Source organism: Micromonospora sp. WMMD735 (assembly GCF_049178995.1).
Taxonomy (GTDB): Bacteria; Actinomycetota; Actinomycetes; order Mycobacteriales; family Micromonosporaceae; genus Micromonospora; species Micromonospora wenchangensis.
Map to the genome: position 1 here is coordinate 1 of NZ_JBMHMJ010000001.1, position 56,619 is coordinate 56,619.

Here is a 56,619-nt window from a genome sequence, read left to right on the forward strand (position 1 = left end):
GCCAATGGAAGGCAGCGGATTCCACGGAATCGAACCTGCGTGGCGAGGACCGGATGGCGGTGTGGCGATCGTCGGCCGCCGCGCTGGAGGCGATCAGTGGCCGACTGGCCGGGGTGGCGCCCGACTCGCCGCAGTGGTCAGCGGTGGCGCGGGCCAGCGCCGAGCTGCTGGCCCGGGTGGCGGCGGCCTCCGAACCGTCGGGGCAGGGTCCGATGAGCCGGGCCGCCGATGCTCTGGCTCGGGCGGCGGCGCCACCGCGTCGCGCGCCGGTGCCGCCGGCGTCGTCGGTGGCCCGGGAGCTGGGTCGCGTGGCGGACGCGCTGCTGGTGGCCGGACACGCCCGCGACGGCGGTGAGGCGGCCGTCCTGCTTGCCGTCGTCGTTCAGGCGGCCCGCCTGGTCGTGGCGCTGGCCGAGCTGCGCGCCGCGCAGCAGCAGGCCCACGCCGCGGGCGCCGCTGCTGTTGCCGCCGCGCACCTGATGCCCCTGCTCCGGTCGGGCTCCCAGCTCGTCGACCAGGTGCAGGTGCCGAACCAGGGCGGGCCGCCGCAGCGGCCGGTCCACACCGTGCCGGGCCCGGTCCGGCCCCGCGTCGACCCGAACGTCGAGCGGGATTCGCAGCTTTGAGGAGGACGAGCTAGTGGCCGAGAACGAGATGGCCGAGATTCACCAGCGGGCCGCTGCGGCGGTTACCGCCGCGATCCAGGCCGCCGGCCAGCTTGCGCAGGCGGCCATCGAGATCCGCATCGCCCAGCTGCAACGCGCCGCTCGGGCCAGCGAGGAGCAGGCCCGCCGCATCCGTGCCCAGGTACGGGCGGCTCAGCAGGCCGGCGCAACCCTGTGGCGGCCGGCGACCCGGCCGTCCTGGTGGCGGCAGGCGTCGGCCGAGGACATCGCGCGGGCCTGGCGGGCCAGCACCGAGTGGGCGGCCGTCGACCCGCGCGCCCAGGCCGCCCAGCGGGTCATCGTGGTGCGGCTCGCCGAGCGCGGCGTCCATGTCGACCCGCAGACCGGCGCCCGGCCGGGGGACGAGGCGTGGCTGTCCGACCAGCTCGACCGCGCCGCCGTGGACGACGTCGGCCGACCGGCGAACGCCCGATCGGCGGAAACCGGGCATGATGACGCCGGCGAGCGGCGGCGCACCGCCCAGGAGCGCCAGGAGGCGATGGCGGTGCACGTGCGGGAGGTGTGGTCTGCCGACCGGGCGGAGCGGGTCATCGCCTCGGCGGCGTGGCCAGCGCTGGCCTACAAGCTCGACCAACTGGAGCGGGCCGGGCACGATGTGCGCGACCTGCTGCGGCAGGTGCCCGGCTTCGTCGACCGTGCCCACACGCCCGCCGCGTACGCATTCCGGGTGGTCGACGACTACGCCACCGAGCAGGGAGCCGCAACGCCGCAGGCTGACGGCAACGTCCAGGGCGCCGCGGATCGCCCTGCCGTCACCCTGGATGGTGAGTGGCGGGAGACGGGCGGCGGCAGGCAGGAAAGCGGTCGCGGGGACCGACCGGAGACCAGTCAGGCGGGCGCCGGACCCGTCGATCGGGACGTGCACGGGGCGAAGCTCGCGGCCCAGGCATTCCCCCAGTCCACCGCGACCGCTGTCGCCGACGCCACGTCGACGGGCCGGCCGGCTGAGGCACCACCGGCACCACCACGGTCCCCTTCGGCGAGTGTGACCGCCGAGGCGCCGGGCCGGTAGAGAGCAGGCGCGGGCGGTGTCACGCTACTTCCCGTCGTCGGTCCTGGAGTGCTGGAGCTTGTGCACCGTCAGGCCGGCGTTGCGTCCTCGCATGGCCATGCCGGTGTCGTAGGTGAGCAGGCGGACGCGGCGGCCAGCCAGTGTCTGGAGGGTCGCGGCGCGGTCGACGATCTCGTCATCGGTGATCGACAGCCGGGTGTGCCCTGGCGGATCGAAGACGACGTCCAGGCTGATCTCGCCGCGCGGGATGCCACCACTGTCCAGTGGTGAGTAGTCCTGCTCGCGGAGCCGGCCGCCGTCCCGGACGACTTGTTCGATCTTGGCTGTGACCATCCGGGCCCGGCGCCGGGTGTCCTTGTTCTGGTGTTGCTTCTTGCCGTCCAGCTCGTCGACGACGGCCATCGGCACCAGGAGGTGGATCGGTTCTTCGCGCAGCCCGAGGTCCTGCCGAAGGTCGATCTCGTGCAGCTCCTGCGGGTAGTGCAGATAGACGTTGGTGTCGAGCACGACCAGGATGCCGGCGCGGTAGAGCTGGTCGACGCGCTCCTTGAGGCTGCGGATCGCCTGCTCGAAGACGGTGACTCGCTCGGTGAGTTCGGTGGAGATCAGGCCGTTGAGAACCCGATCCCCTCCCGGGCTCCCGAACGGGACGGTAGCCGCGAGGATGGTTTCGTAGCTGCGCAGCCCGAGCAGCTGCTCCAGCTCGGCGGGCCGGATCAGGTTGGGGTGCCGGTAAGGAACGTGTCACCAGCCGCAATCGAGGGTGATCGAGCTGGTCAGCAAGGTGAGCGTGTATGGGTTCGGGCCCGGGGCGCCGAGGTCGAGGTGGGATGCGCCATGATCTGCGGCCATGGCGCGATCGCTGGATCTCGATGAGCTGGTCGAGCATTGGACGCTGCTGGACGACGAGCGGGTCCTGATCGCGGGCAAGCGCGGGCCGACGCGGCTCGGGTTCGCGTTGCTGTTGAAGTTCTACATCTGGGTCGGCCGGTTCCCGCGCGGCCGCGGCGAGTTGCCGAACGAGGCAGTGGAGTTCGTGGCCCGGCAGGTCGGTGTCGAGCCGGCCGAGCTTGGACTTTACGAGTGGTCGGGCCGCACGATCGAGTACCACCGGGCGCAGATCCGCAGCCATCTGGGTTTCCGCGAGTGCACGGTGGCTGACGCGGAGCAGCTGACTCGCTGGCTGGCCACTGCGGTGTGTGAGGCCGAGCGGCGCTCGGAGCTGGTGCGCGACGAGTTGCTGGTGCGCTGCCGAACCGAGCGGATTGAGCCGCCGACGGCTGGGCGGATCGACCGGATCGTGCGTTCGGCGCTGCACCAGGCCGAGCAGGCGCTGACCGCCCGGATCGCGGCCCGGCTGCCCGTCGACGTCGCGGGCCGGCTCCGCTCGCTGGTCGCGGTCGACGTCCCGGACGACGATACCGGCGAGGAGTCGGTGCTGGTGCTGATCAAGTCGGTGCCGGGCAACGTGAGCCTGGAGTCGATGCTCACCGAGATCCGCAAACTGCGCGCGGCCCGGGCGATCGGCCTGCCGGGCGACCTGTTCGCGGACGTCGCCCCGCGGGTGCTGGCCGGCTGGCGGGCCCGGGCGATGGTGGAGTCCCCGTCGCACCTGCGCGATCATCCTGAGCCGCTGACGTTGACGCTGCTCGCGGCGTTGCTGCACAGCCGGCTGCGGGAGATCACCGACGCCTTGGTCGAGCTGTTGATCTCCACGGTGCACCGGATCGGCGCCCGCGCGGACCGGAAGGTCACCGAGGAGTTGGTCAACGCGTTCAAACGGGTGACCGGCAAGGAGAACCTGCTGTTCGCGATCGCCGAGGCATCGCTCGGCCGGCCCGATGACGCCGTACGCGAGGTGGTCTTCCCGGCGGTGTCGGGCGGCGAGCAGACCCTGCGCGAGCTGGTCCACGAGTTCAAGACCAAGGGGCCGGTGTACCGGCGGACCGTGCAGACCACGCTGAAGGCGTCCTACTCCAACCACTACCGGCGGGGCCTGATCGAGCTGCTCGACGTGCTCGAGTTCCGGTCGAACAACGCTACCTACCGGCCGGTCCTCGACGCCTTGGACCTGATCCGCCGGCACGTCGACGCCCGCACCAGCTACTACCCGGCCGGCGAGACCGTGCCCACCCACAAAGGGGTGCTCGGCGACTGGACCACGCTGGTGTTCAAGGACGAGGGCAAGGCCGGGCGGCGGGTGCGGCGCAGCGTGTACGAGATCTGCACCTTCCAGGCGCTGCGCGAGCAGCTGCGGTGCAAGGAGATCTGGGTCGTCGGCGCCGATAAGTGGCGCGACCCCGATCAGGATCTTCCGCACGACTTCGAGGCGCGCCGCGACGCCCACTACGCCGCCCTGCGTAAGCCGCTGGATCCGACGGCGTTCATCGACCAGTTGCGTACGGAGATGCGCGACGAGCTGGCCGCGCTCGACACGAGTCTGCCGAAGCTGGCCTGGTTGCAGATCGCCGACCGGGGCAAGAACGGGCCGATCAAGCTGACCGACTTGGACGCCGCGCCGGAGCCGCAGAACTTGCGCCGGCTCAAGAGCGAGGTCCGTACCCGGTGGGGCACGGTACCGCTGATCGACATGCTCAAGGAGGCGGTCCTCCGTACGGGGTGCCTCGCCGGCGTGACCGGCACCGCTGGCCGCGGGGACCTCGCGGCGGAGGTCCTGGCGGAGCGGCTGCTGCTGGCAATCTATGCGTACGGCACGAACACCGGGATCCGGGCGGTCGCGGGCAACGGGGTGCTCGGGCACGGCGAGGAAGATATCCGCTACGTGCGCCGCCGCTACCTGAGCGCCGAGGTCGCCCGCACGATCGCGACCGAGATCGCGAACGCCACGTTTGCGGCCCGGGCGCAGACCGTCTGGGGCGCGGGCTCTACTGCGGTCGCCTCCGACTCGACGCACTTCGGGGCGTTCGACCAGAACATCTTCACCGAGTGGCACTCCCGCTACGGCGGGCGTGGTGTGCTCATCTACTGGCACGTCGAGCGCAAGAGCATGGCCATCCACTCCCAGCTGATCACCTGCACCGCGTCGGAGGTCGCCGCGATGGTCGAGGGGGCGATGCGGCACGGCACCACGATGGAGGTCGAGGGCAACTACGTCGACTCGCACGGCCAGTCCGAGGTCGGGTTCGGCATCACCCGGCTGCTCGGCTTCGACCTGCTCCCGCGGATCAAGCGGATCAACAAGGTGCGGCTGTACCGGCCGGCCGCTGGCGAACCCGACGCCTACCGCCGGTTGGCGCCGGCGCTGACCAGGCCGATCCGGTGGGACATCATCGCCGAGCAGTACGACCAGATGATCAAGTACGCGACCGCGATCCGGGCCGGTACCGCCTCGACCGAGGCGATCCTGCGCCGGTTCACCCGCGCGAACGCCCAGCATCCCACCTACCAGGCGATGATCGAGGTCGGCCGGGCCCAGCGCACCGTCTTCGTCGCCCGCTACCTGCGCGATCGGGGCCTGCAACGCGAGATCAACGAAGGGCTGAACGTCGTCGAGTCGTGGAACCGCGCCAACAGCGTGATCTTCTACGGCAAGGGCGGTGACATCGCCACCAACCGCCGCGACGAGCAGGAACTGTCCGTGCTGTGCCTGCGCGTGCTGCAGGCCGCCCTCGTCTACGTCAACACGTTGATGGTCCAGGACGTGCTCGCCGACGAAGAGTGGGCTGGCGCGTTGACCGACGCCGACCGGCGCGGCCTCACGCCCTTGTTCTGGACCCACGTCGCCCCGTACGGCGAGGTGAAACTTGACATGAGCAGCCGTTTGACGCTGGCCACCGACCAGCGGGGGCGATCGTGACGGCGGGCGTCCGGCGGTGTGGTGTCCGGACGGTGATCCCACCGCTGGCGGTGACGGTCCACAATGGGGTGATGGCGGAAGGTGATCGGATGCGTGGGTGGGCGGTGGTGATCGCCGTCGGGGTAGTGGTCGCGGCACTGGGGGTGTTCCTGGCTGTCCAGACCCTCGACAGGGCGGACAAGTTCGCCAGCGTGTTCGGGTTGTTCGTCGCGGTGGCTGGTCTGGGCCTGTCCGCGTATGGGGTGTTCGGTGCCCGGCGGGCGGCAGGTGGGCAGTCGGTGGCCGATAGCGTCGTCGGCGGTGGGGTGACCCAGGTCCGTGGGGTCCGCGGCAGCGTGCGTTTCGGCCCGTCGGCACCGGACGTGGGATCGCCGTCCATACCCGCCACGCCGCAGCCGTCGGCTCCTGGGGCGGCGGCCGACGGCGTACCGGCCGGGGATGGGCAGTCGGTGACGCGGTCGTGGACGGCGGGGCCGGTGCGGCAGGTCGATGATGTCGACGGTGACGTGGACATCGACCGGTGAGCCGCCGGTGGTGGCCGCAGCCGGCGGCGGGTCAGATGGTGACCGGCAGTGTGGTCTTCGGGGACATCATCCAGATCTCCCACGTCGACGGGGATGTCACCGTCATCAGCCCGGACCGGCCGCCCTACCGGGTGAGCGCGGCCGACAGCGCCCCGGCGCCGGTGAGTGTGCCCAAGGCCCGGTCGCAGCCGAGCCGCCTGCTGCTGGCCCACCATCAGGTCGTGCCGTTCACCGGCCGCGAGCGGACCCTGGACGCGCTGGCCGAGTGGATACGCGGTGGCGAGCCGGTCGCGGCGCGTCTGGTCCACGGCGCGGGCGGGCAGGGCAAGACCCGCCTCGCGGCCGAGGTCACCGTCCAGTGCGCGGCCGCGGGGTGGGCGGTGTGGAAGGTGACCCATACCCCGACCCCGGTATCCGGTGCCGTGCCGGTGTCCCGGGTCGAGCTGCCTGGCACCGCGGTGCTGGCGGTGGTGGACTACGCCGACCGGTGGCCGGCCTCGGCGCTGCTGGCACTGCTCACCCAGCTACGAGACCTGCACGCGCGAGCCGGCGCCCGGGTGCGGGTGCTGATGCTGGCCCGCTCGGACGGATACTGGTGGCCCGCGGTGGCCAACCGGGCCGAGGGCGACCTCGATATCGACACCGACCAGATGGCGTTGCCGCCGCTGGCCGCCGACAGCGACGACGACCGGTCGACGCTGTTCACCACCGCCGCCGACAGATTCGCCACCGCGATGGAGCTCACACCCCCTGCCGGCGGCTGGCCGGTGCCGCAGCTGACCGCACCCAGCTACGGGCAAGTCCTGGCCGTGCATATGACCGCGCTGGCCGCAGTCGACGCCTACCGCCACCATCAGGCCCCGCCGACCGATCCCGGCGCGGTCTCGGCGTACCTACTGCGCCGTGAACAGGCCCACTGGCAGCACCTACACACTCGTGCCGAAGCGCCCCTGCGCACCCCGCCAGAGATGATGCACCGCACGGTGCTCGCCGCCACCCTGACCGGCAGCCAACCCCGCGCCGCCGCCCGGCACGCCCTGAACTGCGCGGGGTTCACCGACACGACGCAGGCCGCGGACCAGATCATCGACGACCACACCATCTGCTACCCGCCGACCGACACCCGCACCGTGTTCGCACCCCTGCACCCCGACCGGCTCGGCGAAGACCTGATCGCCCTGACCACCCCCGGTCACGACAGCCGACTGGAACGCGACTGGGCACCCGACGCGATCACAGGCATGATCGCGGATGCACCACCGACAGGGTGGGGCGCGACTGCGGTCACCGTGCTGGTCGAGACCGCCCGCCGATGGCCGCACGTGGCCAACAGCGTGCTGTACCCACTCGTGCGCGAGCATCCTGAACAGGTGATCGCCGCAGGCGGAGCCACCGTCACTCGGCTGGCCGGCATTCCTAGTATCGATCCGGCCGTGCTGCAAGCCCTCGAATCTCTGCTTCCTGCCTACCGGCACATCGACTTCGACATTGCCGCCGCCGCGATTACCACCACCCTGACCGCCCACCGGCTGGCCCACACCACCAACCCCGCCGAACAAGCTGATCTGCACGCCAATCACGCCTACCGGCTCGCCAACGCTGGCCGCCGCCAGGAGGCGCTAGCCCCGGCTGAGGAAGCCGTGGCGATCCGGCGCCGGTTGGCGGAGGCCAACCCCGCCGCCTACCTGCCCGACCTCGCCGCAGCGGTGGGCAACCTCGGCGTCAAGCTGTCCGAGGTGGGGCGCCGGGAGGAAGCGCTGGCTCTGACCGAGGAGGCCATGGGTATCTACCGCCGGTTGGCGGAGGCCAACCCCGCCGCCTACCTGCCCGACCTCGCCGCAGCGGTGGGCAACCTGGGCATCGAGCTGTCCGAGGTGGGGCGCCGGGAGGAAGCGCTGGCTCTGACCGAGGAAGCCGTGGCGATCCGGCGCCGGTTGGCGGAGGCCAACCCCGCCGCCTACCTGCCCAACCTCGCCATATCGGTGGGCAACCTCGGCGTCCAGCTGTCCGAGGTGGGCCGCCACCAGGAGGCGCTGGCTCTGACCGGGGAGGCCATGGGCATCTACCGCCGGTTGGCGGAGGCCAACCCCGCCGCCTACCTGCCCGACCTCGCCATGTCGTTGACCAACCTCGGCGTCCAGCTGTCCGAGGTGGGGCGTCGGGAGGAGGCTCTGGCCGCAGCCGAGGAAGCCGTGGCGATCCGGCGCCGGTTGGCGGAGGCCAACGCCGCCGCCTACCTGCCCGACCTCGCCATATCGGTGAACAGCCTCGGCACCCGGCTGTCCGAGGTGGGCCGCCACCAGGAGGCGCTGGCTCTGACCGAGGAGGCCATGGGCATCTACCGCCGGTTGGCGGAGGCCAACCCCGCCGCCTACCTGCCCGACCTCGCCATGTCGTTGACCAACCTCGGCGTCCAGCTGTCCGAGATGGGCCGCCACCAGGAGGCGCTGGCCCTGACCGGGGAGGCCATGGGCATCTACCCCCGGTTGGCGGAGGCCAACCCCGCCGCCTACCTGCCCGACCTCGCCATGTCGTTGACCAACCTCGGCGTCCAGCTGTCCGAGGTGGGGCGTCGGGAGGAGGCTCTGGCCGCAGCCGAGGAAGCCGTGGCGATCCGGCGCCGGTTGGCGGAGGCCAACCCCGCCGCCTACCTGCCCGACCTCGCCATATCGTTGACCAACCTCGGCACCCGGCTGTCCGAGATGGGCCGCCACCAGGAGGCGCTGGCTCTGACCGAGGAGGCCATGGGCATCTACCCCTGGTTGGCGGAGGCCAACCCCGCCGCCTACCTGCCCGACCTCGCCATGTCGTTGACCAACCTCGGCGTCCAGCTGTCCGAGGTGGGGCGTCGGGAGGAGGCTCTGGCCGCAGCCGAGGAAGCCGTGGCGATCCGGCGCCGGTTGGCGGAGGCCAACCCCGCCGCCTACCTGCCCGACCTCGCCATGTCGCTGTGGGCGTACGGGTGGGTGTGCGTGACCGTGAAGGCCAACTACGCCGAGGCTCTAGAGTCGGTCACCGAGGCGATCAGCCTGTACGAGCCACTCGCCGAGCGTCTGCCGGACGTGTTCGCCGGGCCGCTGGTCGCGGCGTACCAGACCTTGGCGAATGTCCTCGACGGGCTCGGCCGTGCGGAGGAGGCCACGGAGCTGCGTCGGCAGCTCGACCAGCTAACCGGTGGCGGGCCTACAGCGGAGTGACCGATCGACTTCAGGGAAGGCCCCTTCTGTGAAGGAAACCGTACGATGAGCCGGTGATCGCACCGGAGCAGCCAGCACCACCGATTCCCAGCCCTCGACCGGATCGGCGCAGATTGCCCTCACGAAAGGTTGCACCGCTGCCCATCGGCGGCCTGACCGTCCCGGACTCGATCGAAGACTGGGCCGGCCGCTACCTCGACGCCGCCGTCCGCGGGGTCCGCTCGGCCGAGGTTGCCGACAAGATCGCCCTACACCTGGCCCGGTTCCGCGACCACTTCCACGCCGCCCACGGCCACGACCGGCTCTCCGCCGTCGTCCATCGCGAAGTGGTCGCCTGGCGTACCCACCTCTCCACCGACCGGGACGCCGGCGGGCTCGGCCTGGCCCCAGCGACGGTCAACACCCACCTCGCCTCGCTATCCGGGTTCACCACCTGGGTGTGCACCCACAACCCGGCCGCCCTCCCGCACGGCAACCCGTGCGCGAAGGTCGGCGACCTGCCACTGCCCCCGCTCGAACCCCGCGCCCTGACACCCGGGCAGATCCGCACCCTGAAGAACGTCCTCGACCGGCTACCCCGCTTCCACCAGCACAAAGGCCGACGCCGCAGCGCGGCCCGCGAACTGCACGCCCACGCCCGGCCCCTGCGCGACCGCGCGATCGTGCACACCCTGCTCGGCACCGGTCTGCGCCGCGAGGAACTGGTCAACCTCGACCTGGAGCAGATCACCCCGAACACCCCAGAGGCGCTGCGCGCGGCGAAGAAGGCGAAGATCAGCGGCGTTCGCGGCAAGGGCGGTACCAGCCGCACCGTGTTCCTCGGCGCCGACGGCCGCATCGCCTTGGCCGACTACTTCGAACATGAACGCCCAGCCGACATCAGCCCGACGTCGACCGCGTTGTTCCTGTCCGCCGCCTCGATCGGCTCCCGCCGCCCCGACGGCCGGCTCTCCCCGCGCTCGATCAACCTAATCTGCGAACAGATCGGCCGCTGGCACGACGCCGAGCACACCGACCCGGCCCGGCACATCAGCCCGCTTCGACCCCACGATCTGCGGCACTCGTTCGCCTTCGCCCTCGCTGAGGCCACCGGCAGCGACGCCTACGAGCTCGAGCGCCGGCTCGGTCACCAGTCCCAGCGCTATATCCACCGCTACACCAACCCGCCCGAGGACATCGCCGCCGGCTACGTCGAGCAGATGTGAACACCGTCGTTTGCGGCTGGTGACACGCTTCTTACCGGCACCCCGAGTGGCGGGAGACGGGCGGCGGCAGGGAGAAAAGCGGTCCCGGGGACCGACCGGAGACCGGTCATGCGGGCGCCGCACCCGTCGATCGGGACGTGCACGGGGCGAAGCTCGCGGCCCAGGCATTCCCCCAGTCGACCGCGACCGCTGTCGCCGACGCCACGTCTGCGGGCCGGCCGGCTGAGGCGCCACCGGCACCACCGCGGTCCCCCTCGGCGGGTGTGACCGCCGAGGCGCCGGGCCGGTAGAGGGCTGGCGGGCGTCGTGCCCAGCTACCTCGCGTCGTCGGTCCTGAAGTGCTGGAGCTTGTGCACCGTCAGGCCGGCGTTGCGTCCTCGCATGGCCATGCCGGTGTCGTAGGTGAGCAGGCGGACGCGGCGGCCAGCCAGGGTCTGGAGGGTCGCGGCGCGGTCGACGATCTCGTCATCGGTGATCGACAGCCGGGTGTGCCCTGGCGGATCGAAGACGACGTCTAGGGTGATCTCGCCGCGCGGGATGCCACCGCTGTTCAGTGGTGAGTAGTCCTGCTCGCGGAGCCGGCCGCCGTCCCGGACCACTTGTTCGATCTTGGCTGTGACCATCCGGGCCCGGCGCCGGGTGTCCTTGTTCTGGTGTTGCTTCTTGCCGTCCAGCTCGTCGACGACGGCCATCGGCACCAGGATGTGGATCGGTTCTTCGCGCAGCCCGAGGTCCTGCCGAAGGTCGATCTCGTGCAGCTCCTGCGGGTAGTGCAGATAGACGTTGGTGTCGAGCACGACCAGGATGCCGGCGCGGTAGAGCTGGTCGACGCGCTCCTTGAGGTTACGGATCGCCTGCTCGAAGACGGTGACTCGCTCGGTGAGTTCGGTGGAGATCAGGCCGTTGAGGACCCGCTCGCCTCCCGGGCTCCCGAACGGGACGGTGGCCGCGAGGATGGTCTCGTAGCTGCGCAGCCCGAGCAGCTGCTCCAGCTCGGCGGGCCGGATGAGGTTGTAGAGCCGTCGACGTGCCTCATGCACCCACTCGATGTACGCGAAGGCCCGCTCGATGGCCACTGTCCCGCCGCCGCCTCCGTTGACGTTGTGCAGCCTGTTGAGCAGGTGGTCGAGGGCCGAGTCGAGCACCGTGCGCTCGGTGCCGGGCAGGGGGTTGACGAGCATCCCGCCATTCAACACGGCCCGCACTCGTCGCCATCGGGCGACGGAGTCCGCCAGGCTGCTACGGCCCGGTCGTGCATCGCCCTACGCGGCGGCGGGACGCTCCCGGCGAGCAACCTGGGCCAGCGCGCGGACGACGTCGGCGGGTCGCACGGTGATCGGCTCGTCGCCAGCGGCGTCGAGCGTGGCGTAGTGCGCCTCCACGATCTCCCGCAGGATCGCCCCCGGCTTTACGCCCCGGGCTTCCGCGTCCTCCATCACCCGGCGGGCGATGTCGCTCGGGTACCGGGCGGACATGCTCACCTTCGTCGTCGGCGGGGTGTCGTCGACCACCGCGTCGGACCAGTCCCGGCTCTCCAGCGACTCCTGCGCCGCCCTGATGTCCTCTGCTCGGCTCATCGTCCGCCCCTCTCCATCAACTTGCGCAGCGGCTGCGCCTCGTCCTCGTCGAGCCACCGCGCTCCGACCACCACGTACTCGTCGTCGGTCTCCTCGATGAGCGCCACCGCCAGCAACCGCCCGTCCTGCACCGCGCCAACGACGTGCATCACCGCGCCGATGTGGCGCACGATCCGGGGCCGGGCGGCGGTGAGCACGTGCAGGGCCGCCTGCCAGCCGACGCCGGCGCGGTCGAGCGCCTCGTAGCTGGTGTACGAGAACCGGTACGGGTCTACCGACATGGGGAAAGTATACAAACGCATACGTGGAGCGGGGTAGCTTCCGGCAGTCAGTCCAGATGCCCGCCAGCCCAACAGCGGGATGATCACGGAAAATTTGTGTGCCCATTCGCCTCTACCCGCTGACCACACCACAAGGTCAATGACGTTCCTCGAAGTTCTGGCGTGGTCAGCGGGCACACGGCATTCAAGATCGGCTACGAGACAACCCGGGCAGGAGCCGTCACTCTTGCACCTGGCGCTGCTGATTGGCAGCCCGGAGAGGGGCCTCCCGCCCGCCATCGACCGTAGGAAGTTGGACGGCGGACGGGAGCCCGTACCGATCGGAGAATGACACATGCTCGGCCTCGATGACCAGCACGGATGGGCGGCTGCCCTCCTGCTGATCGCCCTCCCCACGGCGGTGGTGTCGCTTGGCGTCGTCCTGGTGGCGGTCCTGGCGCTGGCCGCCCGCCACCCGCGGACTCGCCGCCACTGCATCGACGTCCTCACCCAGCTCACCCGGTTCGTCGGTGCGCTGCGGGGTGGGCGGTGAGCGCCGTCTCGCCGGTGCCGCCGGGTCGCCCCAGGGCGACCCGGCCGCCCCGGGCGGCCATCAACAACGCGCTGCTCAGCGCCTGCGACGGGCCCGAGGGAAGCACCCCGCTGCACGAGGAGGTCCGGCAAAACCTGGAGCACCTCTGGAAGTACGGCGGCAATCGCGACGGCAAAACCCCGGGGCGTCGCCCTGAATGGATCTTGATCCGGCCGGACTTCGTGCGGCAGAAGCCCGGCGCCGATCACGGGCCGGCCCTGGCCCGCCTGGTCCCGACCAGGGGGCTACCGCTTCGCCTGGAGTTGCTCATGCTCTTCGACGCCCAGTGTCGGTACGGTCCCGGGGAGCGGGCCCGCGTCGACCGCACGTTCGAGGACGTGGAGGCGAACGCGCCGATCAAGAGCTGGCAGAAGGTGGTGCTCTCCGACACCACCTCCGACTACCGGGAAGCCGGAGCGCTGCGGGGACGGCAGATCAAGGAAGCGCTGCGGGTGCTCGACAAGCAGCACCTGGTGGACATCGGTCCGGACAAGAGCCGCCCCGGCCGGCGGGACCTCAACCGGATCACGCCGCTGTCCGAGGCCAGCACCCCGGTCAGCCGGCCCAAATACACCGTGCCGACGGAAGGCGTGTACGTCTCGCGTCACTTCTTCACGAGCCTGTGGGTGTTCGCGCTGACCAACACCGAGATCGCCGTGTTCCTCGCTCTCTCGGCCCGACGCGCAGCCTTCCCGATCGCGCACAACACCGGCAGCGGCGTGTTCGTGGTGCAGGAGCACCGCCGTCAGTTCGGTTTCAAGGACAACACCTGGCGCGGCGCCCGCGCGCTGCATCGCTTCGGTGTGGTGGATCGCCGCCTCGATACGGAGCGCGACCCGCTGACCGGCACGATCACCGACTACGGCAGCCGCTGGAAGAAGAACGAGGTCATGCCGACGCGCTTCACCATCCTGGACGACGTGCTGGAGCAGCCGGCCGTGCCCACCATCGACCGAGTCCTGAACAACCCCACCGCCGAGGACCAGTGGAGGCAGTGGTTCACCTGAACACCTCCTACCGAAGTGAGGGCCGTTCGTCGGGGGCTATCAGTACACTCCGGGCCCGATGATGTCCTCGCCGATACAGCGCGCGACCGCGACGGGCCGGATCACCCACGTCACCCGCCGCCGCCTGGTCGAGGGGTTCGCCGCTATGCCCACGGCACACTGGAGCGGCGACCTTGACGAGCCAGACTTCCTGGCCCGGCTCTACCCGCTGGAGCAGATGCCGAGCATCGACCCACGCTACGACACCGCCGGTCGGGACATCTTCCAGCACCGTGTGGTCAACCCGCTCGACTGGCCCGACGACTGGATCTTCAGGGATGACCGGTTCGGGCTGGCGGACAACGACGACGCACTGCTGGCCTTCCTCGTCGAGATGCTGCACCCCGAGGTCCGCACCGACCTTGCTGAGGTCGAACAGCTTCGAGACTTTCTCAACGAGGTGCTGATCCACGACGGCTACGAGATCGTCCAGGTCGATGCCATCAGCGGCGCTCCGATCTTCGATTACCGCCTGATCGGCTCCGGCGTGCGCGGCTCCATGAAGAACCTCATCTTCGCCGCGGTCGGGCCCAAGCCGGAGATCGTGTTGGACGACGCGGTCAACAACGACCTGCACTTCGTACGCAACGCTGACAAGTGCCTGGTGTACGACCGGCCGTTGGGCGCACACGGTCTGACCTGGGCTGAGTTGACCGCCTGGTGGGCCGATCGACAAGGAATGACCGGCGAGCCGGAGCGGGACATCTCACGCAGCCTCTATCGAAGGCTGGACCAGTCGCTCGGCGATAACGACGCCGAACGGCGCATCCTGCGCACCTACGCCGAGCGCTACGTCCGGCTCGGCTCCGGCATCCCAGCTCTGATCCCGCAGGTCTACCTGCATTACGACCCATACACCGCGACCGAGCGACGGGCACCCGGCCCGCTCCCACGTCAACGCATGGACTTCCTGCTGCTCTTGCCTCACCGGGCCCGCGTCGTCATCGAATGCGACGGCAAGCAGCACTACGCCGACGACGACGGCCGCGCCAACCCGCGCCAGTACGCCGACATGATGCGCGCAGATCGCGACCTTCGCCTGAAGGGGTACGAGGTGTACCGGTTCGGCGGCGCCGAGCTCGTCGACGACAACGCTGCCCAGCACCTGCTCAGCAAGTTCTTCGACCGCCTGCACCGGCGGTACCACTCATGACCGGGACGCAGGCAGCAGGCCCGTGTCGGTGTCTTCGCCTACAGTGACACCCGTGCCCGAGGGACGACACGGTGGATAGCAAGACGAGCCAGGAGCTGGCCACCGTGTCGCAGATGCTGGTCCAGGCCGGGAACCAGCACGCGGCGCGGCTGCTGTCACTGGCCGAGCAGGCAGAGATCGGGAAATTGTCGCCGTGGGAGCGCGCGCCCGTTCCCGTGGTGCTGCGCGTGCATCCCGCATTTGTCGGGCTGTTTCGGCCGGCGGATCTCCAGGCGATCGCAGCGCAGTTCGATCGGGTCCGAAAGTGGGGGCACAGCGGCAATCACGAGGTGAGTATCGCGCCAGTGCTCGCCGACCCCTTCGCCCGCAACGACTTGGGCAGCGGCACGGATGCGATGCAGCTGCGCGACGAGATCGCCGAGACGTTGTGGGAGGTAAGTGCCACCAAGCTCCCGGACGTCTGCCGGGCGTTCGGACTCGAAGATGGCGACGTCGACGAGGCGATGGCCAGCAAGCGTGCGTACGTACGCAGCCGGACCAGCGACCACACCCTGGATCAGCTGTGCCAGCTCGGCTCACGTGTTGTCGAGCAGCATTACCGACCACGCCTGTGGGGGCTGCTTCAGGTGCATGCTGGCCGGCGTACCGGAGTCGACTCGCCGTTCAAGAACCTCATCTTTGCCGCGGACGGTCCCAAACCGGAATTGGTGCTGACCGACGCGGTGAGCAACACCATCGAGATCAGCAAGAACGGCGAGTTCTGCCTCGTCTACGACCGGGGCTTGGACCCCAGCGGGTTGAGCTGGCGGCAACTGGTCACTTGGTGGACCGAGACCCACGCCGAGGCCGGGACCAGCGAACAGGAGGCCGGCCGGCAGTTGTACCTGCGTCTGCGGCGTTCGCTGGACCGCGACCGCAAGCCCTCGGACCCACCCGGCCCGGAGCGGCAGGTGTTCCGCACCTACGGCGAGCTGCTCAACGAACACGGCTTTGACCTGCCGGCGCTGATTCCACAGGTCTACCTGCACTACGACCCGTACACCCGGGCCCAGCGGCGTGAGCCGGGACCGCTACCGCGCCAGCGGATGGACTTCCTGCTGCTGATGCGCGGCCGTTGGCGCCTCGTCCTCGAGTGCGACGGCAAGCAGCACTACGCCGACGACGACGGGCGGGCAAGCCCTCGTCGCTACGCCGAGATGGTCGCCGCAGATCGGGAACTCCACCTGGCCGGTTACGAGGTCGTGCGCTTCGGCGGCGCGGAGTTCCAGTCGCAGGACTATTCCCTGCCGATGCTGCGCCGCTACTTCACACGGTTGTTCATCGCGCACGGCTACCTGCGTGAATCCGCTGCGTGACATCGCTGGCCGGCGGCCGGGATCGCACACCGCCAGCTCGGGCAGCAAGGGGTGTGTAGTCGCTGCGGCCCTGCTCGGCGGTGTCCCGTAAGACCAGCTCGATGATGTGCCCGGTGAGCCGGGGGTAAACGGTTAGTACAGCATTCGGTGTACCGTAATGGGTGTGGAGACGATGACCTACGGGCAGGTGCTGGCTCGCTTCGGGCACGCCTTGTCGGATCCGACCCGGGCACGGCTGCTGCTAGCGCTGCGCGACGGGCCCGGATATCCGGCGGAGCTGGCCGAGCTTTTGGGCACGACCCGGCAGAACCTGTCCAACCATCTCACCTGCCTGCGCGGCTGCGGCCTGGTCGTCGCTGCGCCCGAGGGTCGGCGTACCCGCTACGAGCTGGCCGACCTGCGGCTGGCGCACGCCCTGGGTGACCTGCTCGGCCTGGTCCTGGCCGTGGACCCGGCCGCGTGCCCGGACGCCGCCTCGAAGGGCTGCTGCTGATGAGCCTGCCCCTGATCCAGCTCACCCCGGCTGGGCCGACGCCGACGCGCCGGGCGGTGCTCGCCCGGCGGGTGCGGCTGTTCGTCGCGGCGACGATCACTTACAACGTGATCGAGGCGGTCGTGGCGATCACCGCCGGCACGCTGGCGTCGTCGACAGCGCTGATTGGGTTCGGCCTGGACTCGATCATCGAGGTGGCCTCGGCGGCCGCGGTGGCGTGGCAGTTCGCCGGCCGCGATCCCGAAGCCCGGGAGAAGACGGCGCTGCGCATCATCGCCGTGTCGTTCTTCGCTCTCGCCGCCTACGTCACCGTCGAGTCGGTGCGCGCCCTGCTCGGCGGCGCCGAGGCGGAGCACTCCACCGTCGGCCTGGTGCTGGCCGGTCTGTCGCTGCTGGTGATGCCGGTGCTGTCGTACGCGCAGCGCCGCGCCGGCCGCGAACTCGGCTCCCGCTCGGCGGTGGCCGACTCCAAGCAGACCCTGCTGTGCACGTACCTGTCCGCCGTCCTTCTCGTGGGCCTAGCGGTTAACAGCCTGTTCGGTTGGTCCTGGGCCGACCCGGTCGCCGCCCTGGTCATTGCCGCCGTCGCGGTCAAGGAAGGCCGCGAGGCGTGGAAGGGCGACGGTTGCTGCGCCCCGAATGCCGCCCTGCACGCCACCACAGGCGCCGCCACGACCACTGACGCGCCGGCTCCGGGCGCAGCCGCCACGGCTGCCGGTGAGGCGGATGCGTGCGGCTGTCGACCGGGCTGCTCCTGCTGCGCTGTCGGCGAGGGAGGACGTCGTGGGTGACGACTGCTGAGGCGGCGACCGCGGCAACGATGACACCGTCTCGACCTGCACCGTCTGGATCATCCTCCGCGTCGTCATGCTGGTCGGCTGGGGTGCCCCTGGCCGGCATCCTGCTCACCTGACCCGGCTCGGCCGGGCGGTCCAGCTCCGGACACCGCTGCGATGCCGCGCGGCGCGGAGGTGGCCCGGCAGATCAACAATTTGGCGGCTGGTGACGCGTCCGTTACCGGCACCCCAGCAACCACCGAATGACGCCCCGGCACACAGCTGCACCGGCGCGAACACGCCGGGACGTCACCGTGACTGGACGCGGACGGCGACCACGGAACCCAGGAGAACGAGGCCCGCGGCGGCGGCGCCGGTACAGGGTCACCGCTCGGGTACGTGGGCGTGGTCGTGGTGGGCGACCCGCTGGGTCGTGGCGGGAGCGGGTGAGACTGGCGCTGCCGCCCCGGCGCCTGTCGAGGGCACGAACGCCGTGGCGGCGACCGCAGCGGCGTTGACAGGCCGCGTGGTGGCGCCAGTCTGCGGCTCTGCTCGCCGGGGGGTGAGTTTGTCCCAGACCAGGTTGGTCAGGCCCTGGCGGAAGGCGTGATCGCCGTGGAGGTCGGCGAGGCGGACCACGTCAGCGGGGTCGTCGAGCTGGGCGATGGCGGTGGTCATGGCGGTGGCGAACGTCGCGCTGAAGGTGGTCTGATCGCCTGCGCGCGCGGCGGCCTGGACAGCGTCGACGCGCAGGGCCTGCTGAGTGCAGGTGTCGAGCAGCGCCCGATCCGCCGGCGTCGTGGCCGCGACGATGGCGGCCGGCGGCAGCGGGCTGATCACCTTGGGCTGGCCTGCGCGGCTGTCGCGCTGCGTCGACGAGCCCGCCGCCGAGGCTGGCGGGGGCATATCGCGTACTGCCTGGTGCACGGCCTGCCCGGCGGCGCCGTAGAGGGCCTGGCGCCAGGCCGGGTCGTCGCACTTGAGCATCACCGCGACGGCCATCTCCGTGTTGCCGGGGTCGGCGAGGGCGTGGGTGAGCGCCTTGTCGAACGGGACGGAGAAGGCGGCCAGGTCGCTGGTGCGGGCCGCGTCCTGGACGACGCCGCCGCCGGCGACGTGCTGCACGCGCCGGTCCAGCCACGCCTGTTCGTCGGGGGTCAAGCTCTCGCGCAGGTCCGTCGGCATCCAGTCGCCGACCGTGACGGGCACGGTGGGCGGGGCACCCGACGGTGGTGGGGTGGTGTCGGCCATCAGGTCGATGACCGCGTTGATCGCGCGGAGCCGGCGGCGGGTGTCGAGCAGCTCGTCTCGGCGTGGGAACGGCTGGTCGAGCTGCTCGGTGGCGCGGGCGATCTCTTCGTGCTGACCGGCGATGCGGGCCTGCACGGTCGCCCGGGTGCTGTCCAGGTCGGCGAGCTGGTTCTCCAGGCGCCGGACGAGGCCGGTGGGGTCGCCCTCGACGGCGGAGGTGAGGCCGATGGTGGTGGAGGAGTCGGGGATTCCGTCGAATCGCAGGGCGACGAGCATGCCGTCGCGGCCGGACCAGAACACCGCGTCGACGCCGAAGCCGCCGAGCTGGGCGACGCCGGCGGCTTCGCGCCGGTCGGTGGAGGCGACGCCCTGCGCGGTGGCGGTCAGGGCGTGTTGCAGGGCTCGGCCGGCCTCGGCGCGTTTGGTGAACCGGTGCCCGGCGACGGTCATGGCGAACTTCTCGCCGCGGGTGTCCTGGCGGCGGGCGATGACGTCGTCGAGCACCTCGACGCGGCGGGTGTCTTTGGTGATCCACGCCTTCAGCTCGCCGACCTGCCGGCGCAGCGCCGCTTGGGTGTTGTGGTGGGTCCGGTCGGCGCGTTCGAGGCGGGTGAGGTCCTGGGCGACCTGCTCGCGGTCCATCAGCAGCGGGTTGCCGGTGGCGATGGCCTTGATCTGGTGCGCTTGCAGGGTTTCGTCGCTGACGTCCTCGATCTCGCGGGCGGAGGTGCCGCGCATGATCTGGTCGATGAAGGTGCCCTTGCGGGCTACGGTCTGCCAGGAGAAGGCGTCGAAGCTGCCGGCGACGACGTAGCGGTAGATGCTGACCTCGGGGTTCTGGTTGCCCTGGCGCAGGATGCGTCCCTCGCGCTGGGTGACGTCGGCCGGGCGCCATGGGCAGTCGAGGTGGTGCAGGGCGACCGCGCGGGCTTGGACGTTGGTGCCGACGCCCATCTTGGCGGTCGAGCCGATGAGCACGGCGACGTCGCCGGAGCGGCAGGCGTTGAACAGGCTGGCCTTCTTGGCGTCGGTGTCGGCCTCGTGGATGTAGCGGATCTTCTCCCGGGGCATTCCTCGCTCGACGAGCAGTTCGGCCAGGGCGTCGTAGGCGTTCCAGCGCTCGGGGTTCGGGGTGGACTGGTCGCAGAAGACGATCTGCAGCGCACCGGGGGTGGGGTGCGGGACGGGGTCGGCCGCGTCGGGGTTGACCAGGTAGACGGTGTCGCGGGTGTCGCGCCAGATAGCGGCGATCCGCTCCGCCGCGGCGTCGATCTTGCCGGGTGCGGTCTGCTGCTCGCCGATGAGCCGTAGGTCCAGGGAGGCGGCGCGGGCCTCGCCGGAGACCTTGAGCATGTTGTCCTGCTGGGGCTCGACCTGGCGGTTGCGGATCCGCTCGACGCGCTCGTCGAGGCCGGAGATGAACTCCTCCAGCTCTGGGGACGGGTCGAGGGTGACGATGTGGGGGGCGCGTTCGTCGTCGTCGCGTTGGGTCAGCTGCGGGGTGGGCAGGGCTAGGTCCTCGGGGGTGCGGACGTCGCCGTAGGTTCGCATCATCAGCGACAGCTCGGGCACGTTGGCGTACTTGGCCAGCCGGGCGCGCATCTGGAAGCCCTGCCCGGTCGGGGACACCTCGATGGCGGTGACGACCTTGGCGAAGGTGGCCGCCCAGGTGTCGAAGTCGGTGGTGCCGGTGGCCTGTAGGAGGTCGGGGCGGAGTTGGCGGGTCACCACGTACAGCTCGCGTACGGAGTTGGCGATCGGGGTGGCGGTGGCCCCGCACACCACCCGCGGGCCGCGCTGGCGGCGCAGGTAGGACAGCTTCATCCGGAAGTCGACCGCGCGGTCGGAGCCGTCGTTGCCGGCGTCGGGGATGGAGCTGGTGATGGTGTCGTTCTTCAGCTCGTGCAGCTCGTCGCGGTAGACGTAGTCGATGCCGGTCTGCTCGAACGTGATGCCCGGGTCGCGGGCCTTGTCGAGCTTCTCCTTGACCCGCTCCTCCTTGCGCAGCAGCGCCTTTTGCAGGCGCTTGACGCTGCTGGAGCGCTTGGCGTCCTCGCCGTTGGCGATGGCCTGCTCACCGGCGCGGACGATCTTGTCGCGCAGCTCCTGCAGTTCCTCGTCGAGGAAGCGGCTCTGCTCGTCCGGGGACAGCGAGAGCCGCTCGAAGAACGAGGCGGCCATGATGATCGCGTCCCAGTCGCCGGTGGCGCAGCGGGCGACGAACCGGCGGCGCCGGTCGGTGCTCATGTCGTCGCGGCCGGCGGCCAGCAGCCGGGCCCGGGGGTAGATCTGCAGGAACTCGCGGGTGAACTGCTCCAGCATGTGGTTGGGCACCACGATGGCCGGCTTGTTGACCAGGCCGAGGCGGCGTTGCTCCATCGCGGAGATGGCCATCACCGCGGTCTTGCCGGCGCCGACGGCGTGGAACAGCCCGACCGCCGGCTCGGCGACGATGCGGGCGACCGCCTCCACCTGGTGCGGGCGCGGCGTGAAGCCGACCGCGATGCCGGGCAGCGATCGGGTCACCCCGACGTAGCTGCGTGGCACGGTGGCGTTGAACATCTCGTTGTAGGTGGTGGCGACCTGCTCGGCGCGGTCGGGGTCCTCCCACACCCACGCGCCGAAGCGTTCCTCCAGCTCGATCGCCTTGGCCTGCGCGGCGGCGGTGGCCTCCACGTCGAGGGCGCGGTTGCCCTCCTCTACCTCCACGAACACCCGGATCGGGGTCTTGGTCAGCAGCCGCTGCGCGAGGTCCGGCGCGGCCATCCCGGGGGTGCCCCAGGTCGAGCGGGCCAGGACACCGGCGCGGGAGCCGCGGACCCGCCAGTCGGACCCGCCGACGTGCTCCACCCGCAGTCCCGGGTCGCGCAGCGTCTCCTGAAGGAACTGCTGGATGAGGGGGGCGGGCAGGAACGGGGCGCCGAACGCCGCGTCGATCTCCCCCGGGCCGAGGTCGCGGGGGATCACCCGTTGCAGGGCGCGCACGTTGGTCTCGAAGCGGGGGTCCGTCTCGGCGGCGGCCTGGGCGGCGCGCAGCTTCACGCGCACGTTGCCCGACAGGTACTCCGGGGCCTCCACGAGCCGGCCCTGGCCGGGGTCGTCGTAGACCAGGTCGCCGAGCGCGGCGCGGGCCTCGGGCTCGCTGACGCCGAGCAGCCGGGCGACCTCGGGCAGCCGCACGTCGCCGTGCGTGTCGACGCAGATGGCCAGGGCGTCTGCCGGGGTGTCCGCGCCGAGCTGCGGTGCCCGGGGCAGGATCACTCGGCGGGCGAAGATGTCGGCCTTCGTCGCGGTTTGGGTGGTGTCGTCGAAGTGCTCGAGGGCGAACACGGTGGCGGCGTGCGGGTCGGTCTGCCGGAAGCGGCCCATCGGCGGGTTGATCCGGGCCATCTTCGGCTCGCCCGTCTCCGGGTCGGTCCGGCCGGTGCGGCGCAGGGTGTAGCGGTTGAGCGGCCCGTGGGCGGTCACGTAGGCGTCGTACCGGTCGTTCAGCTCGGCGCGCAGTGCTGCCGGTGACCCGGGCGCGGGCGGGCCGCCGTGCTCGTCGCCGTCGTCGACGGTGGCGGCTTCCGCCGTCAGCAGCGCGGTCACGGTGTCGCGCAGCCTGAGCAGCGCCCGTAGCTCGTCGGCCTGGCTGGCGGGCACCTCGTGCGGCACCACCTGGCCGTCGGCGACGGTGGTGAAGGTCCCGTCGTCGCGGGCCTCGATGTGGCCCTCGGCGCGGTCGGTGGGCGCGAGTACCGCCAGCGGTTCGGCCGGCCGGTCGCCGTCCACGCGCGGCGTCATGGTCAGGCCCTCCCGGCGGGCCTCGTCGACGACGTCGCGCAGCACCCGGGTCAGGGCCTCACCGGTGTTGTCCCTCGCGCGGACGATCAGCTCGCCGTCGCGGTTCATGCCCCGCCCGAGCGTCATCTCGCCGAGCACCCGCTCCGGCCGGTCGGCGAAGTATTCGTTGACCTGGTCGGCGTGCTCGGCGGCGGTGTCCAGGTCCAGGGGCCGGGTCTGCTCCCAGGCGATCGGCCCGGGCTCGCGGTCCGGCTCGCGCCGGCGCAGGATCAGCAGGTCGGTGATGGCCTGGGTGCCGGCGGTGGCCTGGTGCGCTCCGGAGGGTAGGCGCACCGCGGCGACCAGGTCGGCCAGCGCCGCCATCTCCCGCCGGGCGGCGGGGTTCGCCGAGTCCAGGGTGTAGCGGGAGGTGAGCACCGCGACCAGGCCGCCGGGCCGGGTCAGGTGCAGCGACTTGATGATGAAGTGGTTGTGGATGCTGTGCCGGCCGGGGTTGTGCCGCCGGTCGGTCAGCCGCACGTCGGCGTACGGCACGTTGCCCACGGCCAGGTCGAACGCGCCGGACGGGGCCCGGGTGTCGGCGAAGCTCTCGGTGCGGATCTCCGCGTGCGGGTACAGGGCGGCGGCGACGCCGGCCGTCACCGGGTCCAGCTCCACCCCGACCATCCGCGCCTCGGGTGGGGCGAGGCCGATGAAGTTGCCGCTGCCGCAGCCCGGTTCGAGGACCGCCCCGCCGTCGAAGCCGAGCTCCCGTACGGCGTCCCAGATCGCGCGCACGTACGCCGCGTCGGTGTAGTGGGCGTTGAGGGTGGTCAGCTCCGCCGCGGCGTACTCCTGCGGCGACAGCAGCTCCCGCAGCTCGGCGCGCTGCTGGGCGAACCGGGCGTAGTCGGGGTGGTTGGTGCGGGACTCGAACACCCCTGGCACCGCGCCCCAGCTCGCCCACCGCGCGAGCACGGCCTGTTCCTGCCCCGTGGCCGGGCGGCCAGCGGCTTGCACCTCGCGCAGGGTCCGCAGGGCGGCCAGGTTCGCGCGGAGCTTGGCCATCTCGCCGGCGGGCGCCAGGTCCTGCTGCCCGCCAGGGCGGAACGATTCCGCGGCATCACCGGCGCCGGCGTCGGCATCCGCCCCGGCGCTCTGGTCCGCAGCGGTGGCGCTGGTCTCTTCGGCCGGGCCGGCTACCGGGTCGGGGTCTGCGGCTCGTCCTCGTCGTCCTCCTCCTCCGCGACCCGCTGCCACCACGGGTCGTTCGGGTCCTCCACCAGCGGCGTCCACGTCGGGCCGGCCGCCGCCGTCGACCCGGTCGGTGTCTCGTCCGCCGCCTGCTCGGCGTTCGGGTCGATCAGGATCAGCTCGGGGAGGATCTCCTCCTCCGCCATCTGCTTCGCCGCGTTCAGCCGGCCGAGCTTGCCGAGGTACCCCTCGCCCGGCTGATCCGGACCGGCCAGCTCCCGCGTCCGCTGCTCGACCTGCTCCGCTGCCTGCTCCCCCAAAGTCGAGAAGAAGCTGCTCGGGTCCTCGATGGTCGCGTACCGCTGGGGCAGGTACGTCTGCCAGTGCTTCTGGGCCTGCGCCCCGTAGTGGTTCATCCGTCTCCTCCGCGTCGGCCGGGCCGTCCTGGTCACCGTCGGCGGGCGGGTCGGCGGTCGCCTCCTCGCCCGCGTCGACCACCGGCGGCGCGTGCGCCGTGGCCGCGCCGTCCAGGACGGCCGGAGCGGGGGCCGGCACGTCGGCCACGGGCGTGGCCGGCTGCACCTCGGGGGCAGGCTCCGGATCCAGGTGCCGGGCGACGTACGCCTCCAGGGCGGCGATGTCCACCCCGCTCGCGCCGACCTGGTAGCGCAGCAGCGACCGCGCCGAGCGGGCGACGCCGGCGCGGCCCGCTGGGGTCTGATAGGTGCGGGCCGCCCACTCGACCCGGGCGGTGACCACGGCCTCCAGCAGCGGCCGAGCACGGTCCTGCGGCCGGGGGCCGATTGCCCGCAGCGCTCCCGGCGTCGTGGGGTGGGCCTGCACGGCGGGGGCGAGCAGGTGGTAGGCGCGTTCGGCTGCGCGCCGGCCGGCCTCGCTGGCGCCGATGGCCACGGTCACGCCCGCGGCGACGTCAGTCTGTTCGGTGAGCACCGCGACCTGTCCGGGTGTGAGCGTCGGCCCGCACGGTGCGACCACCACCGGGGCGTCCTTGCCGGCCGTCGCGGACCGCGCGATCGCCTCCAGCGCCGTGGCGGCCACCATCACCGGCCGCCCGGTCCGCTCCGGCTGCTCGGCGAGCCCGACCAGCGCGTCGGCGGGCCGGTGGATCGCGGTGGCCGGGCCATGCAGCACCGGCGGCACCGACTCATCGGCGCCGGGCGGGGCGTACCCGACGAAGCTCACCACGGCGTGCGTCTGGGGATCGCGCACGCCGACCACGACCCGGTCCTGGAAGCGGTCGACCAGCAGCCCGCCCCGGCCGGTCGAGACCAGCCCGGAGGCCAGGATCTCGGTGTCGGTGAAGCCGGCCCGACGCAGCTCGTTGACCAGCGCCGTCGGGCGGCCGGGCGCGTACCCGAGCATCCACCGGCCGTCGACCGGCACGCCCTGCTCAGCCAGCCACCGGCGTGGCCCTGCGCCGCCCGACTCGTCGAGCTGCGCGCGGTAGAAGCGGGCTGCGAGGTCCTGCGCGGCCAGTAGCCGGTCCTGCTCGGCGGTGGTCACCCGGGACCGCGTCGGAGGCCGGGGTGTGACTTGGGCGTCCAGGGATGCCGCGCGCAGTGCCAAGGCCGCAGCTCGATTGCGAGCCGCGTCGACCCGCTCGGCGACCTCAGCCGCCACCTGGTCGTCGCCGGGGTCCGGCATCGTCATGAAGCCCGCTTGTCGTCGGGCTCGCCCGCAGCCAACAGCCCCTGAGCGCGCAACCGTTCGAACAGCCGTTGATGGTGCTCCAGCGTGGACGTGAGCTGGTCGATCTGGTCCTGCAAGCCCGCGATCGTGCTGTCCACAGTTCGCGGCGGTGCAGGCTGCGCAGCTTCGTCGGTCATCGTGCCCCCGTAGTGATCGACTCCCCGCCCACGGTAGTCAGCCCCGGCACGCTACGTCGAGATAGATCCGGGCCGCTACCGCCGACGCTCGCCCGAGGGGTTGATGCCGCGGAATCACACCCAGGGCAGCAAGCCGGGCCAGGAGACGCCGACCGGCTCCCGACCGTCGTGGTCGTGCTTTCCAACATCGACGCCTCCGGCGGGGCCTCTCTCGGAGATCCGGCAGGGACCGCAGCCGCCAGGTGGGTGAGTGGTCACCCAGGGGTGGGATCTCCCCGCGCCGGCCGCCCAGAGGGCTACCAGACAGCCTCGGGGACGGCCAGGCCAAGCCGCTTCGCGGTCGGCTACGCCGAGCCTGGCCGTCCCCGAGGCGGCCCGGTCGATCGGAGATCGGCCGACACGAGGAGATCCCACCCCCACCCCGGGCGTCCGCGCGGGCAAGCCCGCAACCCCAGCCCACCGGGCCTACGCCGACCCCTGCGCGTCGTGACGGTCGAGCACGTACTTGACGCTGCTCTTGGCCCACGTCCCTTTCCCGGACGGCGTTGGCACCTGCTCGCTGTTCAGCGTCGCGGCGATCGCGGCCAGCGACAGCCCCTCGTCCCGCAACTGCACCGCCCGGGTGGCCGAGGGCGGCAACGGCGCAGGCGGTCGACCCAACCGCACGCCCCGCTCCCGGGCCGCCGCCATCCCTGCCGACACCTCGGGCCGGCGCATCTCCGATTCGCTGCTCATGCCCACAGCGTACGGCAAAAAGGTACAGACAAAGAGCCCTGGAAAGAGCTTTTTCTATACCTTTTCCTGTACGATAGAGGGGTACGGACCGGCCAGCCAAAACCCCTCAGTCAGGCACGTCGAAGGGACCGAGAACATGACCTTCCCCATCCGGCCCGCCCAGCTCGCACCGGTACGCGTCGGACGCGGCACGGCCGTGCACCTGGGCAGCCTCAGCAGCATCATGGGCCCCGACCGCAGTCCGCGATACGTCGCGGCCTGGTGCGGGGCCAGCGGCACCGGCGACAAGGTCCGCGTCGGTGAGCCCCTCACCGAGCCCATCACCTGCCGCACCTGCCTGCGCGTCCAGCCGCGCCTGATCGAGCTGATCAACGCGAGCCTGACCGGCGAGCCCACCACCCTGCCCCACACCGGCATGGTCGTCCCCCACGCCAAGCTGCGCGTCAGCGACATCCGCCGTGTCCCCGGCACCGGTGGAACCCGCGCCCGGCTCATGCTCGGCGAGCACTTCATCGGCTACATCACCAGCACCGTGCGCTTCCAGCCCATCCGTGGAACCTCGATCGGCACCGCCGACCTCGACCGATACGCCGACGGCTGCCGCGCGGCCAACGGCCGGACGGTCAACGTCAGCGACGTGCTCAGCGCCCTGGTCCGCGAGTACCAGATCGCCCAGCGGCACGCCGCCGCAGCCGCGCAGCCCGACCACAACGGCCGCATCACCCAGCCGCACTGAGGCCACACCCGTGCCCCAGGCCGCCACCGGCCTGGGGCACGGCCGCCCCGGAGCCAGCCACCACGCGGGAGAACACCATGACCAACCACCGGGCCGACGCCTGCACCATCCTCGCCACCGCCACCCCGTCCACCCACCGCCCGCTGCTGGCCTGGGCCGTCGGGATCACCGCACATGGTCACGCCGCCGACATCCTGACCTACTGGCGCACCCGAGACGCCCGGCAACTCGCCCCCGAGTACGCCGGCCAGACGCTGCCCGCCGGCCGGATGCTCCGCCTCGACCGAACCCGCATCGAGATCACCGACGGGAACCTCCACCAGCCCCTGCGGCTGAGCTGGACCGACCTGGGCGCGGTCCTGGACGACGGCCGGGTCACCAACGACCTGATCCACTGCTGCCAACAGGCTGTCATCGCCTGGCGTGACCACCCCGGCGGATTCCGGGGTGCCGGCTGGGCCGCCGCCGTCGACGCCTGTTCCCGGGCCGGGGAGGCCGTGTGGGCTGCCTGCCGCCCAGGTGAGCAACTTGACCTGTTCGCCGGAATCGGCATCGAGAGCTGAGGCCGGGGATCAGCGCGGTAGCACCGCCGGTGCTACCAGTGGGGGTACGCTGCCACTATGACCGCGAAACGCTCCATCAGCGTCCCCGACGACGTCGCCGAATGGCTCGACGGCCAGCCCAACGTCAGCGCCGCCATCACCGCAGCCGTCCGCGCCCAGATGGCCGGCACTCAGGTCGACGAGGTGCTGCGCCGCGCCGGCATCGAGGTCACCGAGGCTGGCAAGGCCCGCTGGCGTGACCGTCTCTCCACCCCGATCCCGGACGACGCGCTCGCCGAGGGGCAGCGAATGCTCGACGAGGCCGCGTGAGCGACGACCAGGTCGCCGTGGTCCTGGACGCCACCGCCCTCGCCGCGTACGTCAACGGGCAGCTCGCCGTCGGCGAACTGATCGCCGAGGTTGCCGACGAAGAACGAACCGTGGGCGTGCCGGCCGCCTGCCTCGCCGCCGCCTACGCCGCCACCAGCAGCGAGGTCGGCACCGCCCTACTCACCCTCCTGACCACCACACCCGCCATCACCCTGCTGCCCCTCGGAGCCGATCCCGGCGTCGACGACGCCCGCCAGGCCGGCGTCCTCGCCCGTGCCGCAGACGGCGACATCGCCCTCGGGCACGCCGCCCGCGCTGCCATCGCCCACCAGGCGCACCTGGCTACCAGCGACCCCAAGCCGGCCGCCGCCGTGTTGCCCGCCGGCTGGAGCATTCTCGACCTCAGCCAGGCATAACTACTCGGGTTAGTAGCGAGTTCGTCCATCTCCCCGGGGAGTGATGGTTTGCAGTTCAGATCGTGGGTTCATCGGCTCGGCTGGCCGCTGGAACAACGTCCCCGAGCGACGCTTTGGATCGGTTGAGGTTCGTAGGCAGGTCCAGCCGCGCGATAGGTAGTAGGCATGTAGCTGCTCGTTGGTTTTCCAGGCGTCCAGCCGGACGTATCTGCACCCCTGGCTGAAGGCGTAATCGCCAGCCCATGTGAGCAAGAGCGATCCAAGTTCCTGCCCAGATCGGTCGAGCCGTACCGCCAGCTTCGAGACGTAGACAGCCGGCTCGGCCAGCTCCGCAGTCGACCAGAAGTCCGGGTCACCAGCCGTCTCTACGGTGATTGTCCCAATCGCCTCATCGCCGTCCCACAGCAGCCAGATGTGTCCCGCCGCCAGTGCCGGTCCCAGCTTGGACCGCCATTTATCCCACGTCTCCCACTGATCCGACCCACGTTCGCGCAGCCACTGGATTCGCTGCGTGAGCAGTCCCATGGCGATCTCGAACTCGTCTTGGTTCTCAGCAGGGCGGATGCTCAGGACCAATTTAGCTCCGGCTCCAGGTTCGCTCGAACTTGCGCTCGAACACGATGACATGTTGATCGCTTGGCAGCACGTTGACTGTGCATCTCACGGGAGTGCCGTCAGCGATGTAGCCGGTCACGTAGTGGACGGCCACTGGGGTTCCCGGCCCAAGTCCGAGGCGGTGAATCTGCTCAGGAGTGGGCATCCGGGTGTAGATCTCATCGATGGCCCGGTCCTGCGGGTAGCCCAGATCGGCAAGAGCCTGGTTCGTGCCCCGTGCGACGTCGGCCGGAGACATGATCTCGGAATCCCTGACGATGTCGAGCGGGTAGTGCGAGTCGTTGATGTTGATCGGTTCGCCGTTGATGTAGCGCACCCGTCGACGAGCTACCACCACCGTGCCTGGGGCAACTTGGAGGCGTTGAGCGATGTCGGGCTGCGCCTGAACCAGGGAGACGTCGATTGTCTGACTTGGGACTCGACCCTCTTCGGTGATCTGCTGGCAGAAGCGGTCCATCTCAGGACTGGCTGGCTGGTCCCGCGACTCGCCCTGCGGGCGGTACAGCATGTTCTCCCGCTTGCGCACGAAGTGCCCGAGGGGACGCCTCGACACCACGAGTCCTTCAGCTACCAGTACGGCGATGCCGTTGCGGACCGTCTGCCGAGCCACGCCCCACTGCTCAGCAAGCTCTAGCTCCGTCGGCAACTGCTCGCCGCCGGTCAACTCGCCTGACGCGATCTTGTCGCGGATCGCCGCAGCGATCCGCTGGTAGGTCGGCATCGAGCTGCCTCTGAAGGTTTCCACGTTCCGAGTCTCGCTCACGCGGCTGAACATTGTCTAGTCAATGTTGCCGTTACCCCTTGACGTCCCTTGGTGGCCGGTAGCACTATCAACACCAAGCGCATTGTCTGGTCAATGAGTACCTACTAGACCTTTCAATGCGCCCGCATAGGCAAGAGGGCCCGGCGGGATAGCGCCCCACCGAGCCCCGGACGGCATCCCACCCCAAGGAGGATCAGATGCCAGCAATGAGGGTACTTCCTGCCCCGGCCGATCCGGCGCAGGCTCCTATCGGATCAACGGCCACTGAGGTGTCGGCGCTGGTGGCGCGGGCGCAGGCGGGTGACGCGGAGGCGTTCGGTCTGGTCTACGACCGGTACGTCGACCAGGTGTTCCGGTTCGTCTACCGCCGGGTGCTCGACCGGGCCACGGCCGAGGACCTGACGTCGGAGACGTTCCTGCGGGCGCTGCGCAACCTGGCCAGCTTCCGCCGGCCGGGTGGTGACTTCGGCGCGTGGGTGACCACGATCGCCCGGAACCTGGTCATCAACTGGCAGCGGTCGCACCAGCGGCGTGAGCGGCCGGTGGCGGAGCTGCGGGACGCGGCTCCGGTCGACCTGGTGCCGAGCACGGAGGCCGCCGTGGTGGCCACGCTGACCCGTGAGGCTCTGCTCGCCGGGATCGCGCAGCTCGCCCCGGTGCAGCGGCAGTGCATCACGCTGCGGTACCTGCGGGAGCTGTCGATCGAGGAGACGGCGCAGGTGCTGGGGAAGACCCCGGCGGCGATCAAGGCGGTGCAGCACAAGGCGTTGAAGGCGCTGCGTGGGCTGCTGCCGGTGACGGCGGTGATGCCGGCATGAGCACCCCGACGATCACGCCGGTCAACGGCGTCACCCAGGCCGCCCTGGTACGGGCCGCGAAGGGCACGCCGACCGCTCCCGACCCGAGCACGCCGATGGGCATCCGGGTCGTCACCGCGCCGACCGGCTCGACGGCCCCGGCCGGCGGCATCGAGCAGTTGCTGGCCCTGGCCCAGGACAGCGAGGCCGGTCGTACCCGTCAGCTCGCCGAGCGGATCGGCGCCCTGGTGACGGAGCTGACCGGCCGGTTGCAGGCCGAGCAGGCCGCCGAGGCCCGCCGCCGCGAGCTGGCCGAGAAGGAGGCCAAGCTCACCGCCGAACTCGCCGAGCTGCGGCAGAGGTTGGGTTCCGGGCCGGAGGCCGCCGCACACCGTGCCGCGATCCGCCAGTGGGCGCAGGCCAACGGCTACGCCGTGCGGGAGCGCGGCCGGATTCCACGGAATGTCGTCCAGGCGTGGGCGGCGGCGACCGGATCGGAGGTGACCCGGTGAAGGCACTGAAGATGCTGCTGCCGGCCATCGGCGCGTTGTCGCTGGCGGGGCACGTGTGGGCGGTGCGGACGGTCCGCGCGGACCGGGTCCGGCTGGCCGAGGCCCGCCGGCTGGTGACCATCGACCCGTTGACGGGGTTGGCGAACCGGTCCGGTCTGTCGGCGGTGCTGGCCGACTTGGCCGGTGAGCCGTACGACGTGGCCTTGGTCGACCTGGACGGATTCAAGGAGGTCAACGACACCTTCGGGCACGACGCGGGTGACGCGGTGCTGGTCGAGGTCGCGGCCCGGCTGTCGGCGGCGCTCGACGAGGTCGATGGCGCGGTGGTGGCCCGGCTCGGTGGTGACGAGATCGTGCTGGTGTGCCCGTCGCCGGCTCCGATCGCGGGGATTCTCGGCGCTGAGGTGGTGCGGGTCCTGGCCGCGCCGGTGGTCCTGCCCGGCGGGCGGGAGCTGCTGGTGCGGGCCAGTGTCGGCGCGGTGTCGGCGTTGGCCGGTGACGACTCGTCGCGGGTGCTGCGCGCGGCGGACCTCGCGCTGTACCGGGCGAAGGCGGCCGGTGGCGACCAGGTCGCCGAGTACGACCGGGCGGAGGACCTGCCCGTGGTCGAGCAGCGGCCGGTGGTGCGGCTGCGGGAGATGACCGGGACCGCTCGGGTGCTGGGGGGTGCGGCATGACGGCCCCGACGAGGTCTCTGGATCTGGCGGTCGTGTTGGCGCAGTACCGCGAGGGCCTGCCGGAGCTGTCGGATGGCGAGCTGGAGCACCGGGCGGCTGCGGTCGCGGCGCTGCCGGGCTGGTTCGCCGGCGAGCTGCGCCGGGCGGTCGACGCCGAGCGTGAGGCCCGCCGCCTGGCGGTGGACCGGCCGGCGCGGTCGCGGACGACGCGGGTCGCGGTGGGCGCGGTGGCGGCCGGTGCCGCTCCGGCGGCGCTGGCTGGTCAGGCCCTGGCCGAGCACGTCGACCGGGTGCCGCAGGCGCTGCTGTACTCCCCGGCCGTCGCGGTCGGCCTGGTCGCCGTCGTGGTCGGCGGGGCCCGCCTGGCCCGCTGGGTCGACGACCACCGGCACCCCCTGGCGGTGGACGTCGACGAGGACGACCTCAACCCACTCGGCAAGGAGCTGCTGGCCCAGGTCCGGGCCGGTCGGCGAGCGCGCGGGGAGGTGTGCTGATGGCCGGGCTGCTGGTGGTGCGGGTGCACCTGGACTGGACCGACCCGGGCCACTACGACCGCGACCGGTCGCTGCCCTGCCGGATCTGCGCCACCGCCACGCGGATGCGCGACGCCAAGGGCGAGGCGTGCCACCAGTCGTGCGCGGAGGACGAGATCGCCCGTGAGCTGCTCGGCACCGGTCGGGCGCTGATCGCCGACGAGCGGGTTCCCGCCCCGGCGCAGAACCCGGAGGTGGCGCGGTGACGACGCTGCAGAACGGGCCGGACCTGGCCCAGCTCGCCGCGACCGACCACAAGGTGGCCCGGAACCTGGCCACGGCCGAGCGGGAGCGGCAGGCCACGCAGGCACGGATCGTGTCCGAGGACGCCGCTACCGAGCGGCGGCTGCGGATGCAGGAGGGCCAGCAGCGCCTGGCGGCGCAGAAGGCCGCCGACCGGGACGCCCGCGCCGAGCGTCGCCGCCAGCAGCGGGAGACCGAGCGGGCCGAGCGGAAGGCTCGCCGGCAGGCCCGGCGGGTGGAGATGGCGGGCTGGTGGGCTGGCCGGGTCGCCTACGTGCGTAACAACGCCGCCGCGGTGTACTCCGGGCTGATCTACGGCCTGGCGGTGTCCGGCGCGGTGTACGGGCAGGTCGACGCGGCACGGGCGAACGGTCTGCCCACCCCGATCGGGGTGGTGACGGCGGTGGCGATCGAGGGCACCGGCCTGGCGATGGCGCTGACCGCGCAGCACCAGCGGCTCAACGGCGAGCGGGCGATCGCGGCGCGGTCGCTGATCTGGATCTGCACGGCGGCGGCGGTGGCGATCAACGCGATCGGTCACCACGCCGACCCGGCGAAGGCGATCGTCCTGTCCGCCCTGTCGGCGCTGGGGATCATCGTCTACGAGGTCCGCTCCGGAGCGCGGCACCGGCCGACCCTGCGGGAGCGGGGCATGCTCCCGGAGCCGCCGGAGCGGTTCGGGTGGCGACGCTGGCTGACCTACCCGAGGCACACCTACGCGGCGTGGAAGGTCGACGTCCGCGACCGGCTCTCCCCCGGTGCCGCTGAGCTGATCGCTCGGGCGGAGGCCCGGCGGGTCGAGCAGCGCCGCCAAGCGGCGGTCGAGGCCGAGCGGGAGCGGCAGAAGGCGGTGGCCGCCGAGGTCGCCGCCGGTGCCCGCAAGGCGCTGCGCAAGGCCACCGGCAAGGACTCCGGTGCCGCCCTGGCGGCCTTGGCCCGGCTGGCGGCCACCGGCACCCCGGCGCCGTTGCTGGCCCTGCCCTCCGTGGACCGGGTCGCGGTCGACGCGGCCCGCGCCGACGCCGTCGACGCCCGCCGGGCGCAGGCGGAAGCGGAAGCGCGTGCTGCCGCCGCCGAGTCGCGGGCGGAAGCGGCAACGGCCCGCCAGGCGGAAGCGGAAGCAACCGCCGCGACGGCGGTGGCCGAAGCGGAAGCGGAAGCACGGGCGGCAATCGAGCGGGCGGAAGCGGAAGCACGCGCGGCGACCGGTCGGGCGGAAGCGGAAGCAACCCGTCGGGCGCGGGCGGAAGCGGAAGCAGCGACCGCGACTCGCCGGGCGGAAGCGGAAGCACACGCCGCCGCGCTCGCCCGTCAGGCGGAAGCGGAAGCACGGACCGCGCTGAAGCGGGTGGCGGCGGAAGCGGAAGCAGCCCGTGCGGAGGCCCGTGCGGAGACCGGACGCGCCGCCCGTACTCAGGGGCAGCTCGATGCTGCCGGCACCGAGTGGCAGCGCCGCCTGCGGGTGGCCGAGACGGACCTCGACCAGGCCCGCCAGGAGCTGGGCGAGCAGCAGCACGCCCGACTGCGTGCCGAGGCCCTGGTCGAGGCCGCTCGCCAGGAGGCTGCCGACCTGCGGGCCGCCCTGGCCCAGGCCGCCGCCGACGCCGGCCGCCGGCCCCGCCGCACCCCGGGCGAGCCGGTGCTGTTCGACGGCGTACCGGTCCCACACGTCGACCGGGTCAGCCCGGAGACCGTCCGCGCGGTGCTCCAGGCCCGCAAGGACCACCCCAACGGCACCCAGAAGGACCTCGCCGCGCAGGCCGGTACCTCCGAGCGGACCGTCCGCACGGTGCTCACCGCCGTCGCCGCCACGGCCGGCTCCGCCTCATAACAGCTCATAACTCTGAGGCGTGAGCAGCCAAAACGAAGGGAGGAACGCGATGCAGCACGACACGACGGCCCTGGCCCCGACGCCCGAGCCGGAGCAGGTGGACACGGCGGTGCCGACTCCGGACCTGTCGGTGCTGGCGGCCGAGCAGCCGCCGGCCGAGCAGAGCAAGGACGACAAGGCCGCCAAGCCGGAGGAGTTGGCGGAGACGACGCCCGCGTCGGTGGGCCTGGTGGTGGCGCTGGTGGTCATCTCGGTCGTCGCCGCCGTGGTGGTGGCGATGTGGATGGTGTCGCCGCTGATGGCGCTGCTGCTCGGGGCCGGGCTGATCATGGTCGCGGTGCTGGCCGGCGCGGGGTGGCTGGCCTGGCGCAAGTACACGCGGCGGGCCAAGACCGGCGGCAAGACCGGCCGGGACGGCTCCGGCCGGGGCGACCGGCCCCACGCCGCCGCCAGCGGCGGCCGGTCGCCGGACGGCGGGAAGAAGCCCGGGGGCAAGTCGGGGCTGTGGCCCTTCGGTCGCGGCAAGGCCCCGGCCGGCGGCGGGAAGTCCCCTGACGGTGGCGGCAAGCCTCCCGCCGGTGGCAAGCCGACCGGCGACGGGGGCGGGAAGAAGCCGTCCGGCGACAAGTCCAAGGGCGGGCTGTGGCCGTTCGGTCGCGGCAAGGCCCCGGCCGGCGGCGGGAAGTCCCCTGCCGGTGGCGGCAAGCCTCCCGCCGGTGGCAAGCCGACCGGCGACGGGGGCGGGAAGAAGCCGTCCGGCGACAAGTCCAAGGGCGGGCTGTGGCCGTTCGGCCGCACCAAGGCCCCCGGTGGCGGCAAGGCCCCGGCCAGCGACAAGACCCCGGCCGGCAGCGGGAAGGCCCCGACCAGCGGAAAGACCCCCAGCAGTGGCGGGAAGCCGACCGGCGACGGCGGCGAAAAGCCGACCGGTGGCCGCAAGGCCAAGACGGCGGGCGGGGCAGCGCTGCTGGGGCTGGTGGGGCTGGTCCGGGCCGCGAAGAAGGCCAAGACCGGGGACGGCAAGGCGGCGGCGGACAAGCCGGCCGGCGCGGAGGAGCCGGCGAAGGCGACGACGCGGCCGTCGCCGGGCGGGCACCGGCCGGAAACGGTGATCGACGTCGACCCCGACGACATCATCAGCCCGCCCGGCCGGCCGGGCACGACGCCGACCAGCGGGCCGACGGGGCCGACAGGGCGGTCGGCTCCGCGTACCGAGCCCTTCTATGACCCCGGACCCACCGCTGGCAGCGGGTGGTGGGACCGGAAGGCACCGACACCGCTGCGCACCACCGAGCACCAGATCCCTGTTTCCAATCACCTTGGAGGACCAGCAATGAGCACCACGACCAGCAGTGTCGACCAGGACGCGATGCGGGTGGCGAACCGCTACGCCGGGCTGATCGAGAAGGCCGAGACGCTGACGGCCCGAGCCGGCGCCTGCCGGGACGCGGCCAGCCAGTACCGGCGCGACGCCCGAGCCAACCAGGAGTCGGCCGAGAACCACAAGCAGGCCGCCCGCACGATCCGGGACGCCAACGTCGCGGCGGAGCACGCCCGGCAGGCGCGGGACGCCGAGGCCGAGGCGGCGCGGGAGATCCTCGCGGCCCGCTACTACGAGGAGCAGGCCGAGGAGTACGAGGCCCAGGCCCGCTCCATCGGTTTCTGACCGACCAACCCGCGCGGGGGCCGCACCTGGTGCGGCCCCCGCACCCCACGAACCGCGCAGGACCAGGCAGAACGAGGAGGACGTCGTGACGAAGCGGCGAGCAGCGGTGGGCATTCAGTGGAAGACGTTCTGGGCTGTGGTCGCGCCGTTCATCAGCGCGGTTTGGGTGGCGGTGTGGCTGGTCACCGGCTCGCCGGTGTGGATCGCCGGGCTGGCCACGGCGCTGCTCGCGGCGACGGCCGCGTTCGGTGCCCGGCTGCTGGTCCGGATCTCCCCGATGTTCGCCCGGCTCAGCTCGGCGGCGAAGTCCCGGGTGGTGGGTTGGCTGGTCGCGGCGGTGACCGTCTACGCCGCCTGGTCGACCCTGGCGGTGTCGGTGCCGGACCTGTGGCCGGTGTGGGCGCTGGTCCTTCCGGCGCTGGGCGCTAGCACCTGGGTGATGGCGCGGGCCCACGAGTACCTCCTGCGGTACGCGCCCCCGCCGGCACGCCCGGCGGCGGCGGTCGCGTTGACCACCGGAGGGCACGCCCAGCTCGCCCTGGCCGCCGAGGACCTGAGCGGCCCGCGTGACGGGGAGCCGCACCTGGCGTGGCTGCTGCGCCTGGCGGTGCGCCGCGCCGGCCTGGAGTGGCTGCGGATCTCCAACCCGCAGATGGTCGGCCCGGCCGACGCGCCGTTCGGCGCGCGGGTCGAGGCGTGGGCACCGATCGAGCTGCGCCGCGTCGTCAACGGCAAGGTCCGCGTCGAGCAGGCCCCCCGCCTGGACGACCACGACGCCCGCCGGATCGCGTTGGCGCTGCGCGACATCACCCGCCGCGACATCGCCCCGGACTGGGTGTCCATCGACGAGGACCCGAACCGGGTCGGCGTGTACACGATCCAGGCCAACACCGAGGACGTGATGCGGCGGATCCGCCCCTACAAGGAGCGGGTCGAGGACCTGGTCGACGCCGCCGGCCGGCCGAGGTGGCGGCGGATCGCCGAACCCGTGCACGCGCTGTGGGGCATGGACGGGATGCCGATCGGTGTCGACGTCGCCCGCCACGCCTGGATCCTCGGCGCGACCACCGGCGGCAAGTCCGCCTACATCCACCGGGAGTGGGCCGACGTGACCCGCTGCGAGGACGCGCTGATCTGGGTCGCCGGCACCCGCAAGCTGTACGACCTGGTCGGCCCGTGGCTGGAGCCCTACCTGGGCCAGGACGTCCGCCCCCCGCTGGACTGGGTCCGCGCCGACGCCGAGGGCGTGCTGCAGATGCTGATCGCCGCGATGGAGATCGCCCGCTGGCGTCAGGACCAGCCGTTTAGCGCCCGCCACGGCTTCAAGAAGATCCTCTTCTACATCGACGAGGGCAGCTTCGCGCTGAACACCAAGGTCAAGGCGTACTACGACGGGGCCGAGGTCACCGCAGGCGACATGTACGCCGAGTGCACCCAGGCCATCGCGTCCGCCGGGATCTACCTGGTCGTCGCCACCCAGCGCGGTGTGCACCACGCCTTCGGCGACAAGGGCGGCGACGCCAGCGCGAACATCGGCCGCGAGATCGTCTTGATGAGTGGCGATGAGCAGGAAGCGGGCCGGGTCACCGGCAACTACAAGCTGCCCCCGCTGCGCCACCGCGGCGAGTGCTACGCCCGCCTCGGCGACAGCGACCCGGTCCGGGCGAAGATCGAGTACGTCCAGACCTCGGACCCGTCCAAGCCGGTGCTGCACGACGGGCCGCACGTCGACGAGATTTCGTGGAATCGCCGCTACCACCAGCGTGACCTCGACGCCGGATCGGCGCAGGCAGCCGGGACGGCCTACGCCGGCCGGCACCAGCTCGTCACCGACGACTACCTGGCCGACCTGCGCGGCGCCCGCACCCGCAGCGGCGCGAAGACGCAGGCCAGCACGCCCGAGCGCGACGCCGACCAGGCGATGGCCTCCGCCGTCGCCTCGATTTTCAGCCGGCTCGGCGGCAAGCCTGCCACCGCACCGCCCGCACCGGCCGCCGTCGAAGCGCCGGCCGCCGAGGCGGTGGAGCCGACGCCGATGGCCGGGTACCGCACCCGCGCCGACCGGGTCGAGGCGGCGGTCCGCCAGATCTGGCGCACCAGCAGCGCCCCGGCCTCACCGCGCGACATCCTCGCCGCGCTGCACGAGGGCGGCGACACCGCCGCCACCCCGCAACTGGTGTCGAACGCCTTGACGCAACTGGGCCAGCAGGTCCGGGTCGTGCGCCCGCAGAACCCGGACGGGCGGCCGGCGACCGGGCAGTACCTGCCGCCCGAGGCCGCCACCACCACGGTCACTGCCAGTAACGCCTAACGCCTCATAACCCGGGTGCCCCCTCCCCCCGCGAGGGGCCCCTATGCAGGCGTCGACCTCCCTCCCCCACCGCTGTTATGAGACCCGCCTGTTAGGTCACCGTCCGTAGAGGAGACCCGCCCGTCATGTCTGCCAGGATCGCCGAACTTGAGGCCGAGATCCGCCGCCTGACCCGTCAGCGCGACGCCCAGCCGGCCGACACCGTCTACGCGCTGACCCACCAGCAGCGCATCGACGCCCTGTCGGTGGAGCTGATCGCCTGGCAGCTCGACGGAGCCCGGATGCGCGCCGCCGAGGACGCCATCCGCGCCGCCGGCCGCCGCCACCGCCGCGCCCACACCGGCCGCAGCCGCTGGCCGGCGGTCGCCGGCGGAAGCGGTCTGCTCGGCAGCGTGGCCACCGCCGGGCACCTCGCCGCCAACGCGGGCGGCCCGCCACTGATCGGCGGCGTGCTGCTCACCGCCGCCGCCGCCGCGTTGGCGCTGACCGCGCTCGACCGCGTCCGCGACGGCCGCGAGGCCGCCGCCGCCGAAGCGGACATGCACACCGCCCAGCACCAGTACGCCGCCGTCGTCGCCCGCCACGCCCGCGCCATCACCCCGGTCCGCCCGCTCGCCATCCACAGTCAGGAGACGCCATGCGCCGCCAGCAGCCCGCAGCCCCCGGCAACCAGCCCGTCCGCCATCAGCACGACCCCGGCGTCCGCTGCTGCGACCGCTGGCCACCCGCCCGCCGCGTCACGACCGTCGGCACCGTCCTCACCGACCGCCGCCGCCTGATGGCCGCCGCCACCTACACCGCCTGGCTGCTGCTCGCCCTGGTCGCCATCGTCGCCGTCCACGCCCTGCTGCTACCCGCCACCACCGACTGGGCCAGCGCCCACGGCCCGTGGGGCTGGACGCTGTGGGCCGGCTGGGCCGCCGGCTCCCTCGCCGCCCTGCAACAGGGCGTGCTCGCCCGCCGCCGCTCCCGCACCGCCCTGTACGTCCTGCACGCCGCCGCCGTGACCGCCGTCCTCATGGGCATCGCCGCCCCCGGCGGCTGGACCCAGGCACTGACCGCGACCGCCGGCACTGCCGGCGCGTGGGCAATCGCCGTCCTCGCCACCCGCCGATAACCCCTCCCACCGACCGAACCCGGCCGCCGTGCTCCCTTTTCCGCCGACCCGTCGATAGGTACTCACAGAGGAGGAGTTATGACCACCACGACCACCCCGACGACCAAGGCCACCGTCCCGACGATCCCGGTGCGGCTGTACCTGAGCGACCCCGACGCCGAGCAGCCCCACGTCATCGAGCGGATCGTCACCGGCTGGCCCGTCGCGCCCGGCCTGGCCATCAACGTCACCATCGGCGACGACGGACTGCGACTCGACGGCCGCTACAGCCTGACCCACCTGCCCAGCGGCATGGCCATCGCCCGGTGGCTGTGCGCCCGCCACGTCGACCAGGCCGCCGTCGCGGCGATCGCCACCGGCGTCGACTGGACCGTCGACGCCGAGCAGCTCGTCGACGACGAGCGCACCGTGCCGCTGCGCCCCGGCGTCGCCGTCTGGGACTGGTGCGGCTACGACCGCTTCTGCCGGGCCGAGGCGTACCCGCGCCCGGACTCCCCCGCCTACGCCAGCCGCTAACGCGGCGCGGGCGGCCCCCACGCCCTGAGAAAGCCGGGGCCGCCCGCCACTCCCCCATCCACTCAGATGACAGGAGCTACCCACATGGTGCCCGACCCGGGTGACCCGACCTACCTCGGCGCGGCTTACGCCAGCCACTACGAGCCGCGCGGCGAGCACGGCCCCCGCCGCCACTTCACCATCCCGACCGCCGGGGCGTACGCCGTCCTGGTGACGATCTCCGCCAGCCTCGCCGACAGCACCTCCCGCTGCACCGGCTGCGGCGCGGAGGACCGCGACTTCAGCGAGCTGGAGATCCTGGCCCGCGCCGGGGCGCACGCGTCAGCGTGCGGGCGGGGCACCGTGCCGGCCGTCCTGGACACCGAGATCGCCGCCGCCCGCGCCGAGCTGGCCCGCATCGACCCCAAGGCCGGCGGCTACCTCCAGATCGCCGGGGTGCTGCTCGGTGCCGGCCTGGCCGTCCTCGGCGGAGCCGGAGCCGGCGGCCATCTCCCCACCGCCGCGCTCGCGGCCGGCGCGACTACCGCCGTGGTGGTGCTGACCGCCGTGGTGCTGCTCCTGCTCGCCTCCCGGCCCCGCCTGGCCGGCGGCTACGGGTTCATGGCCTACGCCGACGCCGACGACGCCCAGGGCGTGCTCGATCGCATCGTCGGCGGTGACGCCGTCCAGGTTCCGCAACTGACGTCCCTGGCCAAGGCCCGGGAGCTGTGGTGGCTTTCCCGCGCCACCCGGGCCAAGTACCGGGCGATCAGCAGGGCGGTACCGCTGCTGCTGGCCGGGTACACCGGCGCGGCCCTGACCGCCGCCCTGGCGATCGGCGTGTGGTGACCACATGACCCACCCGTTCGCCACCACCGTTGCCGCCACGACCGACGAGTACCGCCTCGACGTCGTCACCGACCCCGACGTCGACAACCCCCAGGCGGTCACCTACTTCACCGCCGCCGATGGTGACACCGCCTGCCACCAGGCCGTGCGGCTGCTCGCCGCCGTCGACGGCCCCGACGACCGCTACGGCGAGCTGTACGTCCACGACGGAGACGGCAACGCCGTCCACTACGACACCATTCACCTGCCCGCGTGACCATTCAATACGCACGAATGGGCGGCCCAATTGACCGGGCCGCCCATTCGATTGCTCGCGTTCGGATTCCCTTGGTACGCAAGGCCGCCAGGCTCGCCCCGGTATGTACCGATTTTGAAGTGAGATCCACACAGGACCAGCCAGAAACGCCGATCCCGGAGCGCGTCGGTGCCCCGGCCAATGGCACAGTCACCGTAAGATCCACGGGTTACAACCCCGGCCCGTCTCGGGGCCACTTCCAAGCTTCGATCTTGAGGGAGCGCCTTCGCTCAACCCCTAACTCCACAAAAAAGCAGAGCCCCAGACCCCCGTCGTTTGGCCGCGGTCGGGATCTGAGGCTCTTCACAAGCTCGGAGGCAACCATAGCACCCACCTCCGGGCTGGGTGCATTCTTGTCTCAAGACACGGTTACCGCGTGTCGCGTCGATGCCTGCGTGCACCCAGCTCACTCCTCTGCGTCACGAGCCAGCAGTGGCTTGATGACGCCACACTCACCACCCCAACGTGCACGGCTGCTCCGCTGGGCGATTCATCTTCTCGTCGAGGCTGATCAAGGCTCAGGACGTAAGCCTGGGTGGTCTGCCACGGTGCCGCGATGATCACGGCACCGCAGACGACGACGCTGCCTGCGGACCGGGTGGCGGCGTTGGGGTACTGCCCTGACTGCTATGTCACCGGCGCGGTCACGCTCGTCGTGCCCGGCGCGCGGCGCTGCCACGCGCACCTGGTCGACCAGCGGCTGCTGGTGGAGACCACCCGCACCGGACAGGCCCGGCTGGTCTCCCCGGCCGGTGCCCGCCGCCGGCCGACGTACCCGACCGGTCTCCAGATGCCGTGCGTGGCCTGCGCCGCTGCCGGCGTCGACCGGCAGGGCTTGCCCCGCGACGGCGCTGGATCGGACCCGCTGTGCATTCCGTGCTGGCGCGGTCGGGCCGATCGGCAGGGTGCGGCGGACCGGCGTCGGTTGGTGGCCGAGCTGCGCGAGCGCCTGGACGTCGGCGAGCCGGCCGGGTGCGCGGCGTGCGGCGAACCGGCCCCGGTGCCTGCCTGCTGGCTGTGTGGGTACTCGTGGCTGGCGCAGGCCCGCGCCGACCACGAGCACGCGCAGGCCTTGGAGGCTGCCGCCGTGGCTACGCGGTTCGCCCTGCTCGCCGAGACGACCGAGGCCCAGCAGCGGGTCGACGAGCTGACCGCCTGGATCGGCCGCCTGACCGAGACCCTGGCCGCGTTCCACACTGGTGACAGCTGGGGTCGGCCGGTGTGGCTGCTCGCGGACCTGCTCGCCCGTGATGCCGCTGCCCGGAGCAGCCGTCGTGGCCGTCCGTCGGCGCTGGGCCGGGTCGGCGGCATCATGGCCGTCGACGCCGACCGCCGCTCCGGTCGCCGTGCGATGCCCGGCCGGGACGCCGCCGCCGAGCTGGCCGGCTGCGACAGGACCCGCCCGGTCACCGACGCCTGGCGCCGTGCGGAGGCCCTGGGCTGGTGCGTGCGGGTCGAGCAGGGCCGCCGGCTGTCCTACGCCGAGCGGTGCGCCACCGGCCGCTCCCAGGCCCGCACGGTCTTCGACATCACCCCGGTTCACCGGGGCGACTCGGCCGCGCAGGCCGCGCACATCCCGGCCGCTCTGGCCGTCCTGGCCGACCTGCTGGAGCACGCCCGCACCCTCCTGGCCGCCGCCCAAGCCCACGTTGACGCCCTCGCTGCTCGTGCTGGTGGTTGGGTCGACTACCGCGAGCGGGTCCGCCGTCAGCAGATGCGCCAGGCGGTCACCGCCGCCCGCGATCACACTCGTGACCAGGCCACTAATTTCCGCACCCCCCACACGGTGTCTCAAGCTATGAGTGTTTACTCCAGCTTGTCTCGGGGTCTGCTGATCTCACCGCCGCTGGCGCCCACACCGTCGGTGGACAGCCGGCGAAGCCGGAGGAAGGACAGCGCTTCGCGCTCATCGACAAGAGCGGGCGGCGGTTCCGGGTGTGCCAGGCCATCGTCTGTACAGCGTCCTAGGCCGGCTCAGAGGCACGGTGCCGCACCACGGCCACGGCGGGCACGTCCTGAGTGGTCGGCATGGGCGTACGACCTCGCACGGGCCGTGCAGGGCCGGTGGGCGTGGCTACGTTCGGTTCCGTTGCCCCGGGTCGCTGCGACGTTGGGTGCCGCCCTGGGTCGAGACTGGACGGCCGAGGCCCTGGATGCCTGGGTGCGCCGGGCCCGGTCCCGGCCGTTGCTGGTCGAGCCCCGCGACCCGGTGGCGTACCTGCGGGCCGTGCTGGAGGACGCGCTGACCGGGCCGGACGCCCCGCCGCACCCAGCGGCCCGGCACACCCGGCACCAGCGGGTCCTGGCCACGATGCAGGCCGCCGTCCAGCGCGAGCGACGCGACCAGGCGCGCGCCGCCGAGGTCCAGCGGGACCAGGCCGCCGCACGGCCGGGCCGGCGCAGCCCGGCGGCCGAGGCCGCTCTCGCCGCGATCCGCGCCCGCACCCCGGGGCACCTGCGCCGCGCCGACCGCGCCACCCTGCTCGACGCCCCGCCGGCCGGCGGCGAGTGCGTGTGGCCCGACGTGGCGCAGCCCGGCAGCGGCCTCCCCGCAGCGGCCCGCCGCCTCTGATCCGGAGCCATCCCGGTACCTCAGTGTCACCCGGCCCCTGAAATCGGCTCTGCGTCGATCTCAGGGGCCGCTTTTCGTGATCTTGTCCAATCAAGATCAGATAGTTATCACTTTCCTAAAACTAAATAAGTGTTTCTCGTTCTAGGTAATAGAAATTCGGGTAGGATGGGTGCATGACGGAGACTGCGACGGCGAGCCCGCCCCGGGGCGAGCAGCCGACCTGCAAGTACGACGGCCGACCCCTGGCCTACTCGGGCAAGGGCCGGCCAAAGGAGTTCTGCCCGGACGACGAACGCCGCCACGACGGGCGCAACTGCCGGCAGGCGTTCGCGGCGCAGCGTGACGCCGAACTCGCCGCCGGCCTGGACGTGCCCCTAACCGCGTACCGGGAGGCGACCGGCCGGGTGCTGCCGGCGGTGGAGGCCCTCGCCGGTGACCTGGCTGCCGTGGTGGAGGCGATGCGCGCGGTGGACACCTCGGCGCTGTCCCGGGTTGAGGTGTCCGAGGCGGCGGCGGTGGCCGCCGTTGCGCGCGCCCAGGCCGCCGAGGATGACCGGGACCGGGCCACCCGCGACGCCCGCACCGCGACCGCCACGGCGGCCACCGCTCGGGAGGCACAGCGAGTCGCGGAGCGGCGGGCCCGCGATGCCGAGGCCGAGGCCGAACGGCGGACCACCGAGGCGTGGCGGCAGGTTGTTGACGCCCGCGAGGCCCAGGGTCGCGCCGAGGCCGCCGCTGGCGAGCGCGCTCAGGCCGTCATTACCGAGACGGGCCGCCGGGAGGCCGCCGAGCAGCGTGCCGCCGACCTCACCGAGCAGGTCAAGGAACTGCGCCGCGAGGTCAAGACCGCCGAGGCCGAGGCCCGCAAGGCCGACGCGGCCCGGGTCAAGGCGGAGCAGCGGGCGCAGCGGGCGGAGGAGATCCTGACGGTGGTCACCGGGGAGCGCGACGACGTCCGGACCGCCCTCGCAGAGTCCGAGACGGCCCGCCGGGACGCCGAGGCCGAGCTGCGCGCCGTACGCGCCGAGCTGGCCGCGCTGCGCCACCAGGCCGACGAGTACCGCGACGAGTGGCGGACCGCCGACCAGGCAGGGCAGGCCGCCCGAGTCGAGCTGGCCCGCACGGAGGCCGCCGCCCGCGCCGCGACCGAGCGGGCCGACCGCGCCGAGGCCCGCGTCGATCAGCTCCAGGCCCAGCTCAACGACGCCCGCACGGGTGGACCGCAGTGACCGGGCCAGAGCTGGTGGCGCACCAGGGACGCGCCGTCCCCGCCGCCATCCGCGCCCAGCACACCCTGAACGCCGAGGGCTTCGCCCAGGTGACCGACACGAACGGAGACGAACGATGACCAGTCACAGCGAGGCGGTAGCCGCAGTCGACGGCGCGGTATGGGCGGTGACTGCCTGGTGTGACCAGGTGCGGCAGGCCGCCGAGCAACGCATGGGCCTCCCCGCCGGAGCCGAGTCGGCTATCGGTGACCCCTGGTACCAGGAAGCGCTGGAAATCCGCGCCGACCTGACCGCGCTGCGCGGGCGATTGACCGACCCGCGCAACGGCTTCAGCTGATTGGCCCCATCCACCGGGCCAGCCCGGCGTACAAGCCAGGCTGGCCGGTGGACAGCGCGTCCCGACACCCCGACCGGATCACCTGCCGGGATGGAACGTGGACGTACTGTCAGGCCATGCAGGCAGACGTCTTCTCGGTCGAAGCCCGGGTGCCGATGCTGATCGTCCGGTGGAAGCCGGGCAAGATCCATGTCAGTCAGAATGGCATCAAGACCTGGTGCGGATCCCTCGTGCCGGATACCGCCACCCGCACCGTCCCCACCGTGGACTGGCACCTGCACACCAACTGCTACAACTGCGCCTACCGGCTGTGGCCACAGCATGCCCCCACCGGCTACCTGCGCCCCGCCGACGGCAAGGACTTCCCCATACCGAAGGCATGTCCTCACGGGCGGCGTGCCCGTGGCTGTGTGCGCTGCACTCCGCGCGCGGCTCAGAACTGGCCCTGCCCGAACGGATGCACCGACCCGGTCGATCACGACCCGCTCCACCGGTACACCAAGTGCACCGTCTTTCCGCCTCGCCAACCCACCGAGCCGGACGGACGCTGCATCGGCCGGTGTGAGTCCACTGAGAAGGTCGTGCATCGCGCCAACCCAGGTATGCACTTCGACCTCGCCGACAGCGCCGCTATGACCTGCTACCACTGCGGCGAAGCCGTCTGCGTCGAATGCCAGACCAACCCCGTCGACTCCGTCCTGATGTTCTGCGACACCTGCCCCTGACCCCTGCCGGACATCACCACCCAGGCATCTGACCGGTCCGACCGGTGGTGCCAAGCCAACCTATGCCCCGGAGTGGTGGCAGCAGCCACACCGGGTGCTCAGAGCCTCGACGGGCTTGCGGGTCGTGGTCGTTGGCGACGAGCGCGGCCCCGACAAGCCCTGGCGGGACTTGTCGGGGCCGCGCTGCTCGTCGACCGGGTTGCGATCCGGGGCCTTCTACCCGGCGACGTTGTTCGGTTGGCGTTGCAGGTGATCTATCAGGAGTTGTAGGTCCGCCGGTGTCAGCTCGGTCCGCAGCGAGTCGGCAATCTTGTCAGGGGTACCGCCCAAGCGTCGGATGGCTGATGCGGCAGCGGACCGGCGAGGGGCGCTCCGCTTGCTGTCTTCGTTGGTGTTGGTGCCCGGGATGGTTGCACTGGAGCCGTCTGCTTGGTTAACCGCGGTTAATTCGGGCTCCAGGTGCTGTCGGCGCTGCTGAAGTTCCTGGAACTGCTCCTCGGCTGGCACCTGATGGAGGTCACGGACATCTCGCAGCGGCACCTCGCCAGCTCGTAGCAGCGACTGGACCTCCGGTGCGAGCTTGAGCAGATTCAGCCGCTGCGTTACCCAAGGCGGAGTACGGGACAGTCGGACAGATGCAGCCTTTGCCGTGCCGCACTCCTGCACGAGCAGTTGCACAGCACGAGCCTCCTCGATCGGGTCGAGGTTCTCGCGGTCTAAATTCTCGGCCGCAGTGGCACTGACCCAAGCTTCGCGGCTGTCGGCGAGGTTGTTCTTGACGACGATTTCGAGCGTCGGCTGATCCACCAAGAGCGCTGCGGCGCGACGTCTGCCGCCGGTCACCTGTACCCAGACGGCGCTGCCGATCGTTTTCTCATGCTCCGGGTAGATCCGCAGGAAGGCATCCCGCGACACCACGGCGCACGGCTGGAGTTGCCCGTGCGTCTTCAGCGATTCCGCGATGCTCTCGATCTTCGCGTGGTCGGCACCGAGGTCCCGCGTGTTGAGCGGGTTGGCTGCGACCTGCTGCACGCGGGCCGAACGGGGCGTCGACTCGGTGATCGCCGGCTTTCGCGCCTCAGGAAGGGCCGGCTCGCTCGCAAGGTCCGATAGGTTCACCCGCTTGCCAGCCACGTCAGACCTCCTGGAGGTTCGGCGTACCGGCCTGTGACGGAATGACCGCCCCGCCGCCGTAGCCCATCTCCAGGGCCAGCCGGAAGAAGTCCTCCCGCGCCTCCATCGCCACCCTGTTGCGGGGGTACTGCGTCACCACCATGCCCTCGGCCGATGCCCGCGAGTGCACCTTGTACCGCCGGACCACCGTGTTGCACATCGGCCAGCCCTTGAGCTTGATGAACTGTGCGGTCTGCTGTAGGTCGGGAAGCCCGTCGCGGGGGTCCCAGCTGTTCACCACGACCCGGTACGGGATTCCGCGCGGGGTGAGGACGGACTCGATCGTCCGGGTGGTCGGGTCGTAGCAAAGCGGCTCGGGCACCATCGGCACTAGGACGTCGTCGCACTCATCGAGCGCGGCCTGGAGGATGCGCTCGTCCTCAAGCGAGCCCGGGGTGTCGACGAAGATGTGCTCATAGTGGAGACCGCGCAGCTTGCGAAGATCACGTGGGTCGTCGATCTGGGCAAAGTCGAAGGGCAAGCCGCCCTGCCGTTCCACCCGTCGTGACCACCACACCGAGGATGCCTGCGGGTCGGTGGAGGCCACCATCACCGGGCTTTCGGGATCACCGATGGCCTCCGCCGTCTTCTGCAGGATCGGCTCAGGGTTGACCAGGACGTCGTAGGTGACCGCCCCAAGGTTGACGGCGAGCGTCGTCTTGCCGACGCCACCCTTCTGGTTGGCGATGACATGCACCTGAGTCATGCGGACTCCGTTCCGTGTGCTTCCCGGGCCGATTGTGGCCGCGGTACTTCGGATGCCCGCCATGCTAAGGCCGGTCCTGCCCAGGTCAGAGCCTGCCCCGGCCGATCGCGCAGTTAACCGTGGTTAATCGTGCGATGGGCGGGCGAACGTCGACCCGGCCTCCATCTCAGGGCCTTCCCGGTGTGATCACCTGCTGCTTGCGGGGCTGTCCGCGCGAATGCGCACTGTGATCGCATGTAATCACATTGCCTAAGAGGTCTCAGAGGTCCTAGTGTGTTGTCATGGCAAGTGGTCCGCGCTACCAGGAGATCGCTGGCGACCTTCGTCGGCGGCTCGCCGACGGCGAATGGCCAGTCGGCACAGCACTGCCCGGAATCAGTGAGCTGCAGGAGGAGTACAACGTCCCAGGGTTGAACACCATCCGTCAGGCGCAGCGTGTATTGGTCGATGACGGGCTGCTCAAGCCGGTCCAGGGGCGAGGCACCTTCGTCACGGCCTTGCCCAGTCCGCCAGGAGATCCGGCCACCCTCAAGCAGGCGCTCGGTGACCTGCGTGCCGCACTGGCGCATACCCAGGTCGCACTCGACCGCGTCATGAAGCACCTGACCTGACCCCATCAACAAGCGCGAGGCGGCCCCGAAACCGACCAAAGCCCCGGGCCGCCCCGCCTCACTCCCCTTAAGGAGCACCATCATCATGACGGATTCTGTGGAATCTTCCGCAGTCTCGCCGCAGGCAGCCACCGTACCGATGCGCCCCGAGGAGGTGCGTCTGGGCAGTGTGGTGACGCATCCGGCCAACCCGCGCAAGACGATGGGTGACCTGTCCGACCTGGAGGCGTCAATCCGGGAGGTGGGGGTGATCCAGCCGCCGGTGGTGCTGCCCGCTTACAGGGTCGCCGCCGCATGGCCGGTGCACGCGGAGGCCCTCGCCGGGGCGCAGTGGGTGGTCCTGGTGGGCGCCCGTCGGCGTACGGCGGCTGGCCTGGTCTTCGGCGACGACCCGGAGGCGACGCTGGGTGTGCTGGTGCGTGAGGACGCGATCGCGGACGACCCGCTGGCGCAGCTCGACGTGATGACCGCCGAGAACGTGGCCCGAGCACCGTTGAGCCCGGTGGAGGAGGCGCGGGCGTTCGCCGAGCAGGAGGCCGCCGGCCGCCGACAACGGGACATCGCGGCGAAGGTCGGCTGCTCGCAGTCGCACGTGTCCAAGCGTCTGAAGCTGCTCAGGCTCCCCGATGAGTTGCTGGCCGAATTGGAGACCGGCCGCGCCCTGGTCGGCGACGACCAGGAGCCCGACGACCTGGACGAGAAGCGGCCGGCCCTGCAGATCCGGGACGCCCTCGCCCTCGTCGACGCGGCCGGCGACGACCAGTCGCTGATGCTGGCCGCGCACCGGCTGCGTGATGACCGCCGGCACCACTGGACCGCCGTCCAGCTGGTGGCGCAGGTGCGGCGGGAGCGGGAGCAGCAGGAGGCCATCGACGCCGCGCGCGAGAAGCTGGTCGCCGAGGGCACCCCGGTCATCAGCAGCGCGTCGCAGAAGTTCGGTGCCAGCTACTGGGAGCGCCGGCTGGACGGGGCGAAGGCGATCGCGGCGGCCCGCAAGGCCGGCGCTCTGGTCGCGGAGGTCAGCTCCCACGGGCAGGTGTCCTACTACTCCACGGCGGGCAAGCCGAAGACGGCCGACAACCGCAGCCCGGCGGAGCAGCAGCGGATCACCGACGAGCGGGAGCGCCGCAAGGCGATGACCGCCCGCGCCGAGGCCGCCGCGATCCTGGCCGCCCAGCCGCCGAAGCTTCCCCGCAGCGCGGGGGACATCATCGACGCCTGGCTGTGGGCGCCGGGCAACGAGTGCGCGCAGCTCGCCCACAAGTGGCTGCTGGCCGCCGGGGTCGGTCCGGACCCGGCGTTGCCGAACTACCGGTGGTGGGAAGAGGTCCGCCGCGCCGACTGGTCCACCCGGGTGCACGCCGCGCACGCTCTCGGGATCGCCCGCCGTGAGGTGCAGGCCCGCGCGACCTACCGGTCGTGGACGGACGCCGACGCGGCGTGGCTGGCCCGGCTGGCCGAGGACGCCGGCTACACCCTGAGCGAGTGGGAGCAGGCCCGGGTCGACGCCATCGACCCGCCCGAGCCCGAGCCCGACACCGCCCGGCCCGCCGCAGGCGAGAGCCCGGGGCGGGTGTCGCTGGTCTTCGACGCCGACGATGCGTGCTGCTGGGTGCTGCGCTACGACCAGGCCGATGAGCCGGCCGCGTACGCCGAACACCTCACCGATCCCGACGCCGTCGACGCCGCCCAGGCGTGGGCAGCCGAGCTGCTCGCCGACCGGCACGGGATCGAGGTGACCGGCTGGACCGACGGCCAGGTGGCCGCCGGCCGACCGGCGTACCTCGCCGTACACGACGCCGTGGTGGTGCCGGTCGGGGCGGGGGAGTGGCGGTTGCTGCGCGACCCGGCGGACGACGTGTGGTTGCTCCTGGCCGACGACAAGCCGCACGCCGACCATGACGGCCTGGGTGCGGACGAGGTCGACCAGGCGTGCCGGTGGGCCACCGGTGTGCTGACCGACGCGGGAGTCACCTGCCACGGCTGGACCGCTCGTGCCGACCAGGGCGGCGGTGTGGAGTACGTGGCCGACCTGACCGGGGAGTGCTGACGGTGCCCGCCGTCGACCAGGAGGCGATGCGGGTGGCGAACCGCTACGCCGCGACGGTCGCCAAGGCCGAGACCCTGGCCGATCGGGCACGGGCCTGCCGCGACGCCGCCGACCGGTACCGGCGCGACGCCCGCGACAACCAGGAGTCGGCCGAGCAGCACGCGGTGGCCGCCCGCACGATCCGCGACGCCGCCGTCGCCGCCGAGCACGCCCTGGCGGCACGCGACGCCGAGGCGGAAGCGGCGCGGGAGATCCTCGCCGCCCGCTACTACGAGGAGCAGGCCGAGGAGTACGAGACGCAGGCCCGAGCCGCTGGCGGCACCCCCACGAGTAAGGAGATCGGAATGGGCGACGGCACCACCCCGACGCCGGCCGCGTCGACGAGTCCCGCAGTAGGCGACGTGCTCGGCTACGCCGACGGCGACACCTGCCACGGCACCGACCTGGTCGCCAGCGCGGCCGGCCCGGCCACCAGCCTCGCGTTGATGGACTACGGCGACGGCGACAACCGGTGGGACGGCGGCTGGTACGTCGCGGTCGGCACCTCCCCGCACCGATGGAACCCCGTCACCGACGCCGAGCACGTCGACAGCGGGGGGTACAGGCGGCCGGGGAGCTACGCCGCCCCGCACCTGGACCCCGGTGAGGCTGAGGCCGCCGCTGGGCACCTCGACGCCCTGGCCGACCTCGCCGAGGCCGGGCACCGACCGTCGAAGCTCACCAAGTGGGGTCGAGCGGCGCAGCGGCTGGAGCACCTTCTCGTCGACGACGCCGACCTGGCCCGGCAGAAGGTGACCATCGTCGACGACGAGCTGCCGGTGACCGTGGGGGACCTACTGGCCCTGCTGCGCGACAAGCAGCCCGCTGCCGAGCTGGTGACCCGCCGGCACGTGGCCACCACCGCGATCGGTGAGGCCGGCGGAGACACCGGGACGCTGTGGATGGACCTGGTCGACCACGACGGCGCGACCAAGGTCATGGTTGTCGGCGTGGAAGGCGACGAAGACCCCGCCGCCGACTACTGGCAGCCCTACACCGCCCAGCACACCCCGGAGCAGGCCCGGGAACTGGCCTGCAAGCTGCGCACCTTCGCCCATGGAGCCCGGCAGGCCGCTCGCGGTGGCCTGTACCTGGGCGACTGACCTGCGGCACTACCGAACCGTAAGGCACCTTGCAAATATTCTGCAAGGTGCCTTACGGTTTGAGGATGGACAACATCACGGTTCCCTTCGGGCTGCGACCGCTCGTCGAGCGGCACGGCGGACCGGTCGACGTCGAGGACGCCCGAGCCCGCTGGTCCGAACTCGTCACCGCAGCCGAGGCCGGCGCCATCACCCTCATCACCCGCGATCGGTACCAGTGGGCCGCCCTGGTGCCGATGAGCGAGGTCGCCGAGATCTCGCCCAACCTGCCGACCTGGCCGGTGTCCGACGCCCGAGCCAAGCTCGGTCACCTCGTCGGCGAGGTCCACGGCCTCGACACCCGCGTGCAGGTGCTCACCCGCCACCGCCGGCCGGTCGCAGCGCTCATCGACCCGGGCGTCCTGGTCGACCGGCCCGAGCCGGCCGACCGGCTGCCAGCCGACGCGCTGCTGCGCGACGGTCACCGCATCGAGCTTGTCTTCGAGCCCGGCCAGCCCGGCCGCGTCGGCCCCGACGGCGAGGTTGTGGAGGAGCCAGAGGAGTGGTTCTACGCCGCCAACGCCTACGACAACCACGACACCGTCATCGCGGTCGGCGTCGGGGACACCCTCGGTGAGGCCCTTCTGCGACTGGCCCCGCCGCCAGCCGTCGAGCTGGCCGACAGCCCGCCGTTCTGACCCGCCGATTCCCCGGAATCGACACCCGTTCCAGATCCGCCGTCGATGCCTCCATAACTGATCTTATCGAGGCATGTTGGACCGGACGGCGCTGGCCAGTCGCTGCGGCGGCGCGTGGGAGGCGCGCACGGTCCAGGGCTGGTTCTGCAGGACGCTGAGCACCTGGCACCATAAGCCCGCCGCGAGTCAGGGCATAGCTGAGGGGCTGGCTTTCGGTTCTGAGTTCTTTCCGAATCTTGCCGAAACCCGCACCATTCACCTGGTGGCCGGGGTCTGCCCTCACCGGCGGGGATGCTGCTTTCCGCAGCGGCGAGCTTGCATGAAAGTGCAGCGCCGTCTCGACGGCAAGTCAGGCTGACTGCTCTACTGGGAGTCCTACACGGGCGCGCCGACGGGCGTGAAGCCGCGGGACGCCGGTGTGAGAGCCGCCAGAATTGGCGGCTCGCCCCGAGGCCGTCTGGATAGCGCTGGACCGGACCGGAGACAGTAACAACTGGTAGAGGCGTTGTGGCGACGTCGCGCCAGGCACGTGCAGGGGCCCGCCGATGGCGGGCCCCTTCGTCGTGTCCGAGCCTCGGCCGACACCGCCATCGGCGGACCGGCCGGTACGTCATCAACCCTGCGCCGAACTTTCACACGCCATCCTGTCGGCCGTCCCGTCGGTGTGGCGTGACGTGGTGCTGATCCGCAACCATGGTCGGCGCGGAAGACAGCTCACGCCACCCGGTTTCCTCGTTGGGCCGGAGAGTCCTTCCGCACTGTCCACACAGTCCAGCGCTGTCCAGTATCGGGAGGGGCACATGGCAATGAACGCCGTCGTGGGGTGCACTGCATCCGAGGGGTGGGCCGACCAGCGCGCCAAGCGCCGCACGGTCGTGCTCGTGATCGTCATGGTCTTTTTCACCTGGCTGACCGGCGTCGAGCACCTGAACGTGCTCGAGGCCGCCGGCCTTGTTGCGGTGATCGGGATCGCCGCCGGCATGGTGATCGATCGGGTGGTCGACGGAAACCGCTCTAGCGGCGAGGACCTCGCCACGCTGTTGCGGCTGGTTGACGGCCCGGGACGAGCCTGATGAAGGCGGCCATGCCCGGCCCGCGGCGCAGTGCCCGCCAGGCCTCCAGTCGGCGCGGATGGGAGTACGGCGCTGACGACGTCGTGGGCCGTGACTCCACCGTCTATGTCTTCAATGGCGGCGTGGAGAAGGTTCAGCTCATGGCGGCTGCGGCCGCCGAGGACGTACTGGACCCGGAAACCGCCCGCCAGCAGTTGAGCGAGGTGCTCACTGCAGCTCGCATCACCGCCGGCAAACCGAAGCTGGCCAGGCTGGCGCGCGACGTCGGCTACTCCGAGTCGATGCTGTCTCGGGTGTTCAACGGCCACCTGGCACCCAGTCGTGAGCTGCTCGACCGGCTCGCCGAGCACATGGACGTGGAAACTCGCACTTTCACGTCCGTCTGGGTGCCGTTATGGGAGGCTGCCGGCCGCAAGACCGAGCAGAAGTCCGACAACGCTGGCCCGCAGACTGGCCCGCCCGGCGCCCCGAGCGGCTTCGAGTGCCCGGCGTGTGGCTCCTGGGTGACCAACCCGAAGCGTCACATCGAGTGGCACATGGCGCCCGACGCCGGTTGGCAGGGCGGCTCGGTCACGCCGCTGCGTCCGGTGCAATAGCTGGTCGGAACAGCCGCCGCGTGGCTGCCGGCCCCTGGTGGTGTTGAACGACACGTGATCTTCAGTGCCTTTCCGGTGGAGATCATGTCAGTTCCTTGCGCCAGGGGGCTTTGGGGTCCGCGAGCGTGTCGAGCATGAGTTGGCACCAGGTGAAGGCGGCGTTCACGGCGAGGTGAGCGTGGCGGGGGCCGAGGCCGACCGGAGCGGTGGCGGGGCCGTGGCCGGTGCCGTAGCCGCGGTTGCGGAGTTCGGCGAGTCCGATGGCGATGCCTGAGACGGAGCCGAGGATTTTCTTGATCGCGTCGCTGCCGTCTGGGCCGGGGGCCTTGGACGACGGGTGGAGGCCGAGGGCTTGCTGGGCGTTTCGGACGAGCGCGGGCAGGTCGTCCTTGTCGTCGACGGGCTGGCCGCGTTCCTTGAGCACGACTTTCGCGGTGCTCTCGATGAGTTCCTTGGCGCTGCCTACGGCGAGGGCGGGGTCGTCCAGGACCGCGTGCTGGATGCGGGTGAGTTGCTGGCGGATCGCTGACGCGTCGGTGATGTTCTGCAGGGAGGAGGGGGCGAAGCGTGGCCCGCCGGAGGCGATGTGGCCGGTTTCCTCGTCGATGGTGTAGCCGTCGCGGCGCAGGGAGTTGAGCAGCTTGCTGGTGTACTGCGGCTCGAAGCCCTGGATGAGGCGCTCGAAGACCCGGAGCGCCCGGTTGACCTGGTTGATGTCGGTCCAGTCGATGGCTTCGAGGTACTCCTGCGTCGTGGCGCGTCGGACGCTGCTGTCCTGGTAGGTGCTGTCGGGGTTCGGCGCGAACAGCTCGTCCTGGAAGGCAGCTCCGATCGCGCCGACGGTGCTGCCAGTCATGAGGTCGCGGAAGAGCCCGCGGGTGGTCCGGCTGACGAGCTCGCTCACGCGGCGCCGCCTCTCGTGTCTGCGAGCACGCTGGCGTGGACGACGTGCTTGGTCGGGCAAGCGTGATCTCGGCGGATACGGCCGGTGGCGACGGCGGTCATCGTGCAGCGCGGGGTGAGGGGGTGAGCGGGCGGATCATGTGGTCAGTTCCGCTCGGGCCCGGCCGGCTTCGCGTAGTTGCTGCAGGTCGGGGATGTGGTTGTAGAGGGTGCCGGGGCTGACGCCGAGGAGCCGGGCGATGGAGGCGACGGAGGCGTCGGGGTTGGGCAGCAGGTCGCGAGCGGAGCGCAGCAGTTCGGCGTTGATGACGGTGGGCCGGCCGCCGACGCGGCCGCGGGCGCGGGCGGCGGCGAGGCCTTCGCGGGTGCCGGAGACGATTAGTTCGCGGATGAACTCGGCGAGGGCGGCGAAGACATGGAAGACGAGCCGGCCGCCGGGGGTGGTGGTGTCGAGGTTCTCGTGGAGCGAGGTGAAGCCGACGCCGCGGCCGCGTAGGTCGGTGACGGTGGTGATCAGGTCGTGCAAGGACCGGCCGAGGCGGTCGAGGGCGGGGACGACGAGGGTGTCGCCCGGGGCCGTGAACTTGAGGCAGGCGGTGAGCTCGGGCCGGTCGGCGTCCTTGCCGGACTGCTTCTCGGCGAAGATGCGCCGGCACCCGGCGGCGCGCAGCGCGTCGAGTTGCCGCTCGAGTTTTTGTCCGCCGGTCGACACCCGGGCGTAGCCGATCCGGATCTCGGTGAGGTGCGCCGGTGCGGGGGCGAGTAATTCGGTGGGTTCCAGGGGGTCTGGCACACGCCCATGGTGTCAGAAAACGGTTCCGGATGGGTTGTTGAACTCACCGGTTTTTGACGGAGTTTTTGACGGCCCGGAGCGGGATTGCCAAGGGTCCAAACAGCATCGTCAGAAAACGATGGTATTTTGACGGCGCGCAGAGCGCAGGTCTAGACCCAACGCCGTTCAGTTAGCGGCAGCCGACGGCCGCGGCGAGGCGGGTATGGACGGCGCCCCGGCCGCCGGCGCCGACGGGCCGAAACGCACGCTGCCGCGGACCCCACGGACCTGGGTCACCCCGCCGCCCACGACGCTATCGATCACCGACTGCCCACCTGCCGCCCGCCAGACACCGAACACCCCATACGCGGACAGACCCAGACCAGCCACCGCGACGAACAACCCGAACACGCTGGCGAACTTGTCCGCCCTGTCGAGGGTCTGGACACCGGGGGACTACTGCCAGCGGTGCTGGTTCTGCTCCTGGATCGCCTCGTTCGTCTTGATGGTGGCGTACGCCGCTCGAATTTGGGCCCGTTCGAGCTGCTGCTTGGCCAAGTAGTTTCGTGGATCGCGATCCGCGTCCGCCTGCGCCTTGGCGAGGCGGGCGAACGCGATGCCCTGCTTGACGTCCGGCCTGTTCAGGAAGTGCAGGACGGTCTTGGCGATACCGAAGATTGCGGCCAGGGGGTTGTTGTTCATCGGTGGACACCATTCTCTTTGGGGCTTCGGATTCGGCCGCCGGGGCTACGGTCCCCGGTGTCGGCTCAGAAGAGATTGCTCAGAAAGTCGATCAGGGTGTCGATGAACGATCCGTCGTCACCGCCGGTTTCGGTGGAG

At 71.6% G+C, this 56,619-nt stretch carries 54 protein-coding genes and 1 pseudogene (1 of these 55 only partly in view); 40 read left to right on the plus strand and 15 right to left on the minus strand.

From position 1 onward, the window contains the following. Both ACN268_RS00005 and ACN268_RS00010 read left to right on the plus strand, forming a co-directional pair. A pseudogene (locus tag ACN268_RS00005) lies at positions 1 to 626 on the plus strand (relaxase); the annotation flags it as partial. Positions 627 to 639: 13 nt separating this feature from the next. Beyond that, positions 640 to 1,698 (plus strand): hypothetical protein, encoded by a 1,059-nt coding sequence (locus tag ACN268_RS00010; RefSeq protein WP_421481130.1) that lies wholly within the window; start codon positions 640 to 642, stop codon positions 1,696 to 1,698. Positions 1,699 to 1,722: 24 nt separating this feature from the next. Here ACN268_RS00010 and ACN268_RS00015 read toward each other — a convergent pair whose 3' ends face one another. Then, positions 1,723 to 2,205, minus strand: a complete 483-nt coding sequence (locus ACN268_RS00015; RefSeq protein WP_421481131.1) for a PIN domain-containing protein — start codon at positions 2,203 to 2,205, stop codon at positions 1,723 to 1,725. Positions 2,206 to 2,548: 343 nt separating this feature from the next. Here ACN268_RS00015 and ACN268_RS00020 point away from each other — a divergent pair, with 343 nt between their 5' ends. The 4 genes from ACN268_RS00020 (at position 2,549) to ACN268_RS00035 (ending at position 10,441) form a co-directional block, all read left to right on the plus strand. Next, complete coding sequence (locus ACN268_RS00020; RefSeq protein WP_421481132.1) at positions 2,549 to 5,515, plus strand: Tn3 family transposase; 2,967 nt, start codon at positions 2,549 to 2,551, stop codon at positions 5,513 to 5,515. Positions 5,516 to 5,586: 71 nt separating this feature from the next. Continuing rightward, positions 5,587 to 6,039 carry a hypothetical protein gene (locus ACN268_RS00025; RefSeq protein ID WP_421481133.1) on the plus strand — a complete coding sequence of 151 codons (453 nt, stop codon included), beginning with the start codon at positions 5,587 to 5,589 and terminating at the stop codon, positions 6,037 to 6,039. Next, positions 6,036 to 9,236, plus strand: a complete 3,201-nt coding sequence (locus ACN268_RS00030) for a tetratricopeptide repeat protein (protein WP_421481134.1) — start codon at positions 6,036 to 6,038, stop codon at positions 9,234 to 9,236. The genes ACN268_RS00025 and ACN268_RS00030 overlap by 4 nt, the downstream gene beginning before the upstream one ends. A gap of 113 nt (positions 9,237 to 9,349) precedes the next feature. After that, positions 9,350 to 10,441, plus strand: a complete 1,092-nt coding sequence (locus ACN268_RS00035; protein WP_421481135.1) for a tyrosine-type recombinase/integrase — start codon at positions 9,350 to 9,352, stop codon at positions 10,439 to 10,441. 314 nt (positions 10,442 to 10,755) lie between these two features. Here ACN268_RS00035 and ACN268_RS00040 read toward each other — a convergent pair whose 3' ends face one another. From ACN268_RS00040 to ACN268_RS00050, 3 genes are all read right to left on the minus strand, one after another. After that, positions 10,756 to 11,622, minus strand: coding sequence for a PIN domain-containing protein (locus ACN268_RS00040; protein ID WP_421481136.1), 867 nt, complete (start codon positions 11,620 to 11,622; stop codon positions 10,756 to 10,758). Between the two features lie 81 nt (positions 11,623 to 11,703). Beyond that, complete coding sequence (locus ACN268_RS00045; protein ID WP_145777870.1) at positions 11,704 to 12,018, minus strand: hypothetical protein; 315 nt, start codon at positions 12,016 to 12,018, stop codon at positions 11,704 to 11,706. Continuing rightward, complete coding sequence (locus tag ACN268_RS00050; protein ID WP_204035813.1) at positions 12,015 to 12,299, minus strand: hypothetical protein; 285 nt, start codon at positions 12,297 to 12,299, stop codon at positions 12,015 to 12,017. The genes ACN268_RS00045 and ACN268_RS00050 overlap by 4 nt, the downstream gene beginning before the upstream one ends. A gap of 334 nt (positions 12,300 to 12,633) precedes the next feature. Between ACN268_RS00050 and ACN268_RS00055 the strand changes: the two genes are divergently transcribed. The 6 genes from ACN268_RS00055 to ACN268_RS00080 all read left to right on the plus strand — a co-directional run bounded on the left by ACN268_RS00055 (position 12,634) and on the right by ACN268_RS00080 (position 17,708). Next, complete coding sequence (locus ACN268_RS00055; protein ID WP_421481137.1) at positions 12,634 to 12,831, plus strand: hypothetical protein; 198 nt, start codon at positions 12,634 to 12,636, stop codon at positions 12,829 to 12,831. Next, positions 12,828 to 13,877, plus strand: a complete 1,050-nt coding sequence (locus ACN268_RS00060; protein ID WP_421481138.1) for a hypothetical protein — start codon at positions 12,828 to 12,830, stop codon at positions 13,875 to 13,877. The genes ACN268_RS00055 and ACN268_RS00060 overlap by 4 nt, the downstream gene beginning before the upstream one ends. Positions 13,878 to 13,935: 58 nt before the next feature. After that, positions 13,936 to 15,069, plus strand: a complete 1,134-nt coding sequence (locus tag ACN268_RS00065; RefSeq protein ID WP_421481139.1) for a hypothetical protein — start codon at positions 13,936 to 13,938, stop codon at positions 15,067 to 15,069. Between the two features lie 71 nt (positions 15,070 to 15,140). Further along, positions 15,141 to 16,424 carry a hypothetical protein gene (locus ACN268_RS00070; protein ID WP_421481140.1) on the plus strand — a complete coding sequence of 428 codons (1,284 nt, stop codon included), beginning with the start codon at positions 15,141 to 15,143 and terminating at the stop codon, positions 16,422 to 16,424. A gap of 157 nt (positions 16,425 to 16,581) precedes the next feature. Then, a complete protein-coding gene (locus ACN268_RS00075; protein ID WP_421481141.1) occupies positions 16,582 to 16,917 on the plus strand; it encodes an ArsR/SmtB family transcription factor in 336 nt (111 codons plus the stop codon). Beyond that, entirely contained in the window at positions 16,917 to 17,708 is a 792-nt protein-coding gene (locus tag ACN268_RS00080; RefSeq protein ID WP_421481194.1) for a cation transporter, read from the plus strand. Before ACN268_RS00075 ends, ACN268_RS00080 begins: the two co-directional genes overlap by 1 nt. A gap of 369 nt (positions 17,709 to 18,077) precedes the next feature. Here the strand turns inward: ACN268_RS00080 and ACN268_RS00085 are convergent, their stop codons facing one another. The 3 genes from ACN268_RS00085 to ACN268_RS00095 all read right to left on the minus strand — a co-directional run bounded on the left by ACN268_RS00085 (position 18,078) and on the right by ACN268_RS00095 (position 26,485). Next, complete coding sequence (locus ACN268_RS00085; RefSeq protein WP_421481142.1) at positions 18,078 to 25,427, minus strand: helicase-related protein; 7,350 nt, start codon at positions 25,425 to 25,427, stop codon at positions 18,078 to 18,080. Positions 25,428 to 25,570: 143 nt separating this feature from the next. Beyond that, positions 25,571 to 25,750, minus strand: coding sequence for a hypothetical protein (locus ACN268_RS00090; protein WP_421481143.1), 180 nt, complete (start codon positions 25,748 to 25,750; stop codon positions 25,571 to 25,573). 465 nt (positions 25,751 to 26,215) lie between these two features. After that, the gene (locus tag ACN268_RS00095; RefSeq protein WP_421481144.1) at positions 26,216 to 26,485 is read right to left on the minus strand and encodes a recombinase family protein; all 270 of its coding nucleotides are present in this window, start codon (positions 26,483 to 26,485) and stop codon (positions 26,216 to 26,218) included. Positions 26,486 to 26,621: 136 nt separating this feature from the next. On the opposite strand from ACN268_RS00095, the gene ACN268_RS00100 reads away from it, so the two are divergent. From ACN268_RS00100 to ACN268_RS00115, 4 genes are all read left to right on the plus strand, one after another. Then, entirely contained in the window at positions 26,622 to 27,221 is a 600-nt protein-coding gene (locus ACN268_RS00100; RefSeq protein WP_421481145.1) for a hypothetical protein, read from the plus strand. A gap of 77 nt (positions 27,222 to 27,298) precedes the next feature. After that, positions 27,299 to 27,784: a hypothetical protein gene (locus tag ACN268_RS00105; protein ID WP_421481146.1), complete on the plus strand. Its 486-nt coding sequence runs from the start codon at positions 27,299 to 27,301 to the stop codon at positions 27,782 to 27,784. Positions 27,785 to 27,841: 57 nt separating this feature from the next. Then, positions 27,842 to 28,093, plus strand: a complete 252-nt coding sequence (locus tag ACN268_RS00110; protein ID WP_357768252.1) for a hypothetical protein — start codon at positions 27,842 to 27,844, stop codon at positions 28,091 to 28,093. Next, entirely contained in the window at positions 28,090 to 28,509 is a 420-nt protein-coding gene (locus tag ACN268_RS00115) for a hypothetical protein (RefSeq protein ID WP_421481147.1), read from the plus strand. Before ACN268_RS00110 ends, ACN268_RS00115 begins: the two co-directional genes overlap by 4 nt. 9 nt (positions 28,510 to 28,518) lie before the next feature. Here ACN268_RS00115 and ACN268_RS00120 read toward each other — a convergent pair whose 3' ends face one another. Both ACN268_RS00120 and ACN268_RS00125 read right to left on the minus strand, forming a co-directional pair. After that, entirely contained in the window at positions 28,519 to 29,085 is a 567-nt protein-coding gene (locus tag ACN268_RS00120) for a GNAT family N-acetyltransferase (protein ID WP_421481148.1), read from the minus strand. A gap of 1 nt (position 29,086) precedes the next feature. Next, complete coding sequence (locus ACN268_RS00125) at positions 29,087 to 29,869, minus strand: GntR family transcriptional regulator (RefSeq protein ID WP_421481149.1); 783 nt, start codon at positions 29,867 to 29,869, stop codon at positions 29,087 to 29,089. Between the two features lie 224 nt (positions 29,870 to 30,093). Here ACN268_RS00125 and ACN268_RS00130 point away from each other — a divergent pair, with 224 nt between their 5' ends. From ACN268_RS00130 to ACN268_RS00215, 18 genes are all read left to right on the plus strand, one after another. Then, positions 30,094 to 30,705, plus strand: coding sequence for a sigma-70 family RNA polymerase sigma factor (locus ACN268_RS00130; protein WP_421481150.1), 612 nt, complete (start codon positions 30,094 to 30,096; stop codon positions 30,703 to 30,705). After that, a complete protein-coding gene (locus ACN268_RS00135) occupies positions 30,702 to 31,196 on the plus strand; it encodes an Lsr2 family DNA-binding protein (protein WP_421481151.1) in 495 nt (164 codons plus the stop codon). The genes ACN268_RS00130 and ACN268_RS00135 overlap by 4 nt, the downstream gene beginning before the upstream one ends. Beyond that, positions 31,193 to 31,873 carry a diguanylate cyclase domain-containing protein gene (locus ACN268_RS00140; protein ID WP_421481152.1) on the plus strand — a complete coding sequence of 227 codons (681 nt, stop codon included), beginning with the start codon at positions 31,193 to 31,195 and terminating at the stop codon, positions 31,871 to 31,873. The genes ACN268_RS00135 and ACN268_RS00140 overlap by 4 nt, the downstream gene beginning before the upstream one ends. Next, positions 31,870 to 32,367 (plus strand): hypothetical protein, encoded by a 498-nt coding sequence (locus ACN268_RS00145; RefSeq protein WP_421481153.1) that lies wholly within the window; start codon positions 31,870 to 31,872, stop codon positions 32,365 to 32,367. Before ACN268_RS00140 ends, ACN268_RS00145 begins: the two co-directional genes overlap by 4 nt. Beyond that, positions 32,367 to 32,612, plus strand: a complete 246-nt coding sequence (locus ACN268_RS00150; protein WP_421481154.1) for a hypothetical protein — start codon at positions 32,367 to 32,369, stop codon at positions 32,610 to 32,612. The genes ACN268_RS00145 and ACN268_RS00150 overlap by 1 nt, the downstream gene beginning before the upstream one ends. Next, a complete protein-coding gene (locus ACN268_RS00155) occupies positions 32,609 to 34,480 on the plus strand; it encodes a DUF2637 domain-containing protein (RefSeq protein WP_421481155.1) in 1,872 nt (623 codons plus the stop codon). Before ACN268_RS00150 ends, ACN268_RS00155 begins: the two co-directional genes overlap by 4 nt. Positions 34,481 to 34,529: 49 nt before the next feature. After that, positions 34,530 to 36,146: a hypothetical protein gene (locus ACN268_RS00160; protein WP_421481156.1), complete on the plus strand. Its 1,617-nt coding sequence runs from the start codon at positions 34,530 to 34,532 to the stop codon at positions 36,144 to 36,146. A gap of 85 nt (positions 36,147 to 36,231) precedes the next feature. Further along, positions 36,232 to 38,457 carry a hypothetical protein gene (locus ACN268_RS00165; RefSeq protein WP_421481157.1) on the plus strand — a complete coding sequence of 742 codons (2,226 nt, stop codon included), beginning with the start codon at positions 36,232 to 36,234 and terminating at the stop codon, positions 38,455 to 38,457. 125 nt (positions 38,458 to 38,582) lie between these two features. Next, positions 38,583 to 39,236 (plus strand): hypothetical protein, encoded by a 654-nt coding sequence (locus ACN268_RS00170; RefSeq protein WP_421481158.1) that lies wholly within the window; start codon positions 38,583 to 38,585, stop codon positions 39,234 to 39,236. Continuing rightward, complete coding sequence (locus ACN268_RS00175) at positions 39,236 to 39,574, plus strand: hypothetical protein (protein ID WP_421481159.1); 339 nt, start codon at positions 39,236 to 39,238, stop codon at positions 39,572 to 39,574. Before ACN268_RS00170 ends, ACN268_RS00175 begins: the two co-directional genes overlap by 1 nt. A gap of 78 nt (positions 39,575 to 39,652) precedes the next feature. Continuing rightward, on the plus strand, positions 39,653 to 40,090 hold the full coding sequence (locus ACN268_RS00180; protein ID WP_421481160.1) for a hypothetical protein: 438 nt from the start codon (positions 39,653 to 39,655) through the stop codon (positions 40,088 to 40,090). A gap of 66 nt (positions 40,091 to 40,156) precedes the next feature. Beyond that, the gene (locus ACN268_RS00185) at positions 40,157 to 40,918 is read left to right on the plus strand and encodes a Pycsar system effector family protein (protein ID WP_421481161.1); all 762 of its coding nucleotides are present in this window, start codon (positions 40,157 to 40,159) and stop codon (positions 40,916 to 40,918) included. A 4-nt stretch (positions 40,919 to 40,922) separates the two neighbouring features. Beyond that, positions 40,923 to 41,174 (plus strand): hypothetical protein, encoded by a 252-nt coding sequence (locus ACN268_RS00190; RefSeq protein ID WP_421481162.1) that lies wholly within the window; start codon positions 40,923 to 40,925, stop codon positions 41,172 to 41,174. 595 nt (positions 41,175 to 41,769) lie between these two features. Continuing rightward, a complete protein-coding gene (locus tag ACN268_RS00195; protein ID WP_421481163.1) occupies positions 41,770 to 43,785 on the plus strand; it encodes a hypothetical protein in 2,016 nt (671 codons plus the stop codon). Between the two features lie 173 nt (positions 43,786 to 43,958). Continuing rightward, a complete protein-coding gene (locus ACN268_RS00200) occupies positions 43,959 to 45,014 on the plus strand; it encodes a hypothetical protein (protein WP_421481164.1) in 1,056 nt (351 codons plus the stop codon). After that, positions 45,011 to 45,133: a hypothetical protein gene (locus ACN268_RS00205; protein WP_421481165.1), complete on the plus strand. Its 123-nt coding sequence runs from the start codon at positions 45,011 to 45,013 to the stop codon at positions 45,131 to 45,133. The genes ACN268_RS00200 and ACN268_RS00205 overlap by 4 nt, the downstream gene beginning before the upstream one ends. Next, positions 45,130 to 45,351 carry a hypothetical protein gene (locus ACN268_RS00210; RefSeq protein ID WP_421481166.1) on the plus strand — a complete coding sequence of 74 codons (222 nt, stop codon included), beginning with the start codon at positions 45,130 to 45,132 and terminating at the stop codon, positions 45,349 to 45,351. The genes ACN268_RS00205 and ACN268_RS00210 overlap by 4 nt, the downstream gene beginning before the upstream one ends. A 116-nt stretch (positions 45,352 to 45,467) precedes the next feature. Next, positions 45,468 to 46,076, plus strand: coding sequence for a hypothetical protein (locus ACN268_RS00215; protein ID WP_421481167.1), 609 nt, complete (start codon positions 45,468 to 45,470; stop codon positions 46,074 to 46,076). A 216-nt stretch (positions 46,077 to 46,292) separates the two neighbouring features. Here ACN268_RS00215 and ACN268_RS00220 read toward each other — a convergent pair whose 3' ends face one another. Both ACN268_RS00220 and ACN268_RS00225 read right to left on the minus strand, forming a co-directional pair. After that, positions 46,293 to 47,210, minus strand: coding sequence for a ParB/RepB/Spo0J family partition protein (locus ACN268_RS00220; protein WP_421481168.1), 918 nt, complete (start codon positions 47,208 to 47,210; stop codon positions 46,293 to 46,295). 1 nt (position 47,211) lies between these two features. Next, on the minus strand, positions 47,212 to 47,955 hold the full coding sequence (locus ACN268_RS00225; protein WP_421481169.1) for a ParA family protein: 744 nt from the start codon (positions 47,953 to 47,955) through the stop codon (positions 47,212 to 47,214). A gap of 281 nt (positions 47,956 to 48,236) precedes the next feature. On the opposite strand from ACN268_RS00225, the gene ACN268_RS00230 reads away from it, so the two are divergent. The 6 genes from ACN268_RS00230 to ACN268_RS00255 all read left to right on the plus strand — a co-directional run bounded on the left by ACN268_RS00230 (position 48,237) and on the right by ACN268_RS00255 (position 54,104). Then, on the plus strand, positions 48,237 to 48,566 hold the full coding sequence (locus ACN268_RS00230) for a GntR family transcriptional regulator (protein WP_398694365.1): 330 nt from the start codon (positions 48,237 to 48,239) through the stop codon (positions 48,564 to 48,566). Positions 48,567 to 48,663: 97 nt separating this feature from the next. Continuing rightward, positions 48,664 to 50,616 (plus strand): ParB/RepB/Spo0J family partition protein, encoded by a 1,953-nt coding sequence (locus ACN268_RS00235; RefSeq protein ID WP_421481170.1) that lies wholly within the window; start codon positions 48,664 to 48,666, stop codon positions 50,614 to 50,616. Between the two features lie 2 nt (positions 50,617 to 50,618). After that, positions 50,619 to 51,758 carry a hypothetical protein gene (locus tag ACN268_RS00240; RefSeq protein WP_421481171.1) on the plus strand — a complete coding sequence of 380 codons (1,140 nt, stop codon included), beginning with the start codon at positions 50,619 to 50,621 and terminating at the stop codon, positions 51,756 to 51,758. A 65-nt stretch (positions 51,759 to 51,823) separates the two neighbouring features. Then, on the plus strand, positions 51,824 to 52,435 hold the full coding sequence (locus ACN268_RS00245; RefSeq protein ID WP_421481172.1) for a hypothetical protein: 612 nt from the start codon (positions 51,824 to 51,826) through the stop codon (positions 52,433 to 52,435). An 800-nt stretch (positions 52,436 to 53,235) separates the two neighbouring features. Further along, entirely contained in the window at positions 53,236 to 53,508 is a 273-nt protein-coding gene (locus ACN268_RS00250) for a hypothetical protein (RefSeq protein ID WP_421481173.1), read from the plus strand. Then, the gene (locus ACN268_RS00255; RefSeq protein WP_421481174.1) at positions 53,508 to 54,104 is read left to right on the plus strand and encodes a helix-turn-helix domain-containing protein; all 597 of its coding nucleotides are present in this window, start codon (positions 53,508 to 53,510) and stop codon (positions 54,102 to 54,104) included. The genes ACN268_RS00250 and ACN268_RS00255 overlap by 1 nt, the downstream gene beginning before the upstream one ends. Before the next feature lie 82 nt (positions 54,105 to 54,186). On the opposite strand, the gene ACN268_RS00260 is transcribed toward ACN268_RS00255, so the two are convergent. From ACN268_RS00260 to ACN268_RS00275, 4 genes are all read right to left on the minus strand, one after another. Continuing rightward, positions 54,187 to 55,008 (minus strand): abortive infection family protein, encoded by an 822-nt coding sequence (locus ACN268_RS00260; protein ID WP_421481175.1) that lies wholly within the window; start codon positions 55,006 to 55,008, stop codon positions 54,187 to 54,189. A gap of 135 nt (positions 55,009 to 55,143) precedes the next feature. After that, entirely contained in the window at positions 55,144 to 55,800 is a 657-nt protein-coding gene (locus tag ACN268_RS00265; protein WP_421481176.1) for a recombinase family protein, read from the minus strand. Between the two features lie 435 nt (positions 55,801 to 56,235). Beyond that, complete coding sequence (locus tag ACN268_RS00270) at positions 56,236 to 56,481, minus strand: hypothetical protein (RefSeq protein ID WP_421481177.1); 246 nt, start codon at positions 56,479 to 56,481, stop codon at positions 56,236 to 56,238. Positions 56,482 to 56,546: 65 nt separating this feature from the next. Next, a protein-coding gene (locus ACN268_RS00275) for a hypothetical protein (protein WP_421481178.1) crosses the window boundary here: on the minus strand, positions 56,547 to 56,619 show its final stretch. 170 nt of this gene lie beyond the right edge of the window; 73 of the gene's 243 nt are visible here — the last part of the coding sequence; its start codon lies off the right edge, out of view; it ends in the stop codon at positions 56,547 to 56,549.

What these genes read in the sequence shown, in the direction of transcription:
- ACN268_RS00045 (WP_145777870.1), bottom strand. Translation starts at nt 12,018, where the DNA reads ATGAGCCGAGCAGAGGACATCAGGGCGGCGCAGGAGTCGCTGGAGAGC.
- ACN268_RS00020 (WP_421481132.1), top strand. Translation starts at nt 2,549, where the DNA reads ATGGCGCGATCGCTGGATCTCGATGAGCTGGTCGAGCATTGGACGCTG.
- ACN268_RS00080 (WP_421481194.1), top strand. Translation starts at nt 16,917, where the DNA reads ATGAGCCTGCCCCTGATCCAGCTCACCCCGGCTGGGCCGACGCCGACG.
- ACN268_RS00075 (WP_421481141.1), top strand. Translation starts at nt 16,582, where the DNA reads ATGGGTGTGGAGACGATGACCTACGGGCAGGTGCTGGCTCGCTTCGGG.
- ACN268_RS00250 (WP_421481173.1), top strand. Translation starts at nt 53,236, where the DNA reads ATGGCAATGAACGCCGTCGTGGGGTGCACTGCATCCGAGGGGTGGGCC.
- ACN268_RS00100 (WP_421481145.1), top strand. Translation starts at nt 26,622, where the DNA reads ATGACCTTCCCCATCCGGCCCGCCCAGCTCGCACCGGTACGCGTCGGA.
- ACN268_RS00200 (WP_421481164.1), top strand. Translation starts at nt 43,959, where the DNA reads ATGACGGAGACTGCGACGGCGAGCCCGCCCCGGGGCGAGCAGCCGACC.
- ACN268_RS00225 (WP_421481169.1), bottom strand. Translation starts at nt 47,955, where the DNA reads ATGACTCAGGTGCATGTCATCGCCAACCAGAAGGGTGGCGTCGGCAAG.
- ACN268_RS00195 (WP_421481163.1), top strand. Translation starts at nt 41,770, where the DNA reads ATGATCACGGCACCGCAGACGACGACGCTGCCTGCGGACCGGGTGGCG.
- ACN268_RS00190 (WP_421481162.1), top strand. Translation starts at nt 40,923, where the DNA reads ATGACCCACCCGTTCGCCACCACCGTTGCCGCCACGACCGACGAGTAC.
- ACN268_RS00110 (WP_357768252.1), top strand. Translation starts at nt 27,842, where the DNA reads ATGACCGCGAAACGCTCCATCAGCGTCCCCGACGACGTCGCCGAATGG.
- ACN268_RS00025 (WP_421481133.1), top strand. Translation starts at nt 5,587, where the DNA reads ATGGCGGAAGGTGATCGGATGCGTGGGTGGGCGGTGGTGATCGCCGTC.
- ACN268_RS00215 (WP_421481167.1), top strand. Translation starts at nt 45,468, where the DNA reads ATGCAGGCAGACGTCTTCTCGGTCGAAGCCCGGGTGCCGATGCTGATC.
- ACN268_RS00245 (WP_421481172.1), top strand. Translation starts at nt 51,824, where the DNA reads ATGGACAACATCACGGTTCCCTTCGGGCTGCGACCGCTCGTCGAGCGG.
- ACN268_RS00230 (WP_398694365.1), top strand. Translation starts at nt 48,237, where the DNA reads ATGGCAAGTGGTCCGCGCTACCAGGAGATCGCTGGCGACCTTCGTCGG.
- ACN268_RS00065 (WP_421481139.1), top strand. Translation starts at nt 13,936, where the DNA reads ATGATGTCCTCGCCGATACAGCGCGCGACCGCGACGGGCCGGATCACC.
- ACN268_RS00050 (WP_204035813.1), bottom strand. Translation starts at nt 12,299, where the DNA reads ATGTCGGTAGACCCGTACCGGTTCTCGTACACCAGCTACGAGGCGCTC.
- ACN268_RS00090 (WP_421481143.1), bottom strand. Translation starts at nt 25,750, where the DNA reads ATGACCGACGAAGCTGCGCAGCCTGCACCGCCGCGAACTGTGGACAGC.
- ACN268_RS00255 (WP_421481174.1), top strand. Translation starts at nt 53,508, where the DNA reads ATGAAGGCGGCCATGCCCGGCCCGCGGCGCAGTGCCCGCCAGGCCTCC.
- ACN268_RS00210 (WP_421481166.1), top strand. Translation starts at nt 45,130, where the DNA reads ATGACCAGTCACAGCGAGGCGGTAGCCGCAGTCGACGGCGCGGTATGG.
- ACN268_RS00135 (WP_421481151.1), top strand. Translation starts at nt 30,702, where the DNA reads ATGAGCACCCCGACGATCACGCCGGTCAACGGCGTCACCCAGGCCGCC.
- ACN268_RS00175 (WP_421481159.1), top strand. Translation starts at nt 39,236, where the DNA reads ATGGCCGCCGCCACCTACACCGCCTGGCTGCTGCTCGCCCTGGTCGCC.
- ACN268_RS00160 (WP_421481156.1), top strand. Translation starts at nt 34,530, where the DNA reads ATGCAGCACGACACGACGGCCCTGGCCCCGACGCCCGAGCCGGAGCAG.
- ACN268_RS00185 (WP_421481161.1), top strand. Translation starts at nt 40,157, where the DNA reads ATGACAGGAGCTACCCACATGGTGCCCGACCCGGGTGACCCGACCTAC.
- ACN268_RS00170 (WP_421481158.1), top strand. Translation starts at nt 38,583, where the DNA reads ATGTCTGCCAGGATCGCCGAACTTGAGGCCGAGATCCGCCGCCTGACC.
- ACN268_RS00270 (WP_421481177.1), bottom strand. Translation starts at nt 56,481, where the DNA reads ATGAACAACAACCCCCTGGCCGCAATCTTCGGTATCGCCAAGACCGTC.
- ACN268_RS00180 (WP_421481160.1), top strand. Translation starts at nt 39,653, where the DNA reads ATGACCACCACGACCACCCCGACGACCAAGGCCACCGTCCCGACGATC.
- ACN268_RS00150 (WP_421481154.1), top strand. Translation starts at nt 32,367, where the DNA reads ATGGCCGGGCTGCTGGTGGTGCGGGTGCACCTGGACTGGACCGACCCG.
- ACN268_RS00095 (WP_421481144.1), bottom strand. Translation starts at nt 26,485, where the DNA reads ATGAGCAGCGAATCGGAGATGCGCCGGCCCGAGGTGTCGGCAGGGATG.
- ACN268_RS00040 (WP_421481136.1), bottom strand. Translation starts at nt 11,622, where the DNA reads ATGCTCGTCAACCCCCTGCCCGGCACCGAGCGCACGGTGCTCGACTCG.
- ACN268_RS00105 (WP_421481146.1), top strand. Translation starts at nt 27,299, where the DNA reads ATGACCAACCACCGGGCCGACGCCTGCACCATCCTCGCCACCGCCACC.
- ACN268_RS00055 (WP_421481137.1), top strand. Translation starts at nt 12,634, where the DNA reads ATGCTCGGCCTCGATGACCAGCACGGATGGGCGGCTGCCCTCCTGCTG.
- ACN268_RS00145 (WP_421481153.1), top strand. Translation starts at nt 31,870, where the DNA reads ATGACGGCCCCGACGAGGTCTCTGGATCTGGCGGTCGTGTTGGCGCAG.
- ACN268_RS00130 (WP_421481150.1), top strand. Translation starts at nt 30,094, where the DNA reads ATGAGGGTACTTCCTGCCCCGGCCGATCCGGCGCAGGCTCCTATCGGA.